52 protein-coding genes (1 of these 52 running past the window's edge) are annotated in these 55,865 nt (G+C 68.8%); 18 read left to right on the forward strand and 34 right to left on the reverse strand.

What is annotated here, in order from left to right; genetic code table 11:
* Positions 1-504: 504 nt before the first annotated feature.
* Together rpsI and rplM are read right to left on the reverse strand one after the other, a co-directional pair.
* Positions 505-897 (reverse strand): 30S ribosomal protein S9, encoded by a 393-nt coding sequence (gene rpsI / locus VDQ83_RS14550; protein ID WP_003470251.1) that lies wholly within the window; start codon positions 895-897, stop codon positions 505-507.
* A 2-nt stretch (positions 898-899) separates the two neighbouring features.
* A complete protein-coding gene (rplM, locus tag VDQ83_RS14555; RefSeq protein ID WP_003470250.1) occupies positions 900-1,328 on the reverse strand; it encodes a 50S ribosomal protein L13 in 429 nt (142 codons plus the stop codon).
* A gap of 216 nt (positions 1,329-1,544) precedes the next feature.
* Here rplM and coq7 point away from each other — a divergent pair, with 216 nt between their 5' ends.
* Together coq7 and VDQ83_RS14565 are read left to right on the forward strand one after the other, a co-directional pair.
* Complete coding sequence (coq7, locus tag VDQ83_RS14560; protein WP_263396906.1) at positions 1,545-2,189, forward strand: 2-polyprenyl-3-methyl-6-methoxy-1,4-benzoquinone monooxygenase; 645 nt, start codon at positions 1,545-1,547, stop codon at positions 2,187-2,189.
* A 195-nt stretch (positions 2,190-2,384) separates the two neighbouring features.
* On the forward strand, positions 2,385-2,894 hold the full coding sequence (locus VDQ83_RS14565; RefSeq protein WP_455435485.1) for a hypothetical protein: 510 nt from the start codon (positions 2,385-2,387) through the stop codon (positions 2,892-2,894).
* A gap of 170 nt (positions 2,895-3,064) precedes the next feature.
* On the opposite strand, the gene VDQ83_RS14570 is transcribed toward VDQ83_RS14565, so the two are convergent.
* Positions 3,065-3,382: a DMT family transporter gene (locus VDQ83_RS14570; RefSeq protein WP_263396904.1), complete on the reverse strand. Its 318-nt coding sequence runs from the start codon at positions 3,380-3,382 to the stop codon at positions 3,065-3,067.
* Positions 3,383-3,501: 119 nt separating this feature from the next.
* Complete coding sequence (speD, locus tag VDQ83_RS14575) at positions 3,502-4,296, reverse strand: adenosylmethionine decarboxylase (RefSeq protein WP_003476431.1); 795 nt, start codon at positions 4,294-4,296, stop codon at positions 3,502-3,504.
* A gap of 149 nt (positions 4,297-4,445) precedes the next feature.
* On the opposite strand from speD, the gene crp reads away from it, so the two are divergent.
* Complete coding sequence (gene crp, locus VDQ83_RS14580; RefSeq protein ID WP_046979198.1) at positions 4,446-5,135, forward strand: cAMP-activated global transcriptional regulator CRP; 690 nt, start codon at positions 4,446-4,448, stop codon at positions 5,133-5,135.
* A gap of 52 nt (positions 5,136-5,187) precedes the next feature.
* Entirely contained in the window at positions 5,188-5,946 is a 759-nt protein-coding gene (locus VDQ83_RS14585; protein ID WP_455435486.1) for a sulfite exporter TauE/SafE family protein, read from the forward strand.
* Here the strand turns inward: VDQ83_RS14585 and VDQ83_RS14590 are convergent.
* The 14 genes from VDQ83_RS14590 to VDQ83_RS14655 form a co-directional block, all read right to left on the reverse strand.
* Positions 5,943-6,683: a haloacid dehalogenase-like hydrolase gene (locus VDQ83_RS14590; protein WP_455435487.1), complete on the reverse strand. Its 741-nt coding sequence runs from the start codon at positions 6,681-6,683 to the stop codon at positions 5,943-5,945. The two genes, VDQ83_RS14585 and VDQ83_RS14590, sit on opposite strands and share 4 nt — an antisense overlap.
* A complete protein-coding gene (gene trpC / locus VDQ83_RS14595; protein WP_455435488.1) occupies positions 6,680-7,474 on the reverse strand; it encodes an indole-3-glycerol phosphate synthase TrpC in 795 nt (264 codons plus the stop codon). Before trpC ends, VDQ83_RS14590 begins: the two co-directional genes overlap by 4 nt.
* Before the next feature lie 129 nt (positions 7,475-7,603).
* Positions 7,604-8,521: a DUF7822 domain-containing protein gene (locus VDQ83_RS14600; protein ID WP_455435489.1), complete on the reverse strand. Its 918-nt coding sequence runs from the start codon at positions 8,519-8,521 to the stop codon at positions 7,604-7,606.
* A 262-nt stretch (positions 8,522-8,783) separates the two neighbouring features.
* The gene (gene trpD / locus VDQ83_RS14605) at positions 8,784-9,824 is read right to left on the reverse strand and encodes an anthranilate phosphoribosyltransferase (protein WP_455435490.1); all 1,041 of its coding nucleotides are present in this window, start codon (positions 9,822-9,824) and stop codon (positions 8,784-8,786) included.
* Between the two features lie 16 nt (positions 9,825-9,840).
* Complete coding sequence (locus tag VDQ83_RS14610) at positions 9,841-10,200, reverse strand: hypothetical protein (RefSeq protein ID WP_263396898.1); 360 nt, start codon at positions 10,198-10,200, stop codon at positions 9,841-9,843.
* Between the two features lie 2 nt (positions 10,201-10,202).
* Complete coding sequence (locus VDQ83_RS14615; RefSeq protein WP_455435491.1) at positions 10,203-10,781, reverse strand: anthranilate synthase component II; 579 nt, start codon at positions 10,779-10,781, stop codon at positions 10,203-10,205.
* A 313-nt stretch (positions 10,782-11,094) separates the two neighbouring features.
* On the reverse strand, positions 11,095-12,705 hold the full coding sequence (locus tag VDQ83_RS14620; RefSeq protein WP_455435492.1) for a serine hydrolase: 1,611 nt from the start codon (positions 12,703-12,705) through the stop codon (positions 11,095-11,097).
* 22 nt (positions 12,706-12,727) lie between these two features.
* Positions 12,728-13,843: a YkvI family membrane protein gene (locus tag VDQ83_RS14625; RefSeq protein ID WP_455435493.1), complete on the reverse strand. Its 1,116-nt coding sequence runs from the start codon at positions 13,841-13,843 to the stop codon at positions 12,728-12,730.
* A 49-nt stretch (positions 13,844-13,892) separates the two neighbouring features.
* On the reverse strand, positions 13,893-14,936 hold the full coding sequence (locus VDQ83_RS14630; protein ID WP_455435494.1) for a DUF1611 domain-containing protein: 1,044 nt from the start codon (positions 14,934-14,936) through the stop codon (positions 13,893-13,895).
* A gap of 89 nt (positions 14,937-15,025) precedes the next feature.
* The gene (locus tag VDQ83_RS14635) at positions 15,026-17,365 is read right to left on the reverse strand and encodes a TonB-dependent receptor (RefSeq protein WP_455435495.1); all 2,340 of its coding nucleotides are present in this window, start codon (positions 17,363-17,365) and stop codon (positions 15,026-15,028) included.
* A gap of 167 nt (positions 17,366-17,532) precedes the next feature.
* Positions 17,533-19,242, reverse strand: coding sequence for an N-acyl-D-amino-acid deacylase family protein (locus VDQ83_RS14640; protein ID WP_455435496.1), 1,710 nt, complete (start codon positions 19,240-19,242; stop codon positions 17,533-17,535).
* A gap of 65 nt (positions 19,243-19,307) precedes the next feature.
* Positions 19,308-20,645: a peptide MFS transporter gene (locus VDQ83_RS14645; RefSeq protein ID WP_455435497.1), complete on the reverse strand. Its 1,338-nt coding sequence runs from the start codon at positions 20,643-20,645 to the stop codon at positions 19,308-19,310.
* Positions 20,642-21,655 (reverse strand): dipeptide epimerase, encoded by a 1,014-nt coding sequence (locus VDQ83_RS14650; RefSeq protein WP_455435498.1) that lies wholly within the window; start codon positions 21,653-21,655, stop codon positions 20,642-20,644. The genes VDQ83_RS14645 and VDQ83_RS14650 overlap by 4 nt, the downstream gene beginning before the upstream one ends.
* Before the next feature lie 57 nt (positions 21,656-21,712).
* A complete protein-coding gene (locus VDQ83_RS14655; RefSeq protein ID WP_455435499.1) occupies positions 21,713-23,635 on the reverse strand; it encodes a serine hydrolase domain-containing protein in 1,923 nt (640 codons plus the stop codon).
* Between the two features lie 343 nt (positions 23,636-23,978).
* Here VDQ83_RS14655 and VDQ83_RS14660 point away from each other — a divergent pair, with 343 nt between their 5' ends.
* Positions 23,979-24,710, forward strand: a complete 732-nt coding sequence (locus tag VDQ83_RS14660; RefSeq protein ID WP_455435500.1) for a helix-turn-helix domain-containing protein — start codon at positions 23,979-23,981, stop codon at positions 24,708-24,710.
* A 91-nt stretch (positions 24,711-24,801) separates the two neighbouring features.
* Here VDQ83_RS14660 and VDQ83_RS14665 read toward each other — a convergent pair whose 3' ends face one another.
* The 7 genes from VDQ83_RS14665 to VDQ83_RS14695 all read right to left on the reverse strand — a co-directional run bounded on the left by VDQ83_RS14665 (position 24,802) and on the right by VDQ83_RS14695 (position 31,871).
* Positions 24,802-25,560, reverse strand: a complete 759-nt coding sequence (locus VDQ83_RS14665; RefSeq protein ID WP_455435534.1) for an SIMPL domain-containing protein — start codon at positions 25,558-25,560, stop codon at positions 24,802-24,804.
* A gap of 33 nt (positions 25,561-25,593) precedes the next feature.
* Positions 25,594-26,670, reverse strand: a complete 1,077-nt coding sequence (locus VDQ83_RS14670) for a threonine aldolase family protein (RefSeq protein ID WP_455435501.1) — start codon at positions 26,668-26,670, stop codon at positions 25,594-25,596.
* Positions 26,667-28,142 (reverse strand): anthranilate synthase component I, encoded by a 1,476-nt coding sequence (trpE, locus tag VDQ83_RS14675; RefSeq protein WP_263396885.1) that lies wholly within the window; start codon positions 28,140-28,142, stop codon positions 26,667-26,669. Before trpE ends, VDQ83_RS14670 begins: the two co-directional genes overlap by 4 nt.
* Before the next feature lie 994 nt (positions 28,143-29,136).
* A complete protein-coding gene (gene yegS / locus VDQ83_RS14680; protein ID WP_455435502.1) occupies positions 29,137-30,075 on the reverse strand; it encodes a lipid kinase YegS in 939 nt (312 codons plus the stop codon).
* A gap of 300 nt (positions 30,076-30,375) precedes the next feature.
* On the reverse strand, positions 30,376-30,858 hold the full coding sequence (locus VDQ83_RS14685; RefSeq protein WP_455435503.1) for an N-acetyltransferase family protein: 483 nt from the start codon (positions 30,856-30,858) through the stop codon (positions 30,376-30,378).
* A gap of 1 nt (position 30,859) precedes the next feature.
* Entirely contained in the window at positions 30,860-31,528 is a 669-nt protein-coding gene (gene rpe, locus VDQ83_RS14690) for a ribulose-phosphate 3-epimerase (protein WP_455435504.1), read from the reverse strand.
* A gap of 10 nt (positions 31,529-31,538) precedes the next feature.
* Positions 31,539-31,871, reverse strand: coding sequence for a J domain-containing protein (locus tag VDQ83_RS14695; protein ID WP_263396881.1), 333 nt, complete (start codon positions 31,869-31,871; stop codon positions 31,539-31,541).
* A 143-nt stretch (positions 31,872-32,014) separates the two neighbouring features.
* Between VDQ83_RS14695 and VDQ83_RS14700 the strand changes: the two genes are divergently transcribed.
* The 4 genes from VDQ83_RS14700 (at position 32,015) to VDQ83_RS14715 (ending at position 35,431) form a co-directional block, all read left to right on the forward strand.
* Positions 32,015-32,941, forward strand: a complete 927-nt coding sequence (locus tag VDQ83_RS14700) for a phosphoribosylaminoimidazolesuccinocarboxamide synthase (RefSeq protein ID WP_455435505.1) — start codon at positions 32,015-32,017, stop codon at positions 32,939-32,941.
* Positions 32,942-33,187: 246 nt separating this feature from the next.
* Entirely contained in the window at positions 33,188-33,670 is a 483-nt protein-coding gene (locus VDQ83_RS14705; RefSeq protein ID WP_455435506.1) for a hypothetical protein, read from the forward strand.
* Positions 33,671-33,904: 234 nt separating this feature from the next.
* Positions 33,905-34,492, forward strand: a complete 588-nt coding sequence (locus VDQ83_RS14710; protein WP_455435507.1) for a hypothetical protein — start codon at positions 33,905-33,907, stop codon at positions 34,490-34,492.
* A 456-nt stretch (positions 34,493-34,948) separates the two neighbouring features.
* Positions 34,949-35,431, forward strand: a complete 483-nt coding sequence (locus VDQ83_RS14715) for an Mpo1 family 2-hydroxy fatty acid dioxygenase (RefSeq protein WP_263396878.1) — start codon at positions 34,949-34,951, stop codon at positions 35,429-35,431.
* A 25-nt stretch (positions 35,432-35,456) separates the two neighbouring features.
* Here VDQ83_RS14715 and VDQ83_RS14720 read toward each other — a convergent pair whose 3' ends face one another.
* Positions 35,457-36,374: an SDR family oxidoreductase gene (locus VDQ83_RS14720; protein ID WP_455435508.1), complete on the reverse strand. Its 918-nt coding sequence runs from the start codon at positions 36,372-36,374 to the stop codon at positions 35,457-35,459.
* A 182-nt stretch (positions 36,375-36,556) separates the two neighbouring features.
* Here VDQ83_RS14720 and VDQ83_RS14725 point away from each other — a divergent pair, with 182 nt between their 5' ends.
* The 6 genes from VDQ83_RS14725 to VDQ83_RS14750 are packed head-to-tail and all read left to right on the forward strand — an operon-like array spanning position 36,557 to position 42,457.
* Positions 36,557-39,388: a monovalent cation/H+ antiporter subunit A gene (locus VDQ83_RS14725; protein WP_455435509.1), complete on the forward strand. Its 2,832-nt coding sequence runs from the start codon at positions 36,557-36,559 to the stop codon at positions 39,386-39,388.
* A complete protein-coding gene (locus VDQ83_RS14730; protein WP_455435510.1) occupies positions 39,388-39,747 on the forward strand; it encodes a Na+/H+ antiporter subunit C in 360 nt (119 codons plus the stop codon). Before VDQ83_RS14725 ends, VDQ83_RS14730 begins: the two co-directional genes overlap by 1 nt.
* The gene (locus VDQ83_RS14735; RefSeq protein ID WP_455435511.1) at positions 39,744-41,306 is read left to right on the forward strand and encodes a monovalent cation/H+ antiporter subunit D; all 1,563 of its coding nucleotides are present in this window, start codon (positions 39,744-39,746) and stop codon (positions 41,304-41,306) included. Before VDQ83_RS14730 ends, VDQ83_RS14735 begins: the two co-directional genes overlap by 4 nt.
* 1 nt (position 41,307) lies before the next feature.
* Positions 41,308-41,808, forward strand: a complete 501-nt coding sequence (locus VDQ83_RS14740) for a Na+/H+ antiporter subunit E (RefSeq protein ID WP_455435512.1) — start codon at positions 41,308-41,310, stop codon at positions 41,806-41,808.
* Positions 41,805-42,089, forward strand: a complete 285-nt coding sequence (locus VDQ83_RS14745) for a K+/H+ antiporter subunit F (protein WP_309918417.1) — start codon at positions 41,805-41,807, stop codon at positions 42,087-42,089. Before VDQ83_RS14740 ends, VDQ83_RS14745 begins: the two co-directional genes overlap by 4 nt.
* On the forward strand, positions 42,086-42,457 hold the full coding sequence (locus VDQ83_RS14750) for a Na+/H+ antiporter subunit G (RefSeq protein WP_263396871.1): 372 nt from the start codon (positions 42,086-42,088) through the stop codon (positions 42,455-42,457). The genes VDQ83_RS14745 and VDQ83_RS14750 overlap by 4 nt, the downstream gene beginning before the upstream one ends.
* Before the next feature lie 165 nt (positions 42,458-42,622).
* On the opposite strand, the gene VDQ83_RS14755 is transcribed toward VDQ83_RS14750, so the two are convergent.
* Both VDQ83_RS14755 and VDQ83_RS14760 read right to left on the reverse strand, forming a co-directional pair.
* On the reverse strand, positions 42,623-43,573 hold the full coding sequence (locus VDQ83_RS14755) for a calcium/sodium antiporter (RefSeq protein WP_455435513.1): 951 nt from the start codon (positions 43,571-43,573) through the stop codon (positions 42,623-42,625).
* A gap of 763 nt (positions 43,574-44,336) precedes the next feature.
* Positions 44,337-44,996, reverse strand: a complete 660-nt coding sequence (locus VDQ83_RS14760) for a lectin (RefSeq protein WP_455435514.1) — start codon at positions 44,994-44,996, stop codon at positions 44,337-44,339.
* Between the two features lie 502 nt (positions 44,997-45,498).
* Here VDQ83_RS14760 and VDQ83_RS14765 point away from each other — a divergent pair.
* Complete coding sequence (locus tag VDQ83_RS14765; RefSeq protein WP_455435515.1) at positions 45,499-45,996, forward strand: hypothetical protein; 498 nt, start codon at positions 45,499-45,501, stop codon at positions 45,994-45,996.
* A 218-nt stretch (positions 45,997-46,214) separates the two neighbouring features.
* Here the strand turns inward: VDQ83_RS14765 and hmgA are convergent, their stop codons facing one another.
* The 3 genes from hmgA to hppD all read right to left on the reverse strand — a co-directional run bounded on the left by hmgA (position 46,215) and on the right by hppD (position 49,118).
* Positions 46,215-47,513, reverse strand: coding sequence for a homogentisate 1,2-dioxygenase (hmgA, locus tag VDQ83_RS14770; protein WP_455435516.1), 1,299 nt, complete (start codon positions 47,511-47,513; stop codon positions 46,215-46,217).
* An 18-nt stretch (positions 47,514-47,531) separates the two neighbouring features.
* Positions 47,532-47,861 (reverse strand): endonuclease domain-containing protein, encoded by a 330-nt coding sequence (locus VDQ83_RS14775; RefSeq protein ID WP_263396866.1) that lies wholly within the window; start codon positions 47,859-47,861, stop codon positions 47,532-47,534.
* A gap of 144 nt (positions 47,862-48,005) precedes the next feature.
* Entirely contained in the window at positions 48,006-49,118 is a 1,113-nt protein-coding gene (gene hppD, locus VDQ83_RS14780; RefSeq protein ID WP_455435517.1) for a 4-hydroxyphenylpyruvate dioxygenase, read from the reverse strand.
* A 134-nt stretch (positions 49,119-49,252) separates the two neighbouring features.
* On the opposite strand from hppD, the gene VDQ83_RS14785 reads away from it, so the two are divergent.
* Positions 49,253-49,741 carry a MarR family winged helix-turn-helix transcriptional regulator gene (locus VDQ83_RS14785; protein ID WP_263396865.1) on the forward strand — a complete coding sequence of 163 codons (489 nt, stop codon included), beginning with the start codon at positions 49,253-49,255 and terminating at the stop codon, positions 49,739-49,741.
* A gap of 462 nt (positions 49,742-50,203) precedes the next feature.
* Here VDQ83_RS14785 and VDQ83_RS14790 read toward each other — a convergent pair whose 3' ends face one another.
* The 3 genes from VDQ83_RS14790 to VDQ83_RS14800 form a co-directional block, all read right to left on the reverse strand.
* Positions 50,204-50,812: a thioredoxin family protein gene (locus VDQ83_RS14790; protein ID WP_309918397.1), complete on the reverse strand. Its 609-nt coding sequence runs from the start codon at positions 50,810-50,812 to the stop codon at positions 50,204-50,206.
* Between the two features lie 16 nt (positions 50,813-50,828).
* Positions 50,829-52,337: a peptide MFS transporter gene (locus VDQ83_RS14795; protein ID WP_455435518.1), complete on the reverse strand. Its 1,509-nt coding sequence runs from the start codon at positions 52,335-52,337 to the stop codon at positions 50,829-50,831.
* A 192-nt stretch (positions 52,338-52,529) separates the two neighbouring features.
* Positions 52,530-53,441: a tryptophan 2,3-dioxygenase gene (locus VDQ83_RS14800; protein WP_455435519.1), complete on the reverse strand. Its 912-nt coding sequence runs from the start codon at positions 53,439-53,441 to the stop codon at positions 52,530-52,532.
* A gap of 163 nt (positions 53,442-53,604) precedes the next feature.
* Here VDQ83_RS14800 and VDQ83_RS14805 point away from each other — a divergent pair, with 163 nt between their 5' ends.
* Positions 53,605-55,865, forward strand: partial view of a lamin tail domain-containing protein gene (locus VDQ83_RS14805; RefSeq protein WP_455435520.1) — the 5' portion only. Its footprint extends 1,303 nt past the window's final position; only the first 2,261 of its 3,564 coding nucleotides appear in the window; it begins with the start codon at positions 53,605-53,607; the stop codon falls past the right edge of the window.

Consider the following 55,865-nt stretch of genomic DNA (forward strand, 5'->3'; position numbering starts at 1 on the left):
AAAAGGCCGATCGAAAGATCGGCCTTTTTTTTGGTGTTTGGCTGCGGGTTCGCGCAGGCGCTTGGCGCCTGCGCCCCACACCTTGCTGCGCAAGGTGTGGGCCCCGGCCTTCCCTCTCCACATCCCGCGCCTGTCGGCGCGCCCCCTTGGACTCCAAGGGGGCTTTTCACCAGACACATTGGTGCAGGCAAACGCGAAATAACGCGGAGCTGCGGATTGCCTTCTTGCGAACGGCAATGCAGTCGACCGCTACTGATGCACCGCTAGATCCGCAGCAGTAGAACCACGCGCGACTGATGGCAACACTCAAGCAGGAGACAGCACCGGCATGGAGCTGGGTACAGGCGCGCCGAACCAACGACCACGAGATCGAGGCGACGCAAGAGCACGGCTTGGCTTGCGACCGCCGCTGCCGTCGGACCCAAACGACAAAAGCCCGGCCAAGCCGGGCTTTTGCGTACTTCCCAGGGGAATCCCGAAGGATTCCTCGCCAGGCGCGGTGGATCAGCGCTTGGAGAACTGGGTCGCGCGGCGGGCCTTGTGCAAACCGACCTTCTTGCGCTCGACTTCGCGGGCGTCGCGGGTCATGAAGCCGGCCTTGCGCAGCTCGGACTTCAGGGTTTCGTCGTACTCGACCAGCGCGCGGGCGATGCCCAGGCGGATCGCACCGGCCTGGCCGGTGGTGCCGCCGCCGGCGGCGGTGACGAAGATGTCGAAGCTTTCGGTGTTCTTGGTCAGCTCCAGCGGCTGGCGCACGATCATGCGCGCGGTCTCACGGCCGAAGAACTCGTCCAGCGGACGGTTGTTGACGGTGATGTTGCCGGTACCCTTGCGCAGGAACACGCGGGCGGTGGAGGACTTGCGGCGGCCGGTGCCGTAGTTTTGCGTGATCGCCATGATTAGATATCCAGAACTTGCGGCTGCTGGGCGGTATGCGGATGCTCGGAGCCCTTGTAGACCTTGAGCTTGCGGTACATGGCGCGACCCAGCGGACCCTTCGGCAGCATGCCCTTGACCGCGATCTCGATGACGCGCTCGGGGTGACGCTCCAGCGCCTGCGCCAAGGTCTCGGTCTTCAGGTTGCCGATGTAGCCGGTGAAGCGGTGGTACTTCTTGTCGTTGAGCTTGTTGCCGGTGACCGTGATCTTCTCGGCGTTGATCACCACCAGGTAATCGCCGGTATCGACGTGCGGGGTATAGACCGGCTTGTGCTTGCCGCGCAGACGGCGGGCCAGTTCGGTGGAAAGCCGGCCCAGCGTTTTGCCGGCGGCGTCGACGAGATACCAGTCGCGCTGGACGGTCTCGGACTTAGCGGTGAAGGTGCTCATTAAGAAGACTCGGTTGGTCGGGCGGATTCCGGCAGGGACGCTGCCTGAACTTTGCCACGCGTTGTGACTTGCAAAAACGCAAGAGGCGGAATTCTACGCGCCGCCAGCGGCACGCGCAAGTCCGGCCCTTGCCCGGGACCCCAGCGCCGCCGGCGCTTGGCATGGCGGCGGCCCGGGGCGAAAATCGAATGCCCCACCATCCCCAGGCCCCTCGCGATGACGGCTCCCCGCCTGCATACCCCGCTCGACCGCGCCCTGGTCGAAGCCCAGCGCGCCCTGGAAACGGTGTTCGGCGATCCGCCGGCGCAGCGCCCCTACCCGGCGGCGGCCACCGCCGACGTGGTGCTGGCGCCGGACGAACGCCGCCATGCCGCCGGGCTGATGCGCATCAACCATGTCGGCGAGGTCTGCGCGCAGGGCCTGTACTTCGGCCAGGCCGCGGTCGCCCAAGATCCGGCGACCCGCGCGCACCTGCTGGAAGCGGCGCAGGAGGAAACCGACCACCTGGCCTGGTGCGCGGCGCGGCTGCGCGAGCTGGACAGCCGCCCGAGCCTGTTCAACCCTGTCTGGTATGCCGGCAGCTACGCCATCGGCACCCTGGCCGGGCTGCGCGGCGACGGCTGGAACCTCGGTTTCGTGGTGGAGACCGAACGCCAGGTCGAGGCGCACCTGGACGAACACCTGCAGACGCTGCCGCCGGCCGACCTGCGCAGCCGCGACGTGCTGCGGGTGATGAAAGCCGACGAGGCGCGCCATGCCGAACACGCCGAACAGGCCGGCGCGCGGCGGCTGCCGGCGCCGATCCCGTCGCTGATGGCCGCCGCCTCGCGGCTGATGAAGGCGGTCGCCTACCGGCTTTGAGCGCGCCGCGGCGCAGGCGCCGCCGGTGCCGCGCTGGCATTGCCCGCGTATTCGGGTTAAAGTGAACGAAAGCTGACTGGTTCCGACGTCCGCCTATCCTGTTCAGCGACTGGCGCTTCCATCCCGGCGCCGTCCGACTTCGCCGCACCACCGCGCCGCACCTCCTGCCGCTTGCGCCTGCTTTCACGACCGATCATGCCTGCACGCTCCATCCATCTGCCATCGCCACGGACCCGCTGGCTCTCGCGCCTGCTGTTCGCGAGCCTGTTCGCGCTCGGCGGCGGCGCCCTGCTCTACCACCTGCTCGGCGACTACCGCCATGCCAGCGCGATCCTGCGCGACCACTCGGTGGCGACGGTGCCGGTGATCGCCGACGGCGCGTTCGGCGCGCATGCCGAACCGCTGGTGCACTACCGCTTCCACTATGTCTTCGAGAGCAAGGGCCGGCTGCACCGCGGCGCGTTCGAGGCCAGCGGCGCCGAGGCCGGGCCGCTGCTGCTCGACGGCGCGACCGTGGAGATCGCCTATGCCAACGCCGATCCGTCGCGCTTCGGCCGCCTGGACCAGTTGCAGCACGCCGGCAACCTCGGCGGCATGCTCAGCCGGGTGGCGATCGCGCTGTCGATCGCCGCACTGCTGGCCGCGGTCGCGCACCAGATGCTGATCGGCCGCGTCCTCGGCGCGCGCCGCCCCGCCGTGGCCTGATGGCTCGGCAGTCGCCGCTTCTCAGCCTCGGCGCCCATGACAGCGGAGCCAGGCGAGCACTGCGAGCGCCCGGATCGGCCCGCGCCTCAAGTTGACCCGCAGCGCCTGCCACGAACGTTGGCAGCGCTGCCGCCTGCGACATTCTTTATAGGCCGCGAACCCGGCAGCGCTCAGGACTGGACCAGCTTCAGGCCGATCACCCCGGCCACGATCAGGCCGATGCAGGCCAGCCGCGCCGGCGACGCGCTGTCGCCGAACAGCGCGATGCCCAGCGCGGCCGTGCCCAGCGCGCCGATCCCGGTCCAGATCGCGTACGCCGTGCCCAGCGGGATGTCCTTCAGCGCCTGGGTCAGCAGCCACAGGCTGATGCCGGCGCCGGCCAGGGTGCCCAGCGTCGGCCAGAGGCGGGTGAAGCCTTCGCTGTACTTGAGGCCGAGCGCGAAGCCGATTTCGAACAGGCCGGCGAGCAGCAGGTAGATCCATGGCATTGTCTGTCTCCGTAGACAAATAAAAACAAAAACGGCCCGATGTCTGCACATCGGGCCGCCGTCGGCAAGGGTCGCAGCGCAAACGCTGCGGGGCGGGCCGTCCCGCCGAATGTGACGTGCTACTCGGCCAGGTTGCGACCGTGGAACAGTTCCTCGATCTCGCGCTTGAGCAGCGCCTCGATCCGCATGCGCTCCTTGAACGAGAGGTTCTTGGCCTTTTCCTCGAACAGGTACTGGTCCAGGTCGAAGTCCTTCAGGTGCATCTTGGTGTGGAAGATGTTCTCCTGGTAGACATTGACGTCGAACATCTCGTAACGCGCCTTGATGTTCTTGGCCAGGAAGTTCTGGATCGAGTTGATCTTGTGGTCGATGTAGTGCTTCTTGCCCTTCACGTCGCGGGTGAAGCCACGGATGCGGTAATCCATGATCACGATGTCCGATTCCAGCCGCTCGATCAGGTAGTTGAGCGCCTTCAGCGGCGAGATCACCCCGCAGGTGGCGACGTCGATGTCGGCGCGGAAGGTCGCGATGCCGTGCTGCGGATGGGTTTCCGGGTAGGTATGGACGGTGATGTGGCTCTTGTCCATGTGCGCGACCACCGCGTCGGAGATGATCTCCTTGCCGGCCAGCTTCTTGTCGATCACCGGCTCTTCGGAGATCAGGATGGTCACCGAGGCGCCCTGCGGATCGTAGTCCTGGCGGGCGATGTTGAGGATGTTGGCGCCGATGATCTCGGCCACATCGGTGAGGATCTCGGTCAGGCGGTCGGCGTCGTACTGCTCGTCGATGTACTCGATGTAGCGCTGGCGCTCCTCTTCGGACACCGCGTAGCAGACGTCGTAGATGTTGAAGCTCAACGCCTTGGTGAGGTTGTTGAAACCTTGCAGCCTCAGGCGAGGCAACGGCTTGACCACGGGCGTGAATCCTCTAAAAGATGGACGGGGTAGAAAGGGCAGCAATTATGGGCCAAACGCGCCCGTAGCGAAACGTGGGGATTGGCGCTCGTTTGCCGCAGACAACGCGTCCCGTTAAGCTTCGGGACTCACGCAGTAGCGAAGCCGCCATGAGTCCCGGAAACACCTCCACTGCAACACCTGTGCGCATCGCTCCAAGTCCTCTGACGTTGGACACCGCCACGATCGACCGCTTCCTGGCGCACAGCCACCGCCGGCGCTATCCGGCGCGGACCGACGTGTTCAGGCCCGGCGACCCGGCCGGCACCCTGTACTACGTCGTCAGCGGCTCGGTCAGCATCATCGCCGAGGAAGATGACGATCGCGAATTGGTGCTGGGCTATTTCGGCAGCGGCGAGTTCGTCGGCGAGATGGGCCTGTTCATCGAATCGGACCAGCGCGAGGTGATCCTGCGCACCCGTACCCCGTGCGAACTGGCCGAGATCAGCTACGAGCGGCTGCACCAGCTGTTCCTGGGGTCGCTGTCGGCCGACGCGCCGCGGGTGCTGTACGCGATCGGCGTGCAGCTGTCCAAGCGCCTGCTCGACACCTCGCGCAAGGCCAGCCGGCTGGCGTTCCTGGACGTCACCGACCGCATCGTGCGCACCCTGCACGACCTGGCCCAGGAGCCGGAAGCGATGAGCCACCCGCAGGGCATGCAGTTGCGCGTGTCGCGGCAGGAGCTGGCGCGGCTGGTCGGCTGCTCGCGCGAGATGGCCGGCCGCGTGCTGAAGAAGCTGCAGGTCGACGGCATCCTGCACGCCCGCGGCAAGACCGTGGTGCTGTACGGCGCGCGTTGAGCGCAACGCGCATGGCTGCGCGCCGCGCTAGCGGCGGCAGCGGACCATCGCGATGGTCCTGAGCGAGACCTTCTATTGGTTCGTGCTGGTCGGCCTGGCGGCGCAGCTGGTCGACGGCGCGCTGGGCATGGCCTTCGGCCTGGTGTCCTCGTCTGTGTTGTTGAGCATGGGCCTGCCGCCGGCGGCGGTCAGCGCCAGCGTGCACAGCGCCGAGGTCTTTACCACCGGCGCCTCGGGCCTGTCGCACCTGGCGATGGGCAACGTCGACAAGCGCCTGTTCCTGCGCCTGGCGCTGCCAGGCATGGCCGGCGGCGTCCTCGGCGCCTATGTGCTGACCCAGTTGCCCGGCGAGCTCATCCGCCCCTTCGTGCACCTGTACCTGCTCGGCCTGGCGGTGCTGATCCTGCTGCGCGCGGCCGGCCGGGCGCTGCCGCGGCAGCAGGTGCGGCGGGTGCCGCTGCTCGGTTTCGTCGCCGGCCTGCTCGACGCCAGCGGCGGCGGTGGCTGGGGCCCGGTGGCGACCTCGACCCTGCTGGCCCACGGCGGCCAGGCGCGCACCACGATCGGCACGGTCAACGCCGCCGAGTTCCTGGTGACGCTGTCGATCTCGCTGACCTTCCTGTTGAGCATGGGCGTGCAGCACCTGGAGATCGTGCTCGGCCTGCTGGTCGGCGGCATGCTGGCCGCGCCGCTGGCGGCGGTGCTGGTGAAGCGGGTGCGCGAACGCTGGGTGCTGGTGGCGGTCGGCGTGCTGGTGCTGGGCATCAGCCTGTACCAGATCGGCAGCACGCTGTACCGCTGGCAGGTCTAGTCGCGCGGCGCGGCCGGTGCCGTCACGGCGTCGCCGGCGCGATCGCGGCAACCCCAGTTCAGGATCGGCGTGGCGGACGGCAGTTCGCGGCGGAAGCACGCCACCGCCGAGGCCTTGGGATTGACCACCACCGGCGTAGCGGCGGCCTGCAGCAACGGCAGGTCGGCGGTGCTGTCGGAATAGGCGATGGCGATGTCGGCATAGCCCAGCTCGCGCAGCATGCGCATCTTTTCTTCGTTGTGGCAGTGGCGGGTGGCGGTGACCGCGCCCAGCCGCGGGCCGATCAGGCTGCCGACCACGGGCACGTCCTGGTGCGCGACGAAGGCCAGGATGGCGCGCGCCAGCTCCGGCGGCGCGCCGGTGGCGACCACCACCCGGTCGCCGGCGGCACGGTGCCGGGCGAACACCTCCAGCGCCTGCGGCAACAGCCGCTGGCGGATCTGCGCCTCGTGGCGCAGCACGTACTGGTCGATCACCCGGTTGAACTCGCGCGCGCGGTGCAGGCCGAAGCTGGCGATCCACACGTAGCCGGAGATGCCGGTGCGCCGGGTCGGCAGCATCGCCACCAGCGGCCCCAGCAGCGGCGTGGCCAGCAGCGCGGCGGCCAGGCGCAAGGGGTTGCGCCGGATCAGCCAGGCGAACAGGTGGCTGCCGGAGTCGCCGTCGTACAGCGTGTGGTCGAAATCGAACACCACCAGCGGCGCGTCGGCGCGCGGGGCGGAATAGGCGCCGCTCATGGCTCGAAGAACAACTGGCGCAGCGCTTCGCCGGGTTCCTCGGCGCGCATGAAGGTCTCGCCGACCAGGAACGCGTGCACGCCGGCCGCGCGCATCATCGCCACGTCGGCCTGGCCGAGGATGCCGCTTTCGGTGACCAGCAGGCGATCGCGCGGCACCGCGTCGCGCATCGCCAGCGTGGTCTGCAGCGACACCTCGAAGGTGCGCAGGTTGCGGTTGTTGATCCCGATCAGCGGCACCGGCACCTGGATCGCGCGCTCCAGCTCGTCGATGTCGTGGACCTCGACCAGCACGTCCATGCCCAGCTCCATCGCCAGCGCCGACAGCTCGGCCAGCTGCAGGTCGTCCAGCGCGGCGACAATCAGCAGGATGCAGTCGGCGCCGAGCACGCGCGCCTCGTACACCTGGTAGGGATCGATGGTGAAGTCCTTGCGCAGCACCGGCAGCGTGCACGCTTCGCGCGCCTGCTGCAGGTAGTCGTCGTGGCCCTGGAAGAAGTCCACGTCGGTCAGCACCGACAGGCAGGCGGCGCCGCCGAATTCGTAGCTGACCGCGATGTCGGCCGGGTGAAAGTCGGGGCGGATCACGCCCTTGGACGGGCTGGCCTTCTTGATCTCGGCGATCACCGCCGGCTCGCCGTCGGCGATCGCGCGCTGCAGCGCGCGGGCGAAGCCGCGCACCGGCGGCGCGGCCCCGGCGCGGGAGACCAGCTCGGCCAGCGACACGCGCGCGCTGCGCGCGGCGATCTCTTCGGCCTTGCGGGCGAGAATGGTGCGGAGGATGTCGCTCATGCGCTCGGGGTTCCGGGGGACGCGGCATTATCGGCCAAGTTGGGCTGAACAGGCCGGGACTCTAGTTTCGGGACTCGGGACTCGGCAATAGCGTAGTGCCGGTGCCGTTCGACCAGACGGATCTTGGATTCAGTCCTTGGCCTGGTCTGCGTCGGGCTCGTCCTGGTCCGACAATTCGAAGTACAGCACCTCGGACCAGTTCGTCAGTCCCAGCGGCCGTTCGGTGGCGCCGGTCCGCGTGCTGTCGCAGTCGTCGTCGAAGCGCAGGCCGTGGAAGACATCGAGCGGCGGTGCGCCCTCTTCGACGGCCAGGCGGCGCAGCAGGGTCGCGGCCTCGTGGAGGTCGGCCGGCAGGGCGTCGAAGGCGGCGCCGACCTCGCGGCATCGGCCGATCTCCTGCTCGACGCAGTGGCGCAGGTCTTCTTCGCCGATCGCCGACATCATGTCGAGTTCGAGGGTCTCCAGCAGCAGGAACGCGTCGCGGTTCGCTTCCAGGAAGGCGACGGTCTCGTCCAGCCAGCCTGGCAGGTGCTCGACCGTCGCCGGCACCGGGACCGGCGCTTCGACCGGCGCGGGCGTCGCCGAGAACAGTCGCTTGAGGCGTCCCATCAGGGACGCTGGCGGCGCCACGACCGGCGCTGGCGCAGGCGGCAGGGGAGGCGCGGCCGCGATCGCCTTGACGATCTCGGCGAAGCGCTTGACCCGCTCCAGGCCCGGGGCGAACGGGCTGCTGATCGCATGCAGGCGCGCCGGCTGGTCATCGTCTTCGTCGGCGCCCGCCTCTTCGTCCTCGTCCTCGCGTCCGGCCTGGTCTTCGCTCTCCTCCCCGCTCTCGACCTCGTCTTCCCCATCGACCTCGTCGTCGTCCTCGTCATCCAGGCCCTCCGCCACCAGCGACGCGCACACCTGGGGATCGGCCGACATCAGCAGCCGATACACGAACGGCACGTCGTAGGCCCATTCGGAGAGGCTGGAAATGGTTTCGGGCCGATCGCCATACGAGGCCGGCCGGTTGCTGAGGCTGTAGAGATAGGAGCGGTTGGCCATGCAAACCCTTTGTCGTCGTGCGCCACCGACGCGGCGCAGCGGGCAGCTTACGCGCCGACCGAAGGGCCGGCCATCTCGGATGGACGCGGGAGTGTCCGCACGTCGCCACGGCTTGCGTGTCGCTTGGCTGCACGACACGGACGTCGCGCACGCCCAACACGGGCTGCCGGCGCACTGGACGGACAACGGGCGACATCGGCACCGCCCGCCGCGATGCCAATGCCGCGCGCTCAGGCGGGCAAGCGCTTCGGGTCCCGCATCCTCAGTCGCGAACGTCGGCCAAGCGCTGCGTGCACGCCACGTACGCATCGAGTTTGGCGCGCGCGCGGCCGTCGGCGATCGCCGTGCGCGCCAGCGCGATGCCGGCGCCGATGTCGTCGGCCACGCCGGCCACGTACAGCGCCGCGCCGGCGTTGAAGGCGACGATGTCCAGCGCCGGACCGGGCACGTTGTCGAGCACGCCGCGCAGCATCGCCATCGACTCGTTGGCGTCGGCCACCTTGAGGTTGCGGCTGGCCGACATGGCGATGCCGAAATCCTCAGGATGCACTTCGTACTCGCGCACCTGGCCGTCGCGCAGTTCGCCGACCAGGGTGCCGGCGCCGAGCGAGAGTTCGTCCATGCCGTCGCGGCCCCACACCACCAGTGCGCGCTCGGCGCCCAGCTCGTGCAGCACGCGCGCCTGGATGCCGACCAGGTCGGGATGGAACACGCCCATCAGGATGTTGGGCGAGCCGGCCGGATTGGTCAGCGGGCCGAGGATGTTGAAGATGGTGCGCACGCCCATCTCGCGCCGCACCGGCGCTACCACCTTCATCGCCGGATGGTGCACCGGCGCATACATGAAGCCGATGCCGGTGGCGGCCAGTGCCTGCGCCACCTGCTCGGGCTGCAGTTCGATCACCGCGCCCAGCGCCTCCAGCGCATCGGCGCTGCCGGACTTGGAGGAGACGCTGCGGTTGCCGTGCTTGGCCACCTTGGCGCCGGCCGCAGCGGCCACGAACATCGCGCAGGTGGAGATGTTGAAGGTGTGCGAGCCGTCGCCGCCGGTGCCGACGATATCGACCATGTGGGTGCGGTCGGCCACCTCGACGGTGCGCGAGAACTCGCGCATCACCGCCGCGGCGCCGGCGATCTCGCCGATCGTCTCCTTCTTCACCCGCAGCCCGGTGAGGATCGCCGCGGTCATCATCGGCGACACTTCGCCGCGCATGATCTGCCGCATCAGCCCGACCATCTCGTCGTGGAAGATTTCGCGGTGCTCGATGGTGCGTTGCAGGGCTTGCTGCGGGGTCAGCGTCATTGCGGTTCCTGGAAATTCAAAGACTGGCGTGCTCGAGGATTTCCTGCCCCATCAGCACGCAGTCGCCGTCGGCCATGGGGTAGTAGAGCAGGCGCATGCGGTACTCGCCCTTGTAGATGTAGCCCCACACCTGCAGCACCTCGAAGCGCTGCTTGGCATTGGCCGGATTGACGATGGACGGCAGCCGCTCGACCTCGTCGCCGACCTCGGCGCGCTCGTCGTTGTCGGAATGAAAGGCCAGCAGCTTGGCAGCCTGGGCCCGCGCGGCCTCGGCGCATCGCGGCGCGGCCGCCTTGGCGCCGGCGGGCGCCGCCAGGCACGGCGCGCACAGCAGCAGCGCGATCGCGGCGAACGCCGCGCGTGGATGCAGACGCATGTTCAGCGCTCCAGGAAGTTCTTCAGCAGGGCGTGGCCGTGCTCGGTGAGGATGGATTCGGGATGGAACTGCACGCCCTCGACCGGGAACTGGCGGTGGCGCAGGCCCATGATCTCCTCGACCGTGCCGTCCTCGTTCTCGGTCCAGGCGGTGACTTCCAGGCAGTCCGGCAGCGTGGTCTTCTCCACCACCAGCGAGTGGTAGCGGGTGGCCTCGTAGCGGTCCGGCAGGCCGACGAACACGCCGCGGCCCTCGTGGCGGATGCGCGAGGTCTTGCCGTGCATGATGGTGCCGGCACGCACCACTTCGCCGCCGTAGGCCTGGCCGATGCTCTGGTGGCCCAGGCATACGCCCAGGATCGGCGTGTGCTGGCCGAGCCGCTCGATCAGCTGCAGCGACACCCCGGCCTCGTTCGGCGTGCACGGGCCGGGCGAGATCACGATGCGCTCCGGCGCCAGGCGCTCGATCTCGTCCACGCTGAGCGCGTCGTTGCGCACCACCTTGACCTCGGCGCCGAGCGCCTGCAGGTACTGCACGAGGTTGTAGGTGAAGCTGTCGTAGTTGTCGAGCATCAGCAGCATGTGCGGTCCATCCAGTTGATTAGTAAGGCGCAGAACCCTGGAACCCCGGATTCGTGCCCGCTTGGATACCCGCAATTTTAGTCGATACCCTGCGCCGCCAGTCGGGAGACTGCACGTGGGCCATAGTGGCATGGGCGCGGAAACTCGGCCAAGGCCCGTGCTTCATCCCCGGGGGACCGGCCGATGTCCGGTGTCCGCTGCCGGCGCGCCGATGTGCCGATGTGCCGCGGACGAGCGGCGCTCGCTGCGCCAGGCGCATGGGTGAAGCCAGTGAGTGGCGGCCGGGTGCGAGCGCCGCGCCGCAATGCGCCGGTCAGGGCGTGGCCACGCGCCCGTCGGCCAGGGGAACGAACAGCAGGTCCTGGTAGTCGTAGCTGAAATCGGCGAGCGACGACACCGGCTGCATCGCGATGCGCGCGACCTTGCCTTCGGCATCCAGCGCGAAGCTGACGTAGGCCGGTTCGATGGCGCGATCGTCCCATTCGGTACGGAAGGTGTCGTACTGCCAATGGCGCAGCGTCCCGGCCATGTTGGGGGTCTGCTTGAAGTCGATCCGCAGCTTGCCCGCACGGTCGGCGATCTCGATCGGCCCATACCACGCATCGGCATAGCGGCCCGCATAGCCGGCGGCCGGCAGCGAGGGACGCGATGCCTTGCGCGCGCTGTTGCCGGCAGCCTGCAAGGCCGCCAGGCCGCCATCCAGGCGCTGCCGGTACCAGGTGTCGAACGCCGCCACCCAGTCGCGCGGCGCGAACCCCAGATAGTGGTCGAGCAGTTCGTAGCCCAGGCCGCGCATCACGCCGACGTCCTCGGCATTGATCTGCAGCGAGATGCCCAGGTTGCGCTCGGGCACCAGCACGATGAAGGTCAGCACGCCGAACACCGCGCCGCCGTGCTGCACGACCTTGACGCCGCGATAGTCCTGCACGTTCCAGCCCAGCGCGTAGCTGGAGAAGTTCGGCGTGATGTCGGCGATCGGCGCCGGGTACGGGTTGATCGGCACCGGCACCTGCGGGGTCCACATCGCCTGTGCGGACGCTGCGCTGTACAGGCGCTTGCCGTCGCTGCCCGGCAATGCGCCGAGCGCCAGCTGGATCTGCAGCCAGCGGGCCAGGTCGTTGGCGCTGGAGGACAGGCCGCCGGCCGGCGCGGCCACCTGGCCCAGGCCCTCGCGCTCGGGCAGCGCCTGCTGTGGGCCGAGCCCGCGCACGCGCGGGTCCAGGCGCGCATGCGGCTGCGCCCGGTTCGGGTTGGCGAAGCGGTCCTTCTCCTCGCTGACCGAGCTGGCCATGCCCGCCGGCTTGAACACGCGTTCGCGCATGAAGCTTTCCCAGTCCTGGCCGCTGGCCGCGGCGATCACTTCGCCGGCGACCACGTACAGGATGTTGTCGTAGGCGTAGTTGCTGCGGAAGCTGGTGGCCGGCTTGAGGTGGCGCAGCGCGCGCACGATGTCGCCGCGGCTGCGCGAACTGCGCGGGATGAACAGCAGGTCGCCCGCACCCAATCCCAGGCCGCTGCGATGGACCAGCAGGTCGCGCACGGTCATCTCGCGCGTTACCCAAGGGTCGTACATGCGGAACTCGGGCAGGTGGTCGATGACCTTGTCGTCCCAGCCGAGCTTGCCCTCGTCGACCAGGATTGCCAGCGCCGCGGCGGTGAAGGCCTTGCCGGTGGAACCGGTGGGGAAGATGGTGTCCGCATCGACCGCCTCGGTCGCGCCCAGGCGGCGTACGCCATAGCCCTTGGCATGCACGATCCGGCCCTGCTCGACGATGGCGATGGCCATGCCGGGCACGTCGTGTTCGGCGAGCATGCGCTCCACGCGCGCGTCGAAGCCCGGCGGCGGCGCGGCGGCCGCGCTGGCGGCCCAGGCAAGAGCGATCGCGACGATCGCGGCCTGCAGGCATTTCGGAATGGCGGCCATCATGGACTCCCGGACGGGTTGGCTAGCGAAGCTCGGCGCCGAGGCGCTGCGGGCGTCGCCACAGCAGCCACACGCCCCAGGTCATCAGCGGCAGCACGTACACCGCCAGGAACAGCCAGGTCAGCGTGCCGTAGCCCTTGGCGATCAGTTCGACCAGGCCCACGGCGCTGGCGGCGTACACCGCCAGCAGCATCGAGCCGACCGCGAGCGCCGGGCGCAGCGCGCGCGGCATCGGCCGCTGCCGTTCCTCGAAGGTCTTGGCCACGCGTTCGTTGATGGCATGCAGCAACGCCACGCCGGTATCGACCAGGGTCAGCAGCACCGCGATCTGGAACGCCCACTCGAACCACGGCGCGTGCAGCTTGCCCAGCAGGAACGCCGAGGGCAGCGCCTCGGCACCGATCTCGCGGTAGTAGCCCATCATCGCGATGTAGAACACCACGCCCGGCAGCATGCCGAGCGGGCCGGCGAGCGCACCGGCGGCCAGCGCCTCGCGACGGCTGCGCAGATGGCGGATGCAGAACAGCACCGCGGGAATGGTGGCGACGTTGTAGCCGGCGTAGCTGAGCCCGGCGCCGAACCAGCCATCGGCGAGCGGCACGGCGGCGAAGTTGGCCTGGATGCGGTCTCCGAAGGCGACCACGCTCCAGGCCAGGAACACGCAATAAACCAGGTACAGATAGCCCACCGACGCGGTGAGGAACTTCTCGATCGCTGCGCTGCTGTAGACCAGCATCGCGCCGGTGGCGGCGATCATGCCTAGCGAACCGGCCAGCTTGGGCAGGCCGAACAGGCTGTGCGCGATTTCGCCGGCGGCCGCGCCCATCACCGCCAGGATCACGATCATCAGCGCGAAGTAGCCGATCTCGAACAGGAACCAGGCGCGGCCGAGCAGCACCTTGAAGAAGGAACGATAGTCGTAGGCGCGCGCGACCCGGGCCAGCTCGAAGCTGACCATCAGCACCGCGCTCCATACCAGCATGCTCACCGCCATGCCCAGCAAGCCGCCCCAGGGACCGGCCGGCAGGAAGAACTCCACCAGTTCGCGCCCGGTGGCGTAGCCGCCCGCGATCACCGCCGCCTGGAACACGAAGCCCGGCAGCAGATAGCGCTGGAACCAGGTGGATGCGCCGCTCACGGCGCGCACCGCTGCAGGCGAATACGACACAGAACAAGATCGACGGGTTTCATGCCAGGCACTCCTCCACCAAGGCGTCGAACGCCGCGCCGCCGCGCATCGGATCGGCGACCGCGCAGCCCAGGCGCCTGCTCTCCGCCGCGCACAGTGCATGCGCCGCAGCTTCGCCCAGGTGTGCCGTGTTGAGGCTCACGCCCGCGCAGCGGATCGCCGGATTGGTGCGTCGCCCCAGCTGCAGCGCCAGCGCGATGGTCTCCTCGATGCTGGGCAGCGCGAACTGCGGATGGCCCAGCACGCGTTCGCGCCCCGGCTGGTGGCAGACCACCACCACATCGGGCTGGCTGCCGTGCAGCAGCGCCAGCGCGACGCCCGCATAGGCCGGATGGAACAAGGAACCCTGCCCTTCGATCACGTCCCAGTGGCCGTCGGCGGCCTCGGGCGAAAGCAACTCCGCCGCGCCGGCGGCGAAATCGGCCACCACCGCATCCATCGGCATGCCGCTGCCGGCGAGCATGATCCCGGTCTGGCCGGTGGCGCGGAAATCCACATCGACGCCGCGCTGCGCGAACGCCCTGGCCAGCGCCAGCGCCGTGTACTTCTTGCCCAACGCGCAGTCGGTGCCGACCGTCAGCAAGCGCTTGCCGCGGCGCGGCTGGCCGGTGGCGACGCGGATGCCCGGCGGCGGCTGGCGCACGTCGATGAGCTGGCGCCCCAGCGCGGCGGCCGCCTCGCGCAGGCGCTCGATCTCGCTCATGCGCACGTGCATGCCGCTGACGATGTCCAGGCCGGCTTCCATCGCCTGCAGGATCGAGCCCACCCAGGCCTGCGGGATGACGCCGCCGGCATTGGCCACGCCGATGACCAGCGAGCGCGCGCCGCGCGCGGCGGCCTCGGCCGGCGTCATCCGCGGCAAGCCGGTGGTGACGGTCGCGCCGGCGCAGGCGAACTCGCCGACGCAGCGCTCCGGCGCCCAGTCGCGCAATCCGAACGCGGTCTTGGCGTAGCCGGCTTCTGTGACATCGCCAAGGAACAGGAGATACGGCCCTGGCAAGGCCTTCAATGCCGGCGTGGATGGCGGGCGGGTCTGTGGCATACGCGGTCGTTCACCTGGAGATCGTGGGGCGGACTGCCGTTGCGCGGCGGCCGATGCGATGCGCACCGCCGACGGCGGGCGGTGCGCGGCTAGAACCGGTAGTCGAACTCGACGCCGACGGTGCGCGGCCGGATCGGCACCGCCGCCACCTGCACCGGCGTGCCGCTCACCTCGCTGTTCACCGGCGACAACGACGACCAGGCGTCTTCGTTGGTGACATTGTTGGCATAGACGCGCAGTTCCCAGTTGTTCCTGCCGATGCCCGCGTACACGTCCACGGTGCGGTAGCTGTCCAGCCGCAGCGGCGGCGTCACCACCTCGTCCAGCACGGTCGACGGGTCGCCTGGTGCGGTCACGCGCTGGCGCTCGGTCGTCGCGTTGAGCTGCGAGCCCACGCCGCGCAGCGACGCGCCGACCTGGCCGTTGAAGCCGCCGCCGATGGCGAAGGCGTATTCGGTGTTCAACGCCCACGCCAGCCGCGGCGCGTACGGCATCCGGTCGCCGGCGAGGCCGGTATTGAGCACGATGTCGAAGCCGTCCTGCGGGATCACCGTGGGCGCGAAGTCGTTCTTGATACTGGCCTTGGTATAGGCGAGGTTGAAGCCGATGGTCCAGTGGTCGGTGGCCAGGAACCAGGTGGACAGTTCGGCGCCCTCGCTGGTCGCTTCGCCGCCATTGACCAGGCCGCCGATGCCATTGAACGAGGAGCTGACCTGGATGTCGTCCCACTCGATGCGGAACGCGGCCAGGTCCAGTTGCACGCGGCGGTCGGCGAACTGGGACTTCAGCCCGAGTTCGTAGCTGGTCAGCATCGAGGAATCCACCTTGGGCGGGATGCCGGGCAGCGCCACGTTCGGCCCGCCCGGCTGGTAGCCGGTCGCCACGCGCGCATAGAGCATGCTGTCCTCGCTCAACTTGAACTGTGGGCTCAGGCTCCAGGTGAACACGTCCTCTTCGGATTCGCCCGGCGTATCGCCGAGCGGCACCAGGATGCCCTCGCTCACGTTCTGGCTGAACCACTGTTCGTTGCGCGCCTGGCGCACGCCGGCATCGATCTTGAAACGCTCGCCGATGCGCCACGCGCCGTTGGCGAACACCGCGAACTCCTTGTAGGTGCTGGGCATGCCGAGGAAGGTCAGCGTTTCGTACATCTGGTCGTAGGGCGCCGGCAGCGGCGAACCGTCGCGCTGGCGCAACGCGGCGAGCTGGCTCTGCACCGCGTCCTCCTTGGTGTAGAACATGCCCAGCAGCCACTCGAACGCGCCGCCGCTCTTCGAACTCAGCCGCAGTTCCTGGGTGATCTTGTCCAGGTCGAAGTCGTAACGCACGAAGGAACTGCCCGGCTCCGGCAGGCCGAGCACCAGGTTGGCGACCTCGCCGAACTGGATGGTCGAATCGGTCTGGGTCATCGTGTCGGTCTGCGACCAGCCCGTGGCCGACACTAGGTCGGCCCAGCCCAGGTCCCACTCCAGGCTCAGCGAGGTCAGGGTCAGTTCCTTGGAGAACGGCTGCGGTTGCCAGGTCCGGTCCACGTGGTCGCCGAACAGCGGCTCGAGCGTGTCCGGGTCCAGCGCGGTGCCGCCGCGGCCGTCGGCATCGATGCGCTGTTGCAGCACCGACAGGTTCGCGTCGAACGCATCGCCGTCCCAGAACAGCGCCGCGCGCGCGCCCATCTGTTCGCTGTCGTTGATGTCCTTGCGGCCGTCGGTGGCGTTGTCGGTGTAGCCGGGCAGCTCGTTGCGCGCAAAGCTCATGCGCAGCCCCAGGCGATCCTCCTTCAGCGGCACGCTCGCGCCGAAGCGCGTGTTCCAGCCCTGTCCGCCGCCGGCCACCGAGCGCAGGCCGACACCGAGACGGAACTCCTCGCCGCTCACCTCCGGCGCACGCGTCACGTACTTGAGCAGGCCGCCGATGGCGCCGGCGCCGTACAGCGTGCCTTGCGGCCCGCGCAGCACTTCGACCCGGGTGATGTCGTAGGGCAGCACGTCCAGCATCAAGGTGTTGGCGCCCTGGTAGATGCCGCTCGATCCGACTGGAACCTCGTCGATGTAGGTCGCCACCGTGGCGCCGGAGGACAGTGCGGAGATGCCGCGCAGCGACACCGAGGTCTGCCCGGGGCTGCCGCTGTCCTGCACCTGCATTCCCGGGATCAGGCTCGCGTAGTCGGCTAACGAACTGGCGCCGAGGTTTTCCAGTTGGCGCTCGCCGAGGACGCTGATGGACGCGGCGACGTCGCGGATGTTTTCGACGCGCTTGTTGGCGGTGACTTCCACCTTGTCGAGCGTTGCCAGGCGCTCGGCGGTGGCCGGCTGGAGTGCGGGAGGCTGCTGCGCCGCGACGGGGGCCGTGGCCACCCACGCCAGGCTGCCGACGATGGCCAGGGACAACGGCGAGCGGTACCACGGGCGGGTGGACTGGAACGCGTTCATCTTGCTCTCCCCGGATGGCGATCCGTACGTGCGGGCCGCGCGGCGTGGCGCTCGCGGCGATCTGGCATGCTCTGATAGGAGATAATCGTCCTAATCAGAGAATTGTCAATACGTTTGGAAACTACCTGTGCGCGAAGCAGCCGACGCCGGCCGCATCGGCATCGCACTCAGTCCTGCTTGCGCTCGCGCCAGCCTGGCCCGCGCACCACGCGCCCCGGTTTCGCGCCGGTGTGCTCGCCGTCGCGCAGCACCTGCACGCCATTGACGAACACGTCGCTGACGCCGGTCGCGTACCGCTGCGGCGCCGCGTAGGTGGCGTGGTCGGCGATCGTCGCCGGATCGAACACCACGATGTCGGCGAAGCAGCCCGGCTGCAGGCAACCGCGGTCGCGTAGTTTCCAGTTCGCCGCCGGCAGGCCGGTCAGCCGGTGGATACCCTCTTCCAGCGGCATCAGCTTGCGGTCGCGCACGTAGTGGCCCAGGAACCTGGCGACATTGCCGTAGGCGCGCGGATGCGTGCTGGATTTGAGGAACACGCCTTCCGGCGCCGAGGATTCGGCGTCCGAGCCCAGGCTGGTCCACGGCTGCTTCAGGCCCAGCTCGACGTTGTCCTCGCTCATCAGGAAATACGCGGCGACCACGCGGGAATCGTCCTCCACGATCAGGTCGAGCACGGTCTCTTCGGTGGATGTGCCACGCACCCTGGCCACGTCGGCCAGGGTCTTGCCGAGGAACGGCTTGAGTTTCTCGTTCTTGAACTCGATGAACAGCACGCGCTCGTCGGAACCGGTGAGCAGGCGGATGTTCTCCCAGTCGACGTTGGGATCCTTCATCTCGGCGATCACCCGCTTGCGGATGGCCGGATCCTTGAGCCGGGCGACCATCGCCTCGTGGCCGCCGGCCTGCACCCAGGGCGGCAAGCCCGCGGTCAGGCCGGTGGCGCCGGCGGTGTACGCGTACATGTTGGCGCTGACCGCCAGGCCTTGCGCACGCGCCGCATCGATCTTCGCGATCGCCTGGGCCATCTTCGGCCAGTTCTTCTCGCCCGCCGCCTTGAGGTGATACGCCTCGGCGCGCTGCCCGGTGGCGCGGGCGATGGCGATGGTTTCGTCCAGCGCCTCCAGGAACCGGTCCGCCTCGCTGCGCATGTGCGCGACATAGCCGCCGCCGGATTCGGCCGCGGCCTGCGCGAGCGCGACGAGTTCGCCGGTGTCGGCGAAGGCGGCCGGCGGATAGATCAGCGAGCCGCCCACGCCCAGCGCGCCTTCGCCCATCGCCTGCCGCACCAGTTCCTGCATGCGCGCAAGCTGCGCGGCATCGGGTTCGACGTCGCCTTCGCCCAACTCGTGGATGCGCACCGTGGTGGCGCCGACGAACGAGGCCACGTTCGGCGTGATGCCGCGCTTCTGCAGGTAATCCAGGTATTGGCCCAGCGTGGTCCATTCGATCGGGTAGCGGATGTCGCCCTGCTGCTTCAGCGCATCGGCCTTCATCTTCGGGGTGAACGGACCCATCGACCAGCCCTCGCCGAACACCTCCAGGGTCACGCCCTGCTTGGTATCGCTCACGCCGCGGCCATCGGCGATCAGCGCTTCCGGCGCCCAGCTCAGCATGTTGATGAAGCCCGGCGCCACCGCGTGGCCACGGGCATCGACGGTCTGCGTGGCCTCCGCCACGCTCCCCGCCGGCAGCAACGCGACGATGCGGTCCGCGCGCACGGCCACGTCGACGCGCCGGCCGGCGGCGCCGCTGCCGTCGTAGACCACGCCGTTGCGGATCAGCACGTCGTACGTCTCGCCGGCGGCAGCCATCGCGCCAGGCGCCGAGCAACAGCCGGCAAGCGCCAGCATCAGAATGGAACCTCGCACTCGCAACATCGGTGTGCTCCTGGTAGGTATCGCGACGACAGCAGACACCGCCGGCAGAGGAAAACCGGCGGACTTCAACGAAGACGCTCCTTCGGCAGCGCGCCCGCCGCGGCCGGCGGCGGCGATGCGGCCGCCGCAGGACTGCGGTCCCGTTCCACCTGGCGGATGGGCCGGTCCAGCATCCACAACAGGCACGCCGCCAGCGCCGCCAGTCCGGCCAGCAGCACGAAGAATCCGGCATGGCCGATCCGCGACCACAACGCGCCCACCGCGCCGGCCAGCAGGCTGCCGGTGAAGATCGCCAGGAACCACGCGGCCACCGTGGTCGCGCCCAGCCGCGGCGGCGCCAGGCGCGCGAACAGGCCAAGCCCGGTCGGCAGGATGTACAGCTCGCCCAGGGTGAGGATCGCGAAGAACGCCAGCACCCAAGGCCAGCCGACACGCCCGCCGCCGGCCGCTCCGTCCAGCGCCGCCAGCAGTAGATAGGCCAGCGCGACGATCACTGCGCCGATCGCCATCTTGCGCGCCGGCGGCGTCTCGCGGCCGGCATCGGCGCGACGCCGCCAGTGCAGCAGCAGCAGCGGAGTCATGCTGATGACCAGCAGGGGATTGAGCGACTGGAACCAGGTCATGGGAATCACCGCATTGCCCCAGGTCCGGTCCACGCCGGCATCGATCCACAGCGACAGCGTATTGCCGATCTGCTCGTAGGCGCCGCGGAAGATCGTCGCCGCAAGACCTACGCCCAGCAGCAGCAACCACACCCGTTTGCCGTCGCCGCTGGATGCGCCCGCGGCGGCCGGCGCAGGCGCGCGCGTGCGGCTGTCCGGCGGAAGATAGCCGCGGCCCAGCACGTAGATGGCCAGCCCGACGAACATGCCGATGCCGGCGGCGCCGAAGCCGTAGTGCCAGCCGTAGACTTCGCCCAGGGTGCCGCAGATCAGCGGCGCCATGAAGCCGCCGATGTTCAGGCCGACGTAGTAGACGTTGTAGGCCCTGCCGCGGCGCGGATCGTCGGCGGCGTACAGGTCGTTGATCTGGCTGGGCAGGCTGGGCAGGAACAGGCCGTTGCCGAACGCGATCGTCGCCAGCGCGACGTAGAACAGCGGTTCGAACGCCATCAGGAAATGGCCCAGCGCCATCACGCTGCCGCCGATGATCACCGCGTTGCGCTTGCCCAGCCAGCGGTCGGCCACCGCCCCGCCGAGGATCGGGGTGAAGTACGCCATCGCGGTGTAGCTGCCGTAGATGAAGGACGACTTTTCCTGGGCGAACAACAGCTGCTTGGTCATGTAGTAGACCAGCAGCGTGCGCATGCCGTAGTAGGAGAACAGTTCCCACATGTTGGTCAGGAACAGGATGGTCAGCCCGCGCGGCTGGCCGAACCATGTCTTGTCCGCCATGCCGCTCATGCGTTGGTCCTGGGACCCCAGACCTCGTCGCCGCAGAAGATGTGGCCATCCTCGTAGCGCACCGACGGCACCCGATCGCGGGCCAGGAAGATCGGCCCGTCCAGGTCGACGACATCGCAGAACTGCCCCAGCACGAACGCCGGTGCCGCCGCCAGGCTGGTGCCGCACATGTTGCCGACCATCACCTGCTTGCCCAGCTCGCGCGCGCGCGCGGCCATCAGCAGGCCCTCGGTGAGCCCGCCGCACTTGTCCAGCTTGATGTTGATCACGTCGAAGCGGTGGTGGCGCGCTTCCAGCTCGGCCAGGTCGAGGATGCTTTCGTCCGCGGCGAAGGGCAGCGCGCGTTCGATGCCGTCCAGATCGGCTTCGCGGCCGCGCGCGCACGGCTGCTCGAGCAGCGCCACCTTCGCCGCGACCAGCGCCGGCAACAGCCGCGGCAGGGAATCGGCGTCGTAGCCCTGGTTGGCATCCACCGCGATCCAGGTCGCGGGACAGCGCGCGCGCACGGCATGCACGCGCGCGCCATCGAGATCCGGATCGCCGGTCAGCTTGAGCTTCAACGCGCGCGCCTGCACGTAGGCCGCCGCGCGCTCGGCCATGAGCGCCGGATCGTCGGCACCGACGGTGAAGGTGGTCAGCAGCGGGCGCACCGCCTGCAGCCCGGCCAGCGTCCACACCGGCACGCCGCGGCGTTGCGATTCCAGTTCCCACAGTGCGCAGTCCAGCGCATTGCGCGCGCCGCCGGCGGGCAGCAGCGCGCGCAGCGTGTGCCGGTCGATGCCCGCCTCGATGCGCGGGCGCAACGCTTCGAGCGTGGCGATCATCGTCTCGGGACGATCCTGCGTGTAGTACACCCCCGCCGCCTCGCCGCGACCGGCATGCCTGCCATCGCGCAAGGTGACCACGGTCGCCGGCATCGCCTCGAATACATGCCCGGCGATGCGGAACGGTGCCGACAGCGGCAGCGGCTCGTTGTGCAGATCGAGTTCGATGGGACCGGCGATGGTCACGCGCACCTCGCGAAAGACGGACGGGAAGCGGCGGGCGGCGAGCGCCGCCCGCCGCGCTCAGTAGTACGCGCCGTAGCCGATCAGGTGGTTGGCCAATCCCACCCACAGCAGGAACAGGCACGCCAGCGCCAGCAACACCGCCCACAGCTTGGCCAGCCAACGGCGCCGGCCGCGCACCGCCTGCCACGCGCTCCACAGGGACAGCGCCGCGCCGACCGGGAGCGCCACCAATGCGAACAGCCGCAGCGCGTTGATCATCGCGTCGGAGCCGGACCCGGTCATTTCCAGATCGCTGAGCATCGCCACCACGAAGCCGAGCGCGCCGCCGATCGATACGAGCACGGCCAAGGCCGTCAGCCGCGCCACGCGCTGGGCGCGCGCGTCGGCTGCCGACAGCCCGTAGGCGACGCCATAGTGGCGGCGCACCAGCGCCGAGATCGGCCACGCCAGCACGGTCAGCAGCAGCACCGCCAGGCTCGCGGCCAGCAATGGCAGCGTGAGCGAACGCCACAGCGACAGGCGCTCGAACACCATGATCGGCGCGTACGGCTCCATGCTGAAACGCACCACATTGCCGTCGACCACGTCGGCGGCCAGGCGGTCGCTGCCGGCGACGTCCTGCCACAGGTACGGCGCGATCTCGCGCCACTTCTTCGGTGCGCCGCTGGCGTCGGTGGCCATCGGCACGCTGATGGTGCCGTCTTCGTTGGCGATCACCTTGACCTGGCCAAGCAGGTTCGCCAGCGACAGCAGGTTGCTCTGCGGGCGGCGGCTGCTGTCGTAGTGGCCGACCATCTGCTGCGCGTGCAACTTGGCCTGTTCCGGCGCGACGGCCGATGCGCGCGTCGCCGGTCCCGGCAAATAGCGATCGGCGAATCCGCGCACCAGCGCGCCGCGGATGTGCCCGGTCGCGCCATCGCGGCCGCTGCTGTTCATCGAGACGAAGATGCCGATGCCGTCGTCCAGGAACAGCTGCAGATCGCTGTGGAACCACATGGTGTCGCCGCCATGCGCGATCGCGCGGTGGCCGTTGACCGTGGATTCGTAGAAGCCGAGCATCATCCGGCTCAACGGCCCCACCGACGCCTGCGCGGTGGAATGCATCTTGCGCGCAGTGTCCGCGCCCAGGATGCGCGCATCGCCGTAGGCGCCGTCCTGCAGGTGCGCGATCATGAAACGGCCCATGTCCGTGCCGGTGGCCGCCAGGCTGCCCGCCGGCGCCAGACTGATGAATTCATAGTCCTTGGGTTTGCCGTCGGAGGCTTTGTCGTAGCCCTTGGACATCTTGGCCAGCAAGGCCGGCGGCAGCGGTTGCGCGAAGCTCGAATGGGCCATGCCCAAGGGCTGGAAGATGTGGCGCGCGATGTAAGCGTCGAACGGCTCGCCCGACACGCGCTGCACGATATAGCCCGCCAACGCGGTCGCGTAGTTGGAATACGCCGGCGTGGCGCCTGGCACATGGATGCGCTCGGGGACCCAGCGCTTCAGCGCCGCGTCCAACGGCACGATCTGGTCCGCATCGGAGCTGATCAACCCGCGGATCTGCTCTTCCAGGCCGGTGGTGTGGGTCATGATCTGGCGCAGCGTCATCGGCTTGCCGTCGCGCGGCGGAATCTTGAAGTCGATGTAGCGGTTGACGTCGGCATCCAGATCCAGCTTGCCTTGCTCGACCAGCTGCATGACCGCCGTCCAGGTGAACAGCTTGGACACCGAGCCGGGCCGGAACAGGGTGCCTGCCGGATCAACCAGCGTGCGCTTGTCGAGATCCGAATAGCCATAGCCCTTCTGCAGCAGCACCTGACCGTCCTTGACCACCACCACCACCGCGCCGGCGATGTCGCCGCTCTCCAGCGCGTAGGGCAGGTAGCCGTCCAGCCAGGCCTCCGCATCGGCGCGGGTCAGCGCGGGGGTGCCGGCAGGGCTGCCGGTATCGGGCAGCGGCGAAGCGGCGGCGGTGGCCGGCGCGGTCGCTGGCGGCACGCTGGGCGGAACCGAAGGCGCCTGTCGCGCCCCAGCTGGCGCAACCGACGCCATGAGCAACAGACAGCCGCACAACGCGAACGGGATGAGGCGCATCGCTTCTCTCCGGAGCTGGTGATGGGCAATCCCGCGGCCTGCGACGACCGGGCAGATGCGGGCTGTCTTTGTCCTGATTTGGTAATAATGATCCCAATCAGAGAATTGTCAACCACGAGCAAAACGCCGGCGACATCCACTGCGGCCCTTGGCCTTCGCCCTTTCCAACCTCATCCACTAAGGCGATGATGATCCTGCCCAGGACGCTTCCGTGGGTCCGGGCATTCCCCCAGGAGAGCAGGTAAGGATGAATTCGCACCACCCCACCATCGGCGGACTGCTGCGCTCGCTGCGGGCGCGCAAGGGCTGGACCCTGAAGCAGATGAGCCAGCATTCGGGCATTCCGCTCTCCACGCTGTCCAAGGTCGAGCACGACCGTCTGACTCTGACCTACGACAAGCTGCTGCAGCTGAGCCAACGCCTGCAGCTGCGCATGTCCGAACTGTTCGCCGAACAGGACGACACGCCCGAGCCAGCGGTGACCGCGCGCCGCAGCATCGGCCGGATCGAGGACGCGATCCGGGTCAACACGCCCAACTACGACTACTACTACCTGTGCCCCGAACTGCGCCGCAAGCGCATGATCCCGGTGCTGACCAAGGTGCGCGCCAAGAGCATCGAGGAGTTCGGCGAACTGGTCCACCACTCGGGCGAGGAATACATCCACGTGCTCGAGGGGCGCGTGGAAGTGCATACCGAGTTCTACGACCCGATCGTCCTGGACGCCGGTCAATCGGTCTACATCGACTCCAACATGGGCCACGCCTACCTCGCCGCCAAGGGCTGCAAGGAAGCCCTGCTGCTGGGGGTCTGCTCCAGTTCCGACGAACAGTTGCTGGAATCGCTGATGACGCTGCACGGCGACGAAACCGCCACCCAGAAAGCGCGGCAGAAGCCAGTAGCCGTCGCGACGAAAGCCGCTGCGGCCAAGCCGAAGGTGGCCCGCCGCAGTCCGGCCGCGGCCAGGAAAAAAACCTGACGCAGGCAGCGTCAGGCGTGCGCTGCGCGGACGTCGGTCGTGCCGGATGCCGCCGATGCTGGCGATCCAGCTCCGGCACCATGGCGCGGGCTCATTGCGCGATCAGGAAGACCGCGTAGACGTTTTCGGAGAGGGTGAGGCTGCCGGCTTCCAAGGATTCGGCCGGACTTTGCGCACGCGATCCGCTCACCGTCACGATGTCGGATGCGCGCGGCTCGGCGGTCACTTGCGTGCCGGGCGATGGCCAACTTCCGGCCTGGATGCCGTAAGCAAAATCCGGCGCCACTTCCGAGATTGTGTAAAGACCGCCCAGGCGTACGCCATAGGCTTTGGCCAAGGACTGCGCCGAGGTGCGGGTCTGTTCGGCCGCCTGGCGCTTGAGATCGGCACGCAGCGCCGCCTCGCGACTGTAGTGCGGCGCGATGCCGGACACCTGCAGTTCCTCGCTAGTGCTCAGCTTGCCGAGCAAGCCGCGTACGTCGTCCAGTGCGCCGAAGTCGGCGGAGAGGGTACGTTGCACGCGGGTTCCTTTGAAGACCTGCTTGTTGTCTTCGTAGCGTCGATCGGGCTCGATCGACAGCGTCGTCGCCTGCACGCTGTCGGCCAGCGCGTGCTGCTGCTTGAATGCGGCCAGCACGCTCGCCGCGTTGGCCTGCACGCGCTTGCGCGCCGCCCCCGGGTCGACATCCACTGCGCTCAGCGTGATCTTGACCCCGAAGCGATCCGGCACCACCTCGCGCTGCGCCTCGCCCTTGACCAGCAGGTGCGGCTGCGACGGCAGGCTGTTGACCTGCGCTGCTGCCACTGCCGGCAGCGCCAGCAGCGCGGCCATGAACCAGGCACCGAACATGTTCGTCTTCATCCTTCCTCTCCTTGGTGAATGTCAGCCGGCCGCGCGCTGCGCGCCGGGTTGCGCGAGCGCGGCGAAATCCTCAATCAATGTATCCACCGCATCGGCCTGCGTGGCCCACGAGGTCACGAAGCGGATCACCCAGCGTCCGTCGGCCAGCAACTGCCAGCGTTCGAAGTCGTAGCGCTGCGCCAACGCCTCGACGGCAGCGGCCGGCAACGCCACGAACAACTGGTTGGTCGGCGAGTCCGACGCGAACTGCGCGCCGGCCGCGGCCAGGCCCTGGCGCAGGCGCGCGGCCATGCGGTTGGCATGCGCGGCCAGTTCGTAGAACAGGCCGTCCTCGAACAGCGCGGCGAACTGCGCGCCCAGCACCATGCCCTTGGCCAGCAGCGCGCCGCGCTGCTTGAGCAGGTAACGGAAATCGGCCTGCAGTGCCGGGTTCACGATCACCAGCGCTTCGCCGAGCAGCGCGCCGTTCTTGGTGCCGCCGATGTAGAACGCGTCGCTCAGCGCGGCGATGTCGGCCAGGCTCAGGTCGTTGCCCTCGGCGGTCAACGCGCTGCCGATACGCGCGCCGTCCAGGAACAGCCACAGCCCGTGCGCGTCGCAGAAGTCGCGCAAGGCCTGCAGTTCGCGCTTGCGATACACGGTGCCGACTTCGGTGGTGTTGGACACGTACACCAGCCGCGGCTGCACCATGTGCTCGTTGCCGTGCTCGGCCAGCAGCGGCGCGATCCGTTCGGGACTGAGCCGGCCATCGGCCGCGTCCACGGTCAGCACCTTGTGGCCGGTGGCCTCGATCGCGCCGGTCTCGTGGGTGGCGATGTGCCCACACGCGGCGGCGATCACCGCCTGGTGCGGGCGCAGGAACGCGCCGATCGCGACCAGATTGGCCTGCGTACCGCCGACCAGCAGGTGCACGTCGGCATGGTCGCAGGCGCATTCGCGGCGGATCAGCTGCGCGGCGCGCTCGCTGTGCCGGTCCAGCCCGTAGCCGCCGTTCTGCTCGGCGCTGGCCGCGGCCAATGCGGCGAGCAGGCGCGGATGCGCGCCTTCGCTGTAGTCGTTGCGGAAGCCGATCCGCGCGGTCGGTGCGGACACGCTCACAGCCCCTTCGCCGCCTCGGCCACCGCGCGGAACAGCGCGCGGCCCTTGTTCATGGTCTCGTCCCATTCGGTCTGCGGATCGGAGTCGTAGACGATGCCGGCGCCGGCCTGCACGTGCAGGCGGCCGTGCTTGATCACCGCGGTGCGGATCGCGATGGCGGTGTCGGCATCGCCGTGCCAACCGAGGTAGCCGATGCTGCCGGCGTAGACGTTGCGCTTGATCGGCTCCAGCTCGCGGATCACTTCCAGCGCGCGGATCTTCGGCGCGCCGCTGACGGTGCCGGCCGGGAACGTGGCACGCAGCACGTCGGCGTAGCTGAGCCCGGGCAGCAGCGTGCCGGTGACTTCGCTGACGATGTGCATGACGTGGCTGTAGCGCTCGATCACGAAGCGCTCGCCGACTTCGACGGTGCCGGCCTGCGACACGCGGCCGGCATCGTTGCGGCCCAGGTCGATCAGCATCAGGTGCTCGGCGCGCTCCTTCGGATCGGCCAGCAGTTCCGCTTCCAGCGCCAGGTCCTCTTCCACGGTCTTGCCGCGCGGGCGGGTGCCGGCGATCGGGCGCACGGTGATCTGGCCCGCTTCCAATCGCACCAGGATCTCCGGCGAGGAACCGACCACCTGGGTGTCGCCGACGTCGAGGAAATACATGTACGGCGACGGGTTCAGCGCGCGCAGCGCGCGGTACACGTCCACCGGGCGCGCGCTGAACGGCACGCTCAGGCGCTGGCTCAGCACCACCTGGAAGATGTCGCCGGCGCGGATGTATTCCTTGGACTTCTCCACCGCGGCGATGAACCCCTCGCGGGTGAAGCCGGACACGAAGTCGCTTTCGTCGAGCACGTCGCGCGCCAGCGGTACCGGATAGCCGGCGCCGGGCTGGCGCAGCGTGGCGGTCAACGCATCCAGCCGTGCCTGCGCCTGTTCCCAGGCATCGGCGTCGCGCGGATCGGCGTGCACGATCAGGTACAGGCGGCCCTTGAGGTTGTCGAACACGGCGACCTCCTCGGACAGCATCAGCAGGATGTCGGGGGTGTCCAGTTCGTTGCGCTTGTCGCCGCTGGCCAGGCGCGGCTCGATGTAGCCGATGCATTCAAAGCCGAACCAGCCGACCAGCCCGCCGGTGAAGCCGGGCACGCCGTCGAGCTTGGGCACCGAATGCGCCGAACGCAGCGCCTCGACCTCGGCGAACGGGTCGGCGACCTCGCGGCGCTCGACCAACTCGCCGTGATCGCGCACTTCCAGCGTCTGTCCGCTGAAGGTGTACACGCGGCGCACCGGCAGGCCGATGATCGAGTAGCGGCCGAAGCGTTCGCCGCCTTCCACCGACTCGAACAGATAGGTGTGCGGCGCGGCGGCGAGCTTGAGATAGACCGACAGCGGCGTGTCCAGGTCGGACAGCACTTCGCGGACGACGGGGATGCGGGTGTGACCTTCAGCGGCGTAGCGCTGGAACTGCTCGCGGGTGATCAAGACGGCTTTCCTTCCGGGACTCGGTGGCGGGGCGGACGACGGCTGCAGGCCACCATCGCCACGCACGGCGAGCGGAAGTGAGGGAACGCGGAGTCGTCAGACTGGACACGGCGGTACTTTACCGCAACTGCGAGGACTGGCAACGGTTGCAGAAGGGACCATCGGCGCTGCGGTGGTTATGCGGCATCGGAGCCGAATCGTGCGGGGAAAGGCGTCGGGGTTGAAACCCCTCCCGCAAAGCGAAGGACCGCCAAGCGTGTGGGCGCTGCGCAATCGCCGGCTGGAACAACGGTGTACCGCGTGCGAGGCCGACCGGCACAGAGCAAGAAAGCGGCCTTGCTGGACTGCATGCAGTCGGGACTGAAGTCCCTCCCACAGTGCACCCAGAACGCTTCTCGCGAGCCTTTTGCAGAGCCACTGCCGACGAGTGAAGTGGTGGCGCTGGTGGCATGCAGTCGGGACTGAAGTCCCTCCCACAGTGCACCCGGGATGCTCGCCGCGAGCCTTTTGCAGAGCCACTGCCCGACGAGTGAAGTGGTGGCGTTGATGGCATGCAGTCGGGACTGAAGTCCCTCCCACAGTGCACCCGGGATGCTCACCGCGAGCCTTTTGTGGGGTCGCTATCGCGACGGGTGAAGCGGTGGCGTTGATGACATGCAGTCGGGACTGAAGTCCCTCCCACAATGCATTCGGGATGCTCACCGCGAGCTTTTTGTGGGGTCGCTATCGCGACGGGTGAAGTGGTGGCGTCGATGGCATGCAGTCGGGACTGAAGTCCCTCCCACAGTGCACTCGGGATGCTCACCGCGAGCTTTTTGCAGGGCCGCAATCGCGACGAATGAAGTGGTCGCACGGACGGCTTCGGGGCAATCGGGATTGGAGCTCTGTCACCAAGGGCCTGTACGCCAACGGCCCACCTCATGTGGCCCACTCATGTGGGAGCGACTTCAGTCGCGACGCGACATACCCTCCAGGCAAGCGACCGGCGCGGCCGCTACCCCGCGCGGCCGCGCAGCAGCGCCGACTCCAGCGGCAGGTGCATGCGCAAGCGACCGGCGACGCAATCGATGCGGAAGTGCCGCGAGGTTTCCGGCTCGCCGTCCAGGTTCAAGGTCAACTGCATCGCCGCGTCGATGCGCAGCCACGGCAGCCGCGCGCGCACCGCGACGCGCTCCAGCGCCGCCTGCTTGCCGGAGGTGACCAGCGTGCCCAGCGTCGCGGCGACTTCGCCGGTCATCTCCGGGACGATGGTCAGGTCGAGCAGGCCGTCGTCGATCAATGCGTCCGGGCACAGCGCCTGGCCGCCGCCGGCCTGGCGCCCGTTGCCCAGGCCCAGCGCGATGAATTCGCCCTCCCAGGCGAACTCCGGCCCCTCGAACCGTGCCTGGATCGGCTCGATCTGGCCCAGCTTGCCCATCCCGGTGATCAGGTAGGCCAGGCCGCCGAGCATCTTCTTCAGGCCCTCGTCGGTTTCCACCGTGACCTGGGTACCGAAGCCGCCGCTGGCGACGTTGGCGCACCAGTGCGGCCCGTGCTCGGCCTCGATGCGCAGCAGGTCGATGGCCACCGCCGGCGCCTGCGCGATCAAGTGCAGCGCTTCCAGCGGCGTGTCGGGAATACCGGCGGCGCTGGCGAAATCGTTGGCCGTGCCCAGCGGCACCAGGCCCAGCGCCGGCAACGCCGCGGCGCCGGCATCGTGGTGGGCCAGCGCGCTGGCCACTTCGCTCAGCGTGCCGTCGCCACCGGCGGCGACGATGCAGTCCACGCCGTCGGTCACGGCCTCGGCCACGTAGCGTTCGGCGTCGCCCTCTTCCCAGGTGACCCGCACCTGCAGCTGGATGCCACGCGCACGCAGGTCGGCGACCGCCTCGCGCAACGCTTCGTCGCCCGCGGACTTGCCGTTGAGGATCAGACGCCAGTGCGGTGTTGCCATACGGAGCTTCCCGGGATCAGGCCCGCAGCCTAGCCGGCAGCGGATGCGGGCATCGTGAATACGCCGTGCAGCGGCGGCACATGGGCCATGGGCGACGCGCTACGGCACCAGCGACGACGGCCACGGGTCGCCGGTGAAACCAGACGCTGTCTGCCGCCGTGTCATACGCCCGTCACCGATCGCCCGGACCATGGGAGGCCATAGCAAGGACGACGGATGGAGGCAGGATCAGCCTCCGATTTCTCCCAGGGGCCGCACTGGCGACAGTGCGGTTCTTTTCTTTTGCGCCGGTGGCGCCGCTCAGCCGGCTGCGAACCGGGCCAGCGCCTCGCCCTGCAGGCGGTACACGGTCCATTCGTCCTGCGCCCGCGCGCCGACGGCTTCGTAGAAATCGATCGCCGGCCGGTTCCAGTCCAGCACCGACCACTCGAAGCGGCCGCAGCCCTCGGCCACGGCCTGCCTGGCCAGGTGCCGCAACAAGGCCTTGCCGGCACCGCCGCCGCGGTGTTCCGGGGCCACGTACAGGTCTTCCAAGTACAGGCCGTTGCGGCCGAGCCAGGTCGAGTAGTTGTAGAAGTACACCGCATAGCCGATCGGCTGCGCATCGGCTTCGCAGATCAGCGCATGCGCGGTGGCGCCGGGGCCGAACAGGCTGGCGCGCAGGCCGGCCTCGTCGGTCTGCACCGCGTCCTCGGCGCGCTCGTAGCGGGCCAGCTCGCGGATCAGGCGCAGGATCAGCGCCGCGTCGTCGGCCGTGGCCGGGCGGATGCGCAACGCGGCCATGTCAGCGCGCCGCCACCGCTGCGCGCATCTGCGCGATCACCGCGGCATAGTCGGGCGCATTGAAGATGGCCGAACCGGCGACGAAGGTGTCGGCGCCGGCCGCGGCGATCGCGGCGATGTTGTCCGGCTTGACCCCGCCATCGATCTCCAGCCGGACCGGCTTGCCGCTGGCGTCGATCCGGCCGCGGATCGCGCGCAGCTTGTCCAGCGCCGAGGGGATGAAGGCCTGGCCGCCGAAGCCCGGGTTGACCGACATCACCAGCACCAGGTCCAGGTCGTCGAGCACCCAGTCGAGGATGTCCACCGGCGTGGCCGGGTTGAGCACCAGGCCGGCCTTGCAGCCGTGCGACTTGATCAGCTGGATCGTGCGGTGCACGTGGCGGCTGGCTTCGGGGTGGAAGCTGATGAGGCTGGCCCCGGCCTCGGCGAAATCCGGGATCAGCCGGTCCACCGGCTCGACCATCAGGTGCACGTCGATCGGCGCGGCGACGCCGTGCTTGCGCAGCGCCTGGCACACCATCGGGCCGATGGTCAGGTTCGGCACGTAGTGGTTGTCCATCACGTCGAAATGGATCCAGTCGGCGCCGGCCTTGAGGACGTTGTCCACTTCCTCGCCGAGGCGGGCGAAATCGGCGGAGAGGATGGACGGGGAGATGATGCAGTCGGACATGGCGAAGGTCTCAGCGCTTGCGCAGGGTGCGGATACGGTCGTAGGCGGTGTTGAGCTGGCTGGCCTTCTTCTCGGCCCGCGCGCGCAGCTCCGGGCTGGCGCCGGCGACCTTGTCGGGGTGGTACTGGGAGATCAGCCGGCGGTAGGCCAGCTCGATCTCGGCATCGGTGGCGTCGCGGGTCACGCCCAGTTCGCGGTAGGGGTCGTCGCGCTGGCCGAGCTTGAACCAGTCGGCGTCGAAGGCATGCCCGACCAGCAGCCCGAGCGCCGCGCCGAACACCGGATTGGGCCGGAACAGCAGCGCCCCGACGATCGCGCCGAGCAGTTTTCCGTACCAGTGCATGGGCGAGGGCGGGCTCGGCGGACAAGGCCTCGTATTTTACGGCACAGCGGGCCTTTCCGGCCGTACACTACGCGGCCCGCTGTCGAGCCGCGGGCCCGCCGGGTCCCGGGACAGCCGCCATTGCGAAGTCCGTAGGAGCGCCTGTGTCCACCACGCTGTTGCAATCCGATCTGCCCGGCCTGCCGTTGCGTCACCGGGGCAAGGTCCGCGACGTATTCGATATTCCCCGCGAGCGCCTGCCGGCCGACGCCCCGCCCGGGGACTACCTGCTGATGGTCGCCACCGACCGCCTGTCCGCCTTCGACGTGGTGCTGCCCGACCCCATTCCCGGCAAAGGCGAGATGCTGTGCCAGGTCTCCAACTTCTGGTTCAAGAAGACCGAGCACCTGATGCCCAACCACCTCACCGGCATCGACGTGGCCAGCGTGCTGCCGGCCGGCGTGGACGCGGCGCTGTACGCCCGGCGCGCGTTGGTGACCAAGAAGCTCAAGCCGGTGCCGGTGGAGGCGATCGCGCGCGGCTACCTGATCGGCAGCGGCTGGAAGGATTACCAGCGCACCGGCAAGGTCAGCGGCATCGAGCTGCCCGACGGCCTGCGCCAGGCCGAGAAGCTGGCCGAACCGATCTTCACCCCCTCGACCAAGGCCGCGGTCGGCGACCACGACGAGAACATCGACTTCGACGCGATGGTCAAGACCGTCGGCGCCGAGCTGGCCGAGCGCGTGCGCGACGCCACGTTGCGCATCTACCGCTTCGCCGCCGATTTCGCTGCCGAACGCGGCATCCTGCTGGCCGACACCAAGTTCGAATTCGGCACCGACGCCGACGGCCGCCTGTACATCATGGACGAGATGCTGACCCCGGATTCCTCGCGCTACTGGCCGGCCGACGAGTACGAAGTGGGCACCAGCCCGCCGAGCTACGACAAGCAGTTCGTGCGCGACTACCTGGAGACGCTGGACTGGGGCAAGACCGCGCCCGGCCCCAGCCTGCCGCAGGACGTGATCGACCGCACCCGCGCCAAGTACGCCGAGGCGCTGCAGCGGCTGGCGGGCATCTCGATCGACTGACGCTCCAGCGGGCGCGCCGCAAGGGCTGGGCCTGGGTTTGCGCAGGCTCTCCCGGGTCCGTGCTCGCCAGCACCTCCCGCCTGGTGCTGGCCTATACCTGGCGCGGCGACGGACGCCTGAGCCACGAGCACACGCCGGCAATCCAGCCGCACCACCACGTCGGCGGATTCACTGGCTATTTACCCCGCCTCCATAGGCTGCTCACCCCACTGGGGTCATGCCATCCAACCAGATCAGGAGGATCCGTTGGTCTTCGCACGCATGCTTTCGACCGCTCTTGCGCTTGGCGTGGTGCTTGCCGCGTGCAAACCACAGCAGGGCGAGTCCACGGCCGTCACCTCGCTGCCCTCCGCGACGGCCGCCGCCCCCGCCCAGGCCGCGCCCCGTTGCCCGGATGCCGATTTCGACAGTTTCCTCCAGCGGTTCAGCGCCGACATCGCGGTGCAGGAAAAGGCCACGGCCAACCCGCTGACGATGATCAGTGTCGACCTGGGCGCCCAGCCCGAGCCGGCGCCGGTGAGCCGCGAGGTCCCGCTGGCCGAGGTCGAGTGGCCGGTGATCCCGACTCTGGAGGAAGCGCGTCGCAGCGGCCGCGAGGTCGTCGTCTCCGAGAGCGCCGACGGCCGCCAGGTGCTGGTCCGCAAGGCCGACACCAGCGATCAGCAGGTCTACCACTTCGCCCAGCGCCCCTGTTGGACCTTGGTGAAGGTGGACGATCAATCCCTGTGAACCGAAGGACCACGCAGCACCTCGATGGATCTCCATGAGGAAAGGAAAGACCTACGGGACAAAGCTCCACTGCACTAGTCACGCGCAGAGCACCGTAGTTCGCTGCGAATCTTCTCCCTTCCTTCCGAGTTCCTGCTTCTTATGAGCAACTTGTCTGGCTACTTTCGCCACGCTCTCTTTCTGGCGCTGTCTCTATCGGTCATTGGATTGGTTGGATGCAATCGCCCTACCAGCATGGATGCTACCGCTGCCACGCACCCGGACACATCGAAGGAGCAGGCGTCGGTCGCTCCACCAGCGGCATTGCCTGCCGACGCCTCACAAGGCAACGACCTCGCCAATTTCGCGAAGGCCCTTCGCGTCCAGTGCGAGGATGCTTCCAAGGGACGTGGCTGCACGGCAGGCAATATGGAAGCCGGCGATTTCTACGACATCGAGCTGTCCCCGAACTGTAGTGCGGAGGGCTTCTTCGCAGGCGTTTCCGAACCCGATGCGCCCCTGCTGGATACCCTGCCGGTGACCGGCAGCAAAGCCCAGATCAATGCACGCCTCTCCGATGGACAATTCGTGTGCGTGCAGGCGACGGCGCGTGCCGGCCAGCAACCGGCCTACTACTACGTGGTGGGCCTCCCCGTCGCCAGCATCCCCGCGTGCCGAGGCAAGCCGATCTGCAATCAGCATGGTGACCGCCCGATCACCTTCGTCGCACAGCACAAAAGCGGCAAGGCATGCGCACTGATAGACGGCACACGCCCTGAAGGCGACTGCGCCCAGGGCTGGATAGAGCCTCAGAAGCTGGACGTTTTCTCCAATGGAATTTGACTGTAACGACGCTGGAATTCACAACCGAATAGACCAGGACTTCGATCATGGCCGCTTCGGGGGCTGGCAAGTAGGCGATACCCAGACGATAAGAGCCCCATAGCGACACAGGCGACGCCAGCGATCCCACGGCAAGCAGCATCACATGATCATCCAGGAAGCGCGGCAATCTATGGGGGGATGGCCTTCTGGACCACCCAATGGCGTCGCCCCGGGAGCACGGGACAACGCAAAATCCGCAACAGCCCTTGCGCAAGCGCAGTCGATGCTGGGCTTCGATGTGCTTGCCTTGTAGAAGGGCTTCAGCCCGACGCTTTTCCAGTCGCGGATATCCAGCGCTTCGTTCGTCGCGACGGAAGTCGCTCCCACCGGATTTCGGGCGGCTCCCGACCCGTACCGCCGTCTCCGCATCGCCACGCCGATGGCGCTATGCTGGCCCGGTTCCTGGGAGGGAAGATGGATACCACCGCCTACGCGCGCCCGATCGACCGCTACTTCGCCAGCTATTCCGACGATCACCGCAATGTCGCCAACCAGCGCATCCATGTGCTGGCGGTGCCGGCGATCCTGTGGTCGGTGGTGGCGCTGCTGTGGTGCATCCCGGTCGGCGGCAGCTGGTTCCAGAGCGGGCTGTGGGCGGCGCTGGGCATGTTCGCGGCATGGATGTTCTACAACCGGCTGTCGCGGCCGCTGGGCTACGGCATGCTGGCGGCGTTCTTCTTCTGCGGCTGCCTGTGCCGGCTGCTGGAGGCGCACCTCGGCCTGCACGGCCTGCTGTGGCTGGCGCTGGGCGTGTTCGTGGTGGCCTGGATCGCGCAGTTCGTCGGGCACAAGCTGGAAGGCCACAAGCCCAGCTTCCTCACCGACCTAGTGTATTTGCTGATCGGACCGGCCTGGGTGCTGGCCAAGGTCTATCGGCGCATGGGCTGGCGCTACTGAGCCAGGCGTCGCGCCTGCGTCTGCCTCAGCGCGGCACGCCCAGCATCGCCGCATCCGGCGCGAACGCGCGCGGCGCATAGCCGAAATCGCGCTGCGCCGGCGCCAGGTCGAACACCAGGTCCTCGCCCATGCGCTGCAGCGCGGCGTGGTTCATGCCGCGCAGGCGGCCACCGGCATGGGCAATGCGCAGGGCCAGCGCGAACACCGCATGCGGCAGCGACAGCAGCCGCGCAGGCGGCTGCAATGCGGCCAGCACCCGCCGCACCATTTCGCGGTAGCTGAGCACCTCGCCGCCACCCAGCGCATAGCTGCGGCCATGCGTGGCCGGATACGCCAGCACCGCCAGCGCCGCCTCGGCCAGGTCCTGCACGTGCACCGGCTGGCGCAGGCCTTGCGCGCTGCGCGGCAGCACGAACCAGCCGCTGCGCTGTGCCAGGGCCGCGATCGCGCTCAGCGTGCGGTCGCGGCCGGCGCCGTAGACCAGGGTCGGGCGCAGCACGGTGGCGGCGGCGGCGCGCTCGGCGGCGACGGCGAACAGCGTGGCCTCGGCCTCGCGCAGGCGCCGCGCGACGTCGCGCTCGGCGGCGTCCAGCGAATCGCGCTTGACCTCCAGGCTGGTGGAACCGAACGCGACCACGCGCGGCGCGGACAGCGGCGTGCGCCGGTACCAGTCGGCGAACGCATCCAGCGGCCCACAGCTGAAGATCGCATCGACCTGCAGCGGCGGCGCCTGCAGCGCGCCCAGTTCGCCCAGATGCCAGTGCAGGCCATCGCGCGGCGGCTGCGGCTTGCGCGAGAACGCATGCACCTGCCAGCCGGCGGCCAGCAAGCCCTGCACCACGCGCTCGCCGATCTGGCCGCTGCCGCCGAACAGCAGCGCCACGCGCGCGCCCGTATCGTGTGCAAGCGTGGAGGAAGCGGCAATGGCAGGCGCGTCGGTCATCGCACAAGCATAGCGAGCGCGCGCCGCCACGCCCAATGCTGCGCCGCGGCGCTCGCAAACGCATCACCCCGCCTGCGCTATCGTGGCGCAATGACCTCGCATGCGCCGACCACCATCGCAGGCCAGCGCCGGGATGCGCCTGTTACACTCGGGCTCCTGCTCGCGAATCTCGCATTCCCTGCATGATCCCCGTCCTGGACATCCTGCTGGCCTTGCCGTTCCTGATGGCGGCGGCCATCGTCGCCCTGCGCCATCGTTCGCGCGCCACCCTGGCCTGGGTCGCCGCGGCCGCGCCGTTGGCCGGGCTGGTGCTGCTGGGCGTGCTGACGCCGACCGTACTGGACGGCGGCATCGTGCGCGCCGACCACGCCTGGCTGCCGCAGATCGGATTGACGTTCTCGCTGCGCCTGGACGGGCTGGCGTGGATGTTCGCCGGCCTGGTGCTGGCGATCGGCGCGCTGGTGGTGATGTACGCGCACTACTACCTCGGCGCGCGCGAGAACGTGGCGCGCTTCTACGGCTATCTGCTGCTGTTCATGGGCGCGATGCTGGGCATGGTGATCGCCGGCAACCTGCTGCTGCTGATGGTGTTCTGGGAGCTGACCAGCATCAGTTCGTTCCTGCTGATCGGGTTCTGGTCGCATCGCAAGGACGCGCGCGACGGCGCGCGCATGGCCCTGGTGATCACCGGCGGCGGCGGCCTGGCGCTGCTCGGCGGCATCCTGCTGCTCGGGCGCATCGTCGGCAGCTACCAGCTCGATGCGGTGCTCGCCGCCGGCGATGCGATCCGCGCCAGTGCGCTGTATCCGTGGGCGCTGGGGCTGATCCTGCTCGGCATCTTCACCAAGAGCGCGCAGTTCCCGTTCCATTTCTGGCTGCCGCATGCGATGGCCGCGCCCACGCCGGTGTCGGCCTATCTGCATTCGGCGACCATGGTCAAGGCCGGCGTGTTCCTGCTGGCGCGGCTGCATCCGGCGCTGGCCGGCAGCGACCTGTTCTTCTACACGGTCAGCGGCATCGGCGCGATCACGCTGCTGGCCGGCGCCTGGCTGGCGATCTTTCAGCACGACCTGAAAGGCCTGCTCGCGTATTCGACGATCTCGCACCTGGGCCTGATCACCATGCTGTTCGGACTGTCCACGCCGATGGCGGTGGTGGCCGGCGTGTTCCACATCCTCAACCACGCGGTGTTCAAGGCCTCGCTGTTCATGGCCGCCGGCATCATCGACCACGAGACGCATACCCGCGACATGCGCCGGCTCGGCAACCTGCGCCGCTGGATGCCGTTCACCAGCGCGCTGGCGATCATCGCCTCGCTGTCGATGGCCGGCATCCCGCTGCTCAACGGCTTCCTGTCGAAGGAAATGTTCTTCGCGCAGGCGCTGGAGGCCGGCGGTCCGGCGGCGATGCGCGTGTTCACCGCCACCGCGGCGCTGCTGGCCGGCGTGTTCGGCGTCGCCTACAGCCTGCGCTTCGTCTACGAGACCTTCTTCGGCAGCGGGCCACGGCAGTTGGACGCGATGCCGCACGAGCCGCCGCGCTGGATGAGAATCCCGGTGGACATCCTGGTGCTGCTGTGCGTGGCGGTCGGCGTGGTACCGGCGCTGACCGTGGCGCCGGTGCTGCGCACTGCCGCGCACTCCATCCTCGGCGAGACGCTGCCCGCCTACAGCCTGGCGGTGTGGCACGGCTGGAACGCGCCGCTGGCGATGAGTTTCGCCGGCGTGGTCGGCGGGGTGGCGCTGTACTTCGGCCTGCGCAAGCTGACCGCGCTGTACACCGAGGCGCGCCGTTCGCTGGGCAAGCGGGTCTTCCACTGGCATGTGGAAGCGCTGTTCGGCGTCGCCGCGCGCTTCACCCGGCTGCTGACCAACGGCAGCCTGCAGCGCAGCCTGCGCTGGCTGCTGCTGAGCGCGGTGGTGGTCGCGGCGGCGCCGTTCGTCGCCGCGCCGCCGCTGTGGAACCAGTGGCCGGCCCCGCAGCCGATGCCGTTGCTGGGCTGGGGGCTGTGGCTGCTGATCGTCAGCTGCGCGCTGGCCACGCTGTTCCTGTACCGGCAGCGGCTGCTGGCGGTGCTGGTGATCGGCGGCAGCGGCCTGGGCGTGAGCCTGGTGTTCGTGTTCCTGTCGGCGCCGGATCTGGCGCTGACCCAGTTGCTGGTGGAGATGGTGACGCTGGTACTGATGCTGCTGGCGATGAACTACCTGCCCAAGGCCTCTCCGGTCGAGCCGCAGCGCTGGCGCAAGCTGCGCGATGCGACGCTGGCGATCGCCGCCGGCACCGGCATGGCCTTGCTGGCGTATTCGGTGATGACCCGGCCGGCAGCGACGATGGCCGGCGAGCTGCTGCAGCGCGCGCTGCCGGAAGCCTATGGGCGCAACGTGGTCAACGTGATCCTGGTCGACTTCCGCGGCTTCGACACCTTCGGCGAGATCACCGTGTTCGGCATCGCCGCGCTGGTGGTGCATGCGCTGCTGCGGCGCGCGCGGATGGCGCCGGAGAAGGTGATGCCCGGCCCGCCGATCAAGCTGCCGGTGCCGGCCGATCTGGCGCAGCTGATGTTCCCGCTGACCCTCACCGTGTCGATCTTCCTGTTCCTGCGCGGCCACAACGCGCCCGGCGGCGGCTTCGTCGCCGGGCTGGTGCTGGCGGTGCCGCTGCTGATCCAGTACGTGATCCAGGGCGCCGCCTCGGTGGAGTCGCGCTTCGGCTTCGACTACATCCGCTGCATCGGCCTGGGCCTGCTGCTGGCCGCACTCAGCGGCATGGCCTCGATGCTGTTCGGCGTGCCGTTCCTGACCAGCGGCCACTACGACCTGCAGTTGCCGTTGATCGGCGACATCCCGCTGGCCAGCGCGCTGGGTTTCGATACCGGCGTGTACCTGGTGGTGTTCGGCGGCACCATGCTGACCCTGTCGATGATGGGCACGGTCAAGCCCTCGCGCACCCGCGCGTCGCAGCGCGGCCAGATCGATCCGGCGCAGCGCTCGGCACGCACCGGGGAGATGCGCTGATGGAACTGGCACTGGCGAGCGCCATCGGCGTGCTGACCGCGGTCGGCGTGTACCTGCTGCTGCGCGCGCGCAGCTTCGACGTGATCCTGGGCATGACCGTGCTGTCCTACGCCACCAACCTGCTGATCTTCGCCGGCGGGCGGCTGGTGCAGGGCAAGGCGCCGGTGCTGCGCGACGGCATCGCGCCGACCCTGGCCGAGCACGCCGATCCGCTGCCGCAGGCGCTGGTGCTGACCGCGATCGTGATCGCCTTCGCGATGACCGCGGTCAGCATCGTGCTGGCGATGCGCAGCCGCGGCGACAACCTCAGCGACCATGTCGATGCGCGCGTCGATCACGACGGCGGCAGCGCGCTATGAACCACCTGGTGATCCTGCCGATCCTGATCCCGCTGCTCGGCGCCGCCCTGTCGCTGTTCGTCGAGCACCGCCGCTACGGACGCCACGTGCGCCGCGCGGTGGCGTGGACGTCGATGGCGGCGCTGGCGGCGGCGGTGATCGCGCTGTTCGTGCGCGCCGGCGACGGCCAGGTGCAGGTGTACCTGCTCGGCGACTGGCCTTCGCGGCTGGGCATCGCGCTGATGGCCGACCGCCTGTCGGCGTGGATGCTGTTGACCACCACCCTGCTCGCCGCGGCCTGCCTGCTGCACGCCTGCGCCGGCTGGGACCGGCGCGCGCCGCACTTCCACGCGCTGTTCCAGTTCCAGCTGGTCGGCCTCAACGGCGCGTTCCTGACCGGCGACGTGTTCAACCTGTTCGTGTTCTTCGAGGTGATGCTGATCGCCTCCTACGGCCTGCTGCTCAGTGGCGGGCGCGGCCTGCGCCTGCGCGTGGGCTTCCACTACGTGGTGTTCAACGTCACCTCCTCCACCCTGTTCCTGATCGCGTTGGGCCTGCTGTACGCGTTGCTCGGCTCGCTGAACATGGCCGAGCTGTCGCAGCGCATCGCGCAGGCGCCGCCGGAGAACCTGCGCCTGATCAAGGCTACCTTCGGCCTGTTGCTGCTGGTGTTCTGCGCCAAGGCCGCGCTGCTGCCGCTGTACCTGTGGCTGCCGGAAACCTATGCGCGGGCGCCGGCGCCGGTGGCGGCGCTGTTCGTGATCATGACCAAGGTCGGGCTGTACGCGGTACTGCGGGTCAGCACGCTGATCCTGGGCAACCAGGCGCAGGCGCTGGCCGGCTACGGCCGCGACTGGCTGCTGTGGCTGGGCATCGGCACGCTGCTGCTGGCCGCGCTCGGGGTGCTGGCCGCGGTGCGCCTGCGGGTGCTGGTCGGCTATCTGGTGATCGTGTCGGCGGCGACGCTGTTCATCGCCTTCGCGCTGGACGCGCCGGGCACGCTCGGCGCCGGCCTGTACTACCTGGCGCACAGCAGCTTCGTCGCCGCGGCGCTGTTCCTGGTCGCCGACCTGATCCGGCGCCGCCGCGGCGACGCCAGCGACCGCAAGGAAGTGATCGCGCCGCTGCCGGGCAAGACCGTGCCCGGCGTGCTGTTCCTGATCGCGGCGGTGTCGATCGCCGGCTTGCCGCCGCTGTCCGGCTTCCTGGCCAAGGTCGCGATCCTCGGCGCCACGCCTGCGGCCAACGTCGGCCCGGTGTGGGCGGCGGTGCTGCTCAGCAGCCTGATGGTGATCATGGGCCTGACCCGCGCCGGCGTGCGCCTGTTCTGGCGCGTGCCGGGCGACCAGCGCCTCGACGACGACAGCCTCGAACAGCGGCCGCAGCGGCAACCGCGCAAGGCGCGCGCGCGGCCGCTGGAAACCGCGGCGACGCTGCTGCTGCTCGGCTACGGCGTGGCGATGACCATCGCCGCCGGGCCGATGCTGCGCTATACCGAGGCCGCCGCGGCGCAGCTGCTGCGCCCGGCCGACTACGCCACCCAGCTGCGCGCCGTCGCGCCGGCACTGCGGGAGCCCTGACATGCGCCGTCCCTGGTTGCGCCGCCTGTTCCCTTCGTGGCCGCTGAGCGTCACCGTCACCGTGTTCTGGCTGCTGATGAGCGACAGCTTCAGCCTGGCCCAGGTGCTGCTGGGCGCGCTGCTGGGCGTGGCGGTGCCGCTGTTCGCCGCGCGCCTGGACCGCGAGTTCGCGCGCATCGGCTCGCTGCGTCCGGTACCGAAGATGCTGTGCGTGGTCGCCTGGGACATCGTGCGCTCCAACGTGGTGGTGGCGCTGCAGGTGCTGGGCCCGGAATCGCGGATCCATCCCGGTTTCATCTGGGTGCCGCTGGACATCGCCAACATCCACGGCATCGCCGCGCTGACCAGCATGATCACGCTGACCCCGGGCACGGTGTCGGCGGCGCTGTCGGACGACCGCAAGTATCTGCTGGTGCACGTGCTGCACCTGGACGACGCCGAGACCGTGATCCGGCAGATCAAGACGCGCTACGAAGCGCCCCTGATGGAGATCTTCCCATGACCGGCCACATGTTCATCGAGGGCACCATCGCCGTATGCATGCACGTGGTGGCGCTGGCGATGCTGCTGGCGCTGTGGCGGCTGCTGCGCGGGCCGACGGTGCCCGACCGCATCCTGGCGCTGGACACGCTGTCGGTGACCGCGATCGCCGAGCTGATGCTGTTCGGCATGTACCTGGATTCGCCGATCTATTTCGAGGCCGCGCTGGTGATCGCCATGCTCGGCTTCGGCAGCACCGTGGTGCTGAGCAAGTTCGTATTGCGCCGGGACATCGTCGAATGATCGGGCTGCTGCAGGTCGGGCTGTCGCTGCTGCTGATCGTCGGCTGCTTCTTCATCCTGCTCGGCGCGCTGGGGCTGGTGAAGCTGTCGGACTTCTTCAAGCGCCTGCACGCGCCGACCAAGGCCAGCACCCTGGGCGTGGGCTGCGTGCTGCTGGCCTCGGTCGGCTACCACCTGTTCCTGGGCCAGGACCCGCAACCGCGCGAACTGCTGATCACCGCGTTCCTGTTCATCACCGCCCCGATCAGCGCGCACATGATGGCCAAGGCGGCGCTGTCGCTGATGATGGAACAGCGGCCGCAGGTGCCGGGCAGCGACCACGCCGACAAGGAAGGGCTGCCGCCGCCGGCGCAGCAGGACGAGCGCTAGAAGATTCCGACCTGGCTGTGCCGCGGTTGGCGCGATCCTGTAGGAGCGGCTTCAGCCGCGACCGGGCATTGCCGGTAACGCCCGGTCGCGGCTGAAGCCGCTCCTACAAGTGGCATCGCCTGGCAGGCTCCCCGCTTTTCCGAGTCCCCAGTCCCGAGTCCCGCCTCAGCTCACCAACGCCACTTCCAGCCCCACCCAAGCCAGGAACGCGACCAGCAGCACCGCGCCTTCGCCGCGGCTGATGCGCATATCGCCGCGCAGCATCGGGTACAGCACCACGCTGAGCGCGACCGCCGCCGGCAGTTCCAGGCGCACGAACGAGGCCGGCAACGGCAGCGGACGCAGCGCCGCCATGCCGCCGATCACCACCAGCAGGTTGAACAGGCTGGAGCCGAGCACGTGCCCGACCACCATGTCGCCCTGCCCGCGCCGCGCCGCAGCGATCGCGGCGGCGGCTTCCGGCAGCGCGGTGCCGATCGCAACCGGCAGCAGGCCGACCAGCAACGGCGACAGGCCCCAGGCGGCGCCGAGCCGCGGCGCCGCATCGACCACGAGCTTGGCGCCGAAATACAGCAGCACGATCGCGATCAGCAGGCGCAGCAGATTCAGGCCGAGCGCGGTACGGGTCACCGCATAGCCGGACAGGCCGAGCTGGCGCGCGGCGTCCTCGCCGCGCGCGCGGCGCAGCAGGAACACCAGCACGCCGACGAAACCCAGCAACAGCAGCACGCCTTCCCAGCGCGCGATCGCCCCATCCAGGCCGAAGCCGATCAGCGCCAGCGTCGCCACCGCCAGCACCACCAGCAGCGGCGACAGCAGCCGCGTGCGCACCAGCAGCGGCGCCGCCAGCGCGGCCAGCGCCAGGGTCAGGCCCAGGTTGGCCAGGTTGCTGCCGACCGCATTGCCCAGCGCCAGGTCCTGCGCGCCGACCGCGTAGGCGCGCGCATTGACCGCCAGTTCCGGCAACGAGGTGCCGAACGCCACCAGCAGCAGGCCGGCGACGAACGGCGAGGCGCCGCAGCGCTGCGCCAGGCCGGACGCCGCCTTGACGATCGAGTCGCCGCCCAAGGCCAGCAACAGCAGTCCCACCAGCACCAAGCCGATCGCGCTCGCCATCGCCCATCCCCTCGCCGTTACGATGCGCGATTCTATGCGCAGCCCGGATGATGCGGTCGTCATCGTGGCGAAGGCGCGGCGATCCGTGGCTAGGTAGTGTTTGCCCAGGCGCGGGCGCCTTCGCCGGTCGCGGTTGCCGGCGCCAATCGAGCCAACCAGAACCGCGCCTGTGAAGGCCCCGGCAGGTTGGAGGGCACAATTGCAGGAGGTTCCGGATAGCCTGGGGCCATCCGTTCAGACGGCCGTTCTGGAGCTTCAGGTCCACCGCTTCGCTCGTCGCGACTGAAGTCGCTCCCACAGGGGCTTGCGACGAGTCTGCCAGACTGGACTGTGAAGGAGGCTTCAGTCCCGTCAGCTGCCCAATCCTGTTGCCTCGTCGCGGTACCTGTCGCGGTTGAGACCGCTCCTACAACGTGCGGTGCGCTGATTGGGTGCACTGTGGGAGGGGCTTCAGCCCCGACTGCTACGCAGCCTGTCTGCCGAAGCCCATCGTCTTACGCGGTATCTGTCGCGGTTGAAACCGCTCCTACAAAGCCGCGGTGCGCTGGCTGGGCGCACTGTGGGAGGGGCTTCAGCCCCGACTGCTGCCGACGCCTTCGTCTCGCCGCGGTAGCTGTCGCGGTTGAAACCACTCCTCAAAGCCGCATGCATTGGCTGGGTGCACTGTGGAAGGAACTCCGGCGGGTCTGGGTCATCAGTTCCGACGCCTTCGCGAATCACCGTGATGTCCTTCGCGACGGCACACCTCCCGGAAGTGATCCAGCTAGCCGCAGCCTTCGACGTAGTCCACCTGCGGTGGCAGGCCGACGCGCCAGGCGCTGGCCTTGCCCGCGGCATCGATCTCGAACACCAGTACGCCGGACTCTCCGGCGGCGCTGGAGATGCGCAGGATCTTGCCGCCTTCGATGTACTTGTGCGGCTGCTCCTCAAGGCGCCCGGCATACAGCGCGCGCAGCTGCGCCAAGTCCATGCCGACCTTGCCGCCGCCCGGCGCGGTCTCCTTGGGAGTGCGCACGTCATAGCGCACCAGCTTGTCGGCCTCGAACATCAGGCCGAAGTCGGTGCCGCCCTTGGCCCAGCGCGGCCTGAGGACATAGCAACCGCCGGCCTCGCCAGGCTGGCCATCGAGCTCGCCGCCCCATGCCGTGCGCGCTTGCGCCGCGCTCATGCCCAGGCGCAGGTCGCCGTAGCCGTCGGCGCGGGCCAGTTGGCGCTCGGCCGGCGCCATCTCCGGCGGTATCGCCGCGGCCGGGGCCTGCGCCGGCGGCACGTCGGTATCGGGTTGGTCCAGTGGCGGCGGCGGCAAGGCGTCGTCGTTCGCCGCGGCGGGCGCTGACGCCGACGGCGGCGATGCTGGCGGCGATGTGTCGCAAGCGCTCAGCGCGAGCAGCAGCAATGCGGCGGCGGGCAGGGTCGGCTTCATCGCAGTTCCTCGCAAGAGCAGCGCATAGGCTAGCGCGCGCGGCGGATGCATGCACTGGCTGGCGTTGCGGAATCACGACGCAGGTCCGCCATCGTCCTCGCTATCGCCACCCGGCTCAGCAGCTTTAGCTTTAGCTTTAGCTTTAGCTTTGACTTAGCCGTAGCCGTGCCCGTGGCTGCGCTGTAACCCCGCGCCTTGGCATTGGTCTTGGCTGCCGCTGCCGCTGCCGCTGTCGTTGTCGTTGTCGTTGTCGTTGTCGTTGTGGTTGTGGTTGTGGCGTTGATGTTGATGGTGCCGGCGAACGCTGCTGCACATGCGGCGCATCGCATTCGTCCGGCACCCCAGGAGGCAAGGCATCGACACCCGTGCGTAGACGAAGTTTCCCGCCTCACACTGGCCTTGCCTCGTACCCGCACGCGACTCGCCGCCGCGCAGCGCGCATCGCCTGTCATCAGCGTTTCACCGCCAAAGGCGAAGCTGCGCCTCTTCCGGTACCACTGCCATGCATCCGCGCAAGACCGCCCTCGCCCTCGCGGCACTGCAATCCCACGCCGCGCCACTGGACATGCGCCAGCGGCGCGTGTTGATCCTGGCCGATGGCCAGCGCAGCGTCGAGGAATTGGCCGCGCTGGGCGGCAGCAACGCCGCGGCGATCGTGCAGGCGCTCTTGCAGCAGGGCTATCTGGATGATGGCCGCGCCGTCGCCGCACCGGTCGCGGCTCCGGCAGCGCCGGCCGCGGCGCCAGCGGATCCGCGCCGCGCGCTGCTCAACGCGCGCATGTATCTGCTCGACCTGCTGCAACTGCAGCGCCATCCGGCCTCGCGCCCGCTGCAGCAGCAGTTGCGCGATGCGCGCGAGGACGCCACCACGCTGCAGGCGATCGCGAACGCCTTGCGCGCGATGCCGGAAATGACCTCCGAGCGCTACGCGCAGCGCATCCGCGAGCGCGTATTGGAAGTGCTGCCCGCCCCACTGCACGCGTCGCTGGAAGCCGCCTGAGCGCACCGCCGTACTGCTGACCCTCGGTCGGCGCGGACGGTGCGCGACGCAGTCGGGGCGCGCGGAAAATGACCTCCGGCGCTACGCGCAGCGCACGCTACAAGTGTTGCCACCCCGCCGCGCGCGTCGCTGGAACTGGAAGCCGCCTGAGCGCACTGCTGTAGGCGGTGGCCGCAGCCCACGGCGCGGTGCGGGCCGGTGCGCCACGCACCGCGCGCTCAGGGCGCGTGGAAATTGCGCCGCAGGCCCTGCCAGCACCGCTGGTAGTCGCGCTGCCGGTGCGCGGCGGCCAGCGCCTGCGCGGTCGGGCGCAGCACCGCGCGGGTCTCGAACATGAAGGCCATGGTGTCGGCGATGACGTCCGGCCGCGACAGGTCCGCTTGCGAGGCCTTGTCGAAGGTGGCCGCGTCCGGGCCATGCCCGCTCATGCAGTTGTGCAGCGAGGCGCCGCCCGGCGCGAAGCCTTCGGCCTTGGCATCGTAGACGCCGTGCACCAGGCCCATGAACTCGCTGGCCACGTTGCGGTGGAACCACGGCGGGCGGAACGTGTGCTGCGCCACCAGCCAGCGCGGCGGGAAGATCGCGAAGTCCAGGTTGGCGGTGCCGGGCGTGTCGCTGGGCGCGGTGAGCACGGTGAAGATGCTTGGATCGGGATGGTCGAAACTGATCGAACCGATCGTGTTGAAACGGCGCAGGTCGTACTTGTACGGCGCGTAGTTGCCGTGCCAGGCGACCACGTCCAGCGGCGAATGCGCGATCGGCGCGCGCCACAGGTGACCCTGGAACTTGGCGATCAATTCGAACTCGCCTTCGGCGTCCTCGTAGGCGGCCACCGGGGTGAGGAAGTCGCGCGGATTGGCCAGGCCGTTGGCGCCGATCGGCCCCAGGTCGGGCAGCCGCAACAGTGCGCCGAAGTTCTCGCACACGTAGCCGCGCGCCTGTCCGTCGGGCAGCGCGACGCGGAAACGCACGCCGCGCGGGATCACCGCGATCTCCTGCGGCTCGACCTCGAGCGTGCCCAGTTCGGTGCACAGCTGCAGCCGCCCGAGTTGCGGCACGATCAGCAGCTCGGCGTCGGCGTTGTAGAAGAAACGGTCCTGCATCGAGGCGTTCGCCGCGTACAGATGCACCGCCACGCCATGCTGCGCCTCGGCCGAGCCGTTGCCGGCCATCGTGTACAGGCCGTCGACGAAATCCACCGGCGCCTGCGGCAGCGGCAATGGACTCCAGCGCAACTGGTCCGGCGACACCGGCCCGGCGTTGAAGTCGTTGTGGAAGCCGCCGGCCTGCGTGTAGGCGGCGAACGCACCGTGCACCGCCGCCGGGCGGATCCGGTACAGCCAGCTGCGCCGGTTGACGCCGCGCGGCGCGGTGAACGCGGTGCCGGACAGCTGCTCGGCGTACAGGCCATGGGCCACGCGCTGCGGCGAGTTCTGCCCCTGCGGCAGCGCACCGGGCACTGCTTCGGTGGCGAATTCGTTGCCGAAGCCGGACATGTAGCGATGATGGTCATGCATGCACTTGGGCCTTCGAAATCAAGCCCCTCTCCCACCGGGAGAGGGGTTGGGGTGAGGGTACGGCGCCGCCGTAACATCGCAAATCACCTGGATCACGGCATTCGTCGACAGCAGCACATCGTTGCTCCAAAAGCGGACGATTCGCCAGCCTTGCGACTCAAGCCAGCGTGTTCTTGTCGCATCGCTCGTTTCGCTATGTTGCGAACCATCCAGCTCAACGATCAACTTCGACGCCACGCAGCAAAAATCGGCGACATAGGGAGGAATCGGATATTGGCGCCGGAACTTGACGCCTTGCAACTGGCCGCCTCTCAGGCAACTCCATAGTTTGCGTTCGGCATCGGTCATGGCCCTACGCAGCAAGCGTGCGTTTTGCAGCGTTGAAGTGGGGAGCGGCGGTTTGACTCTCATAGCGCCACCGTACCCTCACCCCAACCCCTCTCCCGTCGGGAGAGGGGCTCTTGCCGCGTCGGCGCATGCCTGTTTTTCGCGTCAGAGCACGCCGCGCTTCATCTGGTCGCGCTCGATGCTCTCGAACAGGGCCTGGAAGTTGCCTTCGCCGAAGCCCTCGTTGCCCTTGCGCTGGATGATCTCGAAGAAGATCGGGCCGATGCAGTTCTGGGTGAAGATCTGCAGCAGCTTGCGCTGCTTGGTCTCCAGGTCGGCGTCGATCAGGATCTTGTTCCGGGCCAGCCGCGGCACGTCCTCGCCGTGGTTGGGGATGCGCTGGTCGATCACCTCGAAGTACGCGTCCGGCGTATCCAGGAACTCGACCCCGGCCGCGCGCATGCGCTCCACCGTCTCGTAGATGTCGTCGGTGAAGCAGGCGATGTGCTGGATGCCTTCGCCGTGGTAGGCGTCCAGGTATTCGTTGATCTGGCTCTTCGGGTCGGACGATTCGTTGAGCGGGATGCGCACCACGCCGTCCGGCGCGGTCATCGCCTTGGAGGTCAGCCCGGTCTTGGCGCCCTTGATGTCGAAGTAGCGGATCTCGCGGAAGTTGAACAGGCGCTCGTAGTAGTCCGACCAGCGCTGCATGTTGCCGAAGTACAGGTTGTGGGTCAGGTGGTCGATGAAGGTCAGGCCGAAGCCGGCCGGGTGCGGCTCGGCGCCGGGCACCGGTTCGAACTCGGCGTACACCGACCCCTTTTCGCCATAGCGGTCGACCAGGTACAGCATGCAGTCGCCGATGCCTTTGACCACCGGCGCCGGCACCGCACGGGTGTCGGCCTTGTCGGCGATGGCTTCGCCGCCGTTCTCCAGCACCTTGGCGAACACCTCGTCGGCCGGATGCCGGAAGCGGATCGCGAAGCCGCAGGCGCAGGGGCCGTGCGCGGCGGCGAAGTCGGCGGCGAAGGAATCCGGCTCCTCGTTGACCAGGAAGTTGACCCCGCCCTGCCGGTACACGGTGATCGCGCGGCTGCGATGGCGCAGCACCGCGCTGAAGCCCATGCTGCGGAAGTAGGCGTGCAGCTGTTCGCCCTGCCCGGCCGGCGCGGCGAATTCGACGAATTCGAAGCCGTCGATGCCCATCGGGTTTTCGAAGGTGGTGACCTGCATACCCAGGTTGGCCGGCTGGGACGGATACTGCGGTTGTGCGCTCATGGCTCGTCTCCTGGAGGACGCGGGCCGCGGCCGGCCGAAATTTCGGATGCGGACGGACGCCAGACTCGCGAGAATGGCTGGTAGTGTCCTCCGTTGTAGTTACAAATGAAACCACCAGCAAGGTGCAATGCAGCATGACGTCGATCGCTCCCTCCGCCCCACCCGCTCCCGAGCAGCCCTCGCTCGACCTGGAGCAGTTCCTGCCCTACCGCATCAGCGTGCTGTCCAACCGGATCAGCAGCAACATCGCCCGCGTCTACGGCGAGCGCTACGGCATGGCGGTGACCGAATGGCGGGTGATGGCGGTGCTGGCGCTGTACCCGGGGCTGTCGGCCGGCGAGGTGTCCGAGCGCACCGCGATGGACAAGGTGGCGGTGAGCCGCGCGGTGGCGCGCCTGCTCGAGCGCGGCTTCATCCAGCGCGAGACCCATGGCGACGACCGCCGCCGCTCGGTACTGCACCTGACGGCGGCGGGCGTGGAGGTCTACCAGGTGGTCGCGCCGATGGTGCTGGAATGCGAGCGCCGCCTGCTGGCGCCGTTCAGCGAGGAAGAGCAGCGCGTGCTGCACCGGCTGATCGACCGCTTGGCGGCCGAGGGCTTGCCGAGCATGACCGGCAAGTAGCCGCGGCGTCGCGGGAGTGGCGCGCCCGACGGTAAGGCCCGCCGCGACGAAGCCGCTCCCATGATGAGGATCCAGTGGTCCACGGAAATCCCATAGGAGCGGCTTGGCCGCGACTGATGGCCTGCTGCGCCTCGTAGCGATCTGTCGCGGCTGAAAGCCGCTCCTACAAAGGCCGGGTGCTGCCTCGCGCGCGGCGAGATGCCGCCTCGCGCGGCGATTTGCGTGCTCGGCTACGCAGACACGGCCGAGCGGGACTCTATGGGAGCGACTGCAGCCGCAACGCGCCGTTCGGTGAAGCTGTCGCGACTGAAATCGCTCCACATGGAGATCCGGCGGATGCACGAACCCCTGTAGGAGCGGCTTCAGCCGCGACGGGCTCTACCGGTAAAGCCTGTCGCGGCTGAAGCCGCTCCTACAGGTTCAATACCTTCCGGCTGCCAGCAAGACGCCCTGCCGCTTCGCTCAGGTCTGCGGCGGCGCCCACTGCTTGAGGAAGTCGAAGAACTTCTTGCGGTCGTAGCCCTTGCCCTTCTCCAGCTCGCCGGTGAACTGCGATTGCAGCAGCTTGCCGTCGGCATCCAGCACCAGCAGGTGCGGGTAGGCCTCGATCTTCGGGTACTGGGCCAGGAACGCCTCGTTCTTGTTGTCGTCGCTGTAGTTGACCTTGACCCACACGTAGTTGGCGTCGCGGAAGCTGCGCAGTTCCGCATCGCCCTCGATGAACTGGTCGAGGATGTGGCACCACGAGCACCACTCGCCGCCCACGTCGAGCAGGATCCGCTTGCCGCCGCGCTTGGCTTCCACCTGCGCGGTCTCCAGGTCCTTGGCCGGGTCGCGGGCCGGGTCGAACTGCGCGCTCAGCGCCGCCACCGCGGCCACGTCGGCGGCGGCGGGCGTATTGCCCGAGGCCACCGGCTGGCTGGGATCGGCCACCGGCGGCTTCTGCACCGAGGTGTCCAACGGTTTGGCCGGGGCCTGCTCGGCCTCCGGTGCGACGGCCTTCTCGCAGCCTGACAGTGCCAGCAGCAGCGCCGCGGCGCTGCCTATTGTCTTGATCGTCTTGTTCGACATTGCGATCTACCTCACGTCATTTGACACCGTGCATCAGCTTGCTGATCAACGGTGCAATCAGGAACAGCAACACGCCCGAGCCAAGCAGCGCCCAGAAACCGAAGGTATACCCGCTCAGGGCGGAAGATACCGTCATCCCGCCCTCGCCGCTGACATGGCTGGCGAAGATGCCGGACAGGTTGTTGCCGATGCCGGTGGACAGGAACCAGCCGCCCATGCCGAAGCCGACCAGGCGCAGCGGCGCCAGCTTGGTCACCATCGACAGGCCGATCGGCGACAGGCACAGCTCGCCCACCGACTGGATCACGTAGACCATGAACAGGGTCCAGAACGGGATCTTGCCGGCGTCGTCGACCAGGCTCGACAGCGCGAACATCAGCAACAGGAACGCCAGGCCATTGAAGGTCAGGCCCAGCGCGAACTTGCGCGAGATGGAGGGATTGAAGCGGCCGGCCTTGACCCAGATCCAGGCGATGAGCGGCGCCAGGGTGATGATGGCCAGCGAGTTCACCGACTGGAACCAGGCGGTGGGGAAGGTCCAGTCGCCGAACCGGCGATTGACGATTTCGTCGGCGAGGAAGGTAAAGGAACTGCCCGCCTGCTCGAAGAACATCCAGAACAGCACGTTGAAGGCGAAGATGATCAGCATCGCGATCACCTTGTCGCGCGCCACCTTGCCGTTGCGGATGCCTTCGATCAGCAGCATCACCGCCAGGATCACAAACATCGTGCTGAGGATCCACTGCAGCACCCCGGCGCCGGCGGCCAGCGCCAGGTACACCACCGGGATCGCCACCAGCATGCCGAGCAGCACGTACACCACGCGCATGCGGCTGGCGCCGTCGTGGATCGGTGCGCCGATGCCCTTGAGCTGGGCGCGGCCGAACCAGAACCACACCAGGCTGATCAGCATGCCGATGCCCGAGGCGATGAACACCATCTTGTACGACGGCATCGCCGCGGTGCCGAACACCTTCTCGGCCAGCTGCTGGGTCAGCCACGGCGCGATCATCGCGCCCAGGTTGATGCCCATGTAGAAGATGGTGAAGCCGCTGTCCCGGCGCGGGTCGGCGGCGCTGTACAGCTGGCCGACCATGGTCGAGATGTTGGGCTTGAACAAACCGTTGCCGACCACCACGGTGGCCAGGCCCAGCTCGAAGATCTGCGGGTTCGGGATCGAGATCAGGAACAGGCCGGCGGACATCACCGCCGCACCGACCAGGATCGAGCGCTGGTAGCCGAGCACCCGGTCAGCGATGTAGCCGCCGAAGATCGCCGCCGCGTACACCAGCGCCAGGTAGGCGCCGTAGGTGGCGCTGGCCGGCGCCTGGCCCGTCCCCTGGCCGTCATGAAACTGCGCCACGATGTACAGCACCAACGCCCAGCGAATCCCGTAGAACGCGAAGCGCTCCCAGAATTCGGTCATGAACAGCATCCACAATGGCCGTGGATGGCCCAGCAAGGTCTTGAATTCGGGCGGCTGCGGTGAGGCGGGGGGGTGCGACGCGACGTCGTCAACGCTCATGCGGTGTTCCCTTGCGTATTCAGTATGGGCTGGGCGATTCCGGCCGGGCCGGGTAACGGGCGAGCATCACCGACAGTTGGCGGGGACGTCAAATTGGCGGGACCGGGGACCGGGGACCGGGGACCAGGGACCGGGAAAGCAGGGGTGCCCAGCCGCAGCGATTCCCTGGCAAGCGCGGCGCCGGCGGTGGCCTTACGGTTCCTGCGATGCCGCTCCCGGGTCCCCGGTCCCAGGTCCCCGGTCCCGGCTTTCCAGCCCAACCGACGTCCGCACCTCGAACAGCTCCGGGAAGAAGGTCAGCGCCAGCGCCTGCTGCAGGAAGCCCACGCCGCTGGAGCCGCCGGTGCCGCGCTTGAAGCCGATCACCCGCATCACCGTGCGCATGTGGCGGAAGCGCCACAGCTGGAACTGCGTCTCCAGGTCCACCAGGTCCTCGCACAGCGCGTATTCGCGCCAGTAGCGATCGGTGTTCTCGTAGATGCGCTCCAGCACCGGCCGCAGCAGCGGGTCGCTGACGTGCGGCTGGCGCCAGTCGCGCGCCCGGTACTGCTCGGGCACGGCATGGCCGAAGCGGGTCAGGTAGCGCAGGAATTCCTCGTACAGACTGGGCGCTTCCAGCACCGCCTGCAGCGCCGCCTGGCCCTGGGGGTCGTGGCCGAACACGCGCAGCATCTGCGCGTTCTTGTTGCCGAGCAGGAATTCGATGGTGCGGTACTGCAGCGACTGGAAGCCGGAGGCCGGGCCGAGCACGTCGCGAAAGCCCATGTATTCGGACGGGGTCAGCGTTTCCAGCACCGACCACTGCTCGGTCAGCTGGCGCAGCACCTGCTTGCTGCGCGCCAGCACCTTGCGGCACTGCCAGACCTCGTCGCGCTGCAGGTGCACGATCGCCGCGCGCAACTCGTGCGCCAGCAGCTTCAGCCACAGCTCCGAGGTCTGGTGCTGAATGATGAACAGCATCTCGTCGTGGTGCGGCGGATCGGACAGCGGCTGCTGCGCGGACAGCAGCTGGTCCAGCCGCAGGTAGCCGCCGTAGGTCAGGCGGCCCTCCAGGTCGGTGTGGATGCCGGCTTCGAGCGGGCGCTGGTTCTGTTCGACGGGCATGGGCGGGTACGGCGGTCCGGGGCCGGCAAGGGTACCGCAGCGACGCCTGTCACATCCCGGTCAGCGGCGGGCGGCAAACTCGGGCAGAATCGAGCCGGCGCCTTGGGGGGCGCCCGATCGTCATCCGTCGTCACGTCTTCAAGGATTGGGGAGAGTCTTCGTCATGCGAACCATGCTGCTTCGTGCCGCAGTGTTGTCGTGCGCGCTTGCCTGTGCCGGAACCGGCCAGGCCCAGGTCGTCATCAGCCAGGTCTATGGCGGTGGCGGCAACAGCGGCGCCACCTACAAGAGCGATTTCGTCGAACTGCACAACAACGGCAACGAGGCGGTGAGCCTGGCCGGCTGGTCGCTGCAGTACGCCTCGGCCGCCGGCAGCAGCTGGCAGGTCACCGCGCTGGCCGGCAGCATCCCGGCGGGCGGCTACTACCTGGTCAAGCAGGCCGACGGCAGTGGCGGCAGCACTGCGCTGCCGACCCCGGACGCCACCGGCACCACCGCGATGAGCGGCACCGCCGGCAAGGTCGCGCTGAGCAATGCGGCGGCCGCGCTGAGCGGCGCCTGCCCCGCCGGCAACGTCGATTTCGTCGGCTACGGCAGCACCGCCAGCTGCGCCGAAGGCAGCGCGCCGACCGCCGCGCCGAGCAACGCCCTGGCGGTGCTGCGCGGCAACGGCGGCTGCAGCGACAGCGACAACAACAATGCCGACTTCGCCACCGGCGCGCCGACCCCGCGCAACGCCGCGGCGGCGCTCAACCTGTGCGGCGGCGGCAACCAGCCGGTGGCCAGCGTGGCCAACGTCAGCCGCGGCGAAGGCGACAGCGGCAGCACCGCGTTCGTGTTCACCATCGCCCTGAGCCAGCCGGCCGGCAGCGGCGGGGTGAGCTTCAGCGTCGCCACCCGCGACGGCAGCGCCAGCGCCGGCAGCGACTACCAGGCCCTGGCCGCGACCAGCGTGACCATCGCCGCCGGCGACAGCAGCGCGCAGGTCAGCGTGCTGGTCAATGGCGACACCGCCAACGAACCCGACGAGACCTTCTACCTCGACGTCAGCGGCATCAGCGGCGCCTTGCCGGCCACGCTGACCGCCAGCGGCGTGATCCTCAACGACGACTTCAACCTGGTGCCGATCCACAGCATCCAGGGCAGCGGCGCGCGCTCGCCGCTGGTCGGGCAGATCGTCGCCACCAGCGGCATCGTCACCGCGCGGCGCAGCGCCGGCTTCTTCCTGCAGGCGCCCGACGCCCAGGCCGATGCCGATCCGCAGACCTCCGAAGGCATCTACGTCTACACCGGCAGCGCGCCGCCGGCCGAGGCCGCGGTGGGCAACGCGGTGCGCGTGCAGGCCACCGTGCTCGAGTACGTGCCGAGCGCCGACCCGACCCAGCCGCCACTGACCGAGCTGGGCACACCAACCGTACTGCTGCAGTCCACCGGCAATCCGCTGCCGGCCGCGGTGACGCTGACCACCAGCTTCCCCGACCCGAGCGGCGCCTACGACCAGCTCGAGCGCCTGGAAGGCATGCGCGTGGCCGCGCCCAGCCTGACCGTCAACGCGCCCACCGGCGGCAACGTCAACGAGACCAACGCCACCGCCAGCAGCAACGGCGTGTTCCATGCCGTAGTCACCGGCCTGCCGCGCGCCTGGCGCACTCCCGGCGTGCAGCAGCCCGACCCGCTGCCGGCCGGCTCGCCGGCCGGCGTGCCGCGCTGGAACACCAATCCGCAGGTGATCGCGGTGGGCAGCGCCGGCCTCGGCGGCGAGCGCATCGACGTGGCCGGCGGCTGCGTGGTGCTCGGCGTCAGCGGACCGCTGGACTACAGCTTCCGCCGCTACACGATCTATCCGGAAACCGCGCCCACCGTGCAATGCAACGGTGCCGACCAGCCCAAGCCGGCACCGGCGCCGCAGGCCGACGACGTCAACGTCGCCACCTACAACATGGAGCGCTTCTTCGACGACCAGAACGACCCGGCGATCGGCGAACCGGTGCTGACCCCGGCCGCCTACCAAGCCCGGCTCAACAAGGCCTCGCTGGCGATCCGCAACTACCTCAACACGCCCGACATCCTGGGCACGGTGGAAGTGGAGAGCCTGAGCGTGCTGCAGACCCTGGCCGCGCGCGTCAACAGCGATGCGGTCGCCGCCGGCCAACCCGATCCGCAGTACGTGGCCTATCTGCAGGAAGGCAATGATGTCGGCGGCATCGACGTCGGCTTCCTGGTCAAGACCGGCGCGGTCGGTGCCGGCGTCGCCCGCGTGGAGGTCGTGTCGGTCAGCCAGGAAGGCAAGACCACCACCTGGACCGAGCCGGCCGGCGGCACCAGCCTGCTCAACGACCGCCCGCCGCTGCTGCTGAAGGCAGTAGTGCATTTCGCCGACGGCCGCACGCTGCCGCTGACCGTGGTCGAGGTGCACCAGCGTTC

This window comes from Xanthomonas sp. WHRI 7945 (assembly GCF_035026585.1).

What these genes read in the sequence shown, in the direction of transcription:
- VDQ83_RS14685 (WP_455435503.1), bottom strand. Translation starts at nt 30,858, where the DNA reads ATGGCCGCGTTGCGCATCCGCCCGGCCACGGCCGACGACGCGGCGCTG.
- VDQ83_RS14725 (WP_455435509.1), top strand. Translation starts at nt 36,557, where the DNA reads ATGATCCCCGTCCTGGACATCCTGCTGGCCTTGCCGTTCCTGATGGCG.
- VDQ83_RS14565 (WP_455435485.1), top strand. Translation starts at nt 2,385, where the DNA reads ATGCCTGCACGCTCCATCCATCTGCCATCGCCACGGACCCGCTGGCTC.
- VDQ83_RS14735 (WP_455435511.1), top strand. Translation starts at nt 39,744, where the DNA reads ATGAACCACCTGGTGATCCTGCCGATCCTGATCCCGCTGCTCGGCGCC.
- VDQ83_RS14740 (WP_455435512.1), top strand. Translation starts at nt 41,308, where the DNA reads ATGCGCCGTCCCTGGTTGCGCCGCCTGTTCCCTTCGTGGCCGCTGAGC.
- VDQ83_RS14665 (WP_455435534.1), bottom strand. Translation starts at nt 25,560, where the DNA reads ATGTTCGGTGCCTGGTTCATGGCCGCGCTGCTGGCGCTGCCGGCAGTG.
- hppD (WP_455435517.1), bottom strand. Translation starts at nt 49,118, where the DNA reads ATGAGCGCACAACCGCAGTATCCGTCCCAGCCGGCCAACCTGGGTATG.
- VDQ83_RS14775 (WP_263396866.1), bottom strand. Translation starts at nt 47,861, where the DNA reads ATGACCGATGCCGAACGCAAACTATGGAGTTGCCTGAGAGGCGGCCAG.
- VDQ83_RS14615 (WP_455435491.1), bottom strand. Translation starts at nt 10,781, where the DNA reads ATGCTGCTGATGCTCGACAACTACGACAGCTTCACCTACAACCTCGTG.
- coq7 (WP_263396906.1), top strand. Translation starts at nt 1,545, where the DNA reads ATGACGGCTCCCCGCCTGCATACCCCGCTCGACCGCGCCCTGGTCGAA.
- VDQ83_RS14765 (WP_455435515.1), top strand. Translation starts at nt 45,499, where the DNA reads ATGCATCCGCGCAAGACCGCCCTCGCCCTCGCGGCACTGCAATCCCAC.
- VDQ83_RS14600 (WP_455435489.1), bottom strand. Translation starts at nt 8,521, where the DNA reads ATGGCCAACCGCTCCTATCTCTACAGCCTCAGCAACCGGCCGGCCTCG.
- VDQ83_RS14710 (WP_455435507.1), top strand. Translation starts at nt 33,905, where the DNA reads ATGGATGCTACCGCTGCCACGCACCCGGACACATCGAAGGAGCAGGCG.
- VDQ83_RS14695 (WP_263396881.1), bottom strand. Translation starts at nt 31,871, where the DNA reads ATGCACTGGTACGGAAAACTGCTCGGCGCGATCGTCGGGGCGCTGCTG.
- VDQ83_RS14750 (WP_263396871.1), top strand. Translation starts at nt 42,086, where the DNA reads ATGATCGGGCTGCTGCAGGTCGGGCTGTCGCTGCTGCTGATCGTCGGC.
- VDQ83_RS14790 (WP_309918397.1), bottom strand. Translation starts at nt 50,812, where the DNA reads ATGTCGAACAAGACGATCAAGACAATAGGCAGCGCCGCGGCGCTGCTG.
- trpC (WP_455435488.1), bottom strand. Translation starts at nt 7,474, where the DNA reads ATGAGCGACATCCTCCGCACCATTCTCGCCCGCAAGGCCGAAGAGATC.
- trpD (WP_455435490.1), bottom strand. Translation starts at nt 9,824, where the DNA reads ATGACGCTGACCCCGCAGCAAGCCCTGCAACGCACCATCGAGCACCGC.
- VDQ83_RS14660 (WP_455435500.1), top strand. Translation starts at nt 23,979, where the DNA reads ATGAATTCGCACCACCCCACCATCGGCGGACTGCTGCGCTCGCTGCGG.
- VDQ83_RS14610 (WP_263396898.1), bottom strand. Translation starts at nt 10,200, where the DNA reads ATGCGTCTGCATCCACGCGCGGCGTTCGCCGCGATCGCGCTGCTGCTG.
- rplM (WP_003470250.1), bottom strand. Translation starts at nt 1,328, where the DNA reads ATGAGCACCTTCACCGCTAAGTCCGAGACCGTCCAGCGCGACTGGTAT.
- VDQ83_RS14715 (WP_263396878.1), top strand. Translation starts at nt 34,949, where the DNA reads ATGGATACCACCGCCTACGCGCGCCCGATCGACCGCTACTTCGCCAGC.
- VDQ83_RS14760 (WP_455435514.1), bottom strand. Translation starts at nt 44,996, where the DNA reads ATGAAGCCGACCCTGCCCGCCGCCGCATTGCTGCTGCTCGCGCTGAGC.
- VDQ83_RS14730 (WP_455435510.1), top strand. Translation starts at nt 39,388, where the DNA reads ATGGAACTGGCACTGGCGAGCGCCATCGGCGTGCTGACCGCGGTCGGC.
- VDQ83_RS14785 (WP_263396865.1), top strand. Translation starts at nt 49,253, where the DNA reads ATGACGTCGATCGCTCCCTCCGCCCCACCCGCTCCCGAGCAGCCCTCG.
- VDQ83_RS14635 (WP_455435495.1), bottom strand. Translation starts at nt 17,365, where the DNA reads ATGAACGCGTTCCAGTCCACCCGCCCGTGGTACCGCTCGCCGTTGTCC.
- hmgA (WP_455435516.1), bottom strand. Translation starts at nt 47,513, where the DNA reads ATGCATGACCATCATCGCTACATGTCCGGCTTCGGCAACGAATTCGCC.
- rpe (WP_455435504.1), bottom strand. Translation starts at nt 31,528, where the DNA reads ATGTCCGACTGCATCATCTCCCCGTCCATCCTCTCCGCCGATTTCGCC.
- VDQ83_RS14795 (WP_455435518.1), bottom strand. Translation starts at nt 52,337, where the DNA reads ATGAGCGTTGACGACGTCGCGTCGCACCCCCCCGCCTCACCGCAGCCG.
- yegS (WP_455435502.1), bottom strand. Translation starts at nt 30,075, where the DNA reads ATGGCAACACCGCACTGGCGTCTGATCCTCAACGGCAAGTCCGCGGGC.
- VDQ83_RS14590 (WP_455435487.1), bottom strand. Translation starts at nt 6,683, where the DNA reads ATGAGCGGCGCCTATTCCGCCCCGCGCGCCGACGCGCCGCTGGTGGTG.
- VDQ83_RS14585 (WP_455435486.1), top strand. Translation starts at nt 5,188, where the DNA reads ATGGTCCTGAGCGAGACCTTCTATTGGTTCGTGCTGGTCGGCCTGGCG.
- crp (WP_046979198.1), top strand. Translation starts at nt 4,446, where the DNA reads ATGAGTCCCGGAAACACCTCCACTGCAACACCTGTGCGCATCGCTCCA.
- VDQ83_RS14620 (WP_455435492.1), bottom strand. Translation starts at nt 12,705, where the DNA reads ATGGCCGCCATTCCGAAATGCCTGCAGGCCGCGATCGTCGCGATCGCT.
- VDQ83_RS14745 (WP_309918417.1), top strand. Translation starts at nt 41,805, where the DNA reads ATGACCGGCCACATGTTCATCGAGGGCACCATCGCCGTATGCATGCAC.
- VDQ83_RS14645 (WP_455435497.1), bottom strand. Translation starts at nt 20,645, where the DNA reads ATGAGCGGCATGGCGGACAAGACATGGTTCGGCCAGCCGCGCGGGCTG.
- VDQ83_RS14570 (WP_263396904.1), bottom strand. Translation starts at nt 3,382, where the DNA reads ATGCCATGGATCTACCTGCTGCTCGCCGGCCTGTTCGAAATCGGCTTC.
- VDQ83_RS14640 (WP_455435496.1), bottom strand. Translation starts at nt 19,242, where the DNA reads ATGTTGCGAGTGCGAGGTTCCATTCTGATGCTGGCGCTTGCCGGCTGT.
- VDQ83_RS14800 (WP_455435519.1), bottom strand. Translation starts at nt 53,441, where the DNA reads ATGCCCGTCGAACAGAACCAGCGCCCGCTCGAAGCCGGCATCCACACC.
- VDQ83_RS14630 (WP_455435494.1), bottom strand. Translation starts at nt 14,936, where the DNA reads ATGCCACAGACCCGCCCGCCATCCACGCCGGCATTGAAGGCCTTGCCA.
- VDQ83_RS14755 (WP_455435513.1), bottom strand. Translation starts at nt 43,573, where the DNA reads ATGGCGAGCGCGATCGGCTTGGTGCTGGTGGGACTGCTGTTGCTGGCC.
- rpsI (WP_003470251.1), bottom strand. Translation starts at nt 897, where the DNA reads ATGGCGATCACGCAAAACTACGGCACCGGCCGCCGCAAGTCCTCCACC.
- VDQ83_RS14720 (WP_455435508.1), bottom strand. Translation starts at nt 36,374, where the DNA reads ATGACCGACGCGCCTGCCATTGCCGCTTCCTCCACGCTTGCACACGAT.